Source organism: Methanomicrobiales archaeon HGW-Methanomicrobiales-1 (genome assembly GCA_002839675.1).
In the GTDB taxonomy this organism is placed as follows: domain Archaea; phylum Halobacteriota; class Methanomicrobia; order Methanomicrobiales; family Methanospirillaceae; genus Methanoregula.
The window spans coordinates 1099294-1154421 of sequence record PGYM01000001.1 but is presented as its reverse complement, the minus strand read 5'-3'; the positions used below and the strand labels follow the sequence as shown (position 1 = coordinate 1154421).

At 53.3% G+C, this 55128-nt stretch carries 66 protein-coding genes and 2 tRNA genes (2 of these 68 cut by a window edge); 38 read left to right on the top strand and 30 right to left on the bottom strand.

The window, feature by feature from the left end; genetic code table 11:
* The 3 genes from CVV30_05785 to CVV30_05775 all read right to left on the bottom strand — a co-directional run.
* Window positions 1-1309: the 5' portion of a homospermidine synthase gene (locus tag CVV30_05785; GenBank protein ID PKL70851.1), read on the bottom strand. It extends 134 nt beyond the left edge of the window; only the first 1309 of its 1443 coding nucleotides appear in the window; its start codon is at window positions 1307-1309; its stop codon lies beyond the left edge, outside the window.
* A gap of 152 nt (window positions 1310-1461) precedes the next feature.
* Window positions 1462-1668: a hypothetical protein gene (locus CVV30_05780; protein ID PKL70850.1), complete on the bottom strand. Its 207-nt coding sequence runs from the start codon at window positions 1666-1668 to the stop codon at window positions 1462-1464.
* A gap of 200 nt (window positions 1669-1868) precedes the next feature.
* Window positions 1869-2351 carry a zinc/iron-chelating domain-containing protein gene (locus CVV30_05775; protein PKL70979.1) on the bottom strand — a complete coding sequence of 161 codons (483 nt, stop codon included), beginning with the start codon at window positions 2349-2351 and terminating at the stop codon, window positions 1869-1871.
* Window positions 2352-2464: 113 nt separating this feature from the next.
* On the opposite strand from CVV30_05775, the gene CVV30_05770 reads away from it, so the two are divergent.
* Both CVV30_05770 and pscS read left to right on the top strand, forming a co-directional pair.
* Window positions 2465-2647: a hypothetical protein gene (locus CVV30_05770; protein PKL70849.1), complete on the top strand. Its 183-nt coding sequence runs from the start codon at window positions 2465-2467 to the stop codon at window positions 2645-2647.
* Entirely contained in the window at window positions 2644-3825 is a 1182-nt protein-coding gene (pscS, locus tag CVV30_05765; GenBank protein PKL70848.1) for an O-phospho-L-seryl-tRNA:Cys-tRNA synthase, read from the top strand. Before CVV30_05770 ends, pscS begins: the two co-directional genes overlap by 4 nt.
* A 156-nt stretch (window positions 3826-3981) precedes the next feature.
* Here pscS and CVV30_05760 read toward each other — a convergent pair whose 3' ends face one another.
* Window positions 3982-5184: an ammonium transporter gene (locus tag CVV30_05760; protein ID PKL70847.1), complete on the bottom strand. Its 1203-nt coding sequence runs from the start codon at window positions 5182-5184 to the stop codon at window positions 3982-3984.
* 302 nt (window positions 5185-5486) lie between these two features.
* Between CVV30_05760 and pap the strand changes: the two genes are divergently transcribed.
* On the top strand, window positions 5487-6965 hold the full coding sequence (gene pap / locus CVV30_05755) for a polyphosphate:AMP phosphotransferase (GenBank protein PKL70846.1): 1479 nt from the start codon (window positions 5487-5489) through the stop codon (window positions 6963-6965).
* 61 nt (window positions 6966-7026) lie between these two features.
* Here pap and CVV30_05750 read toward each other — a convergent pair whose 3' ends face one another.
* Window positions 7027-7305, bottom strand: a complete 279-nt coding sequence (locus CVV30_05750) for a hypothetical protein (GenBank protein ID PKL70845.1) — start codon at window positions 7303-7305, stop codon at window positions 7027-7029.
* Between the two features lie 61 nt (window positions 7306-7366).
* Complete coding sequence (gene thiI, locus CVV30_05745; GenBank protein ID PKL70844.1) at window positions 7367-8578, bottom strand: tRNA 4-thiouridine(8) synthase ThiI; 1212 nt, start codon at window positions 8576-8578, stop codon at window positions 7367-7369.
* 161 nt (window positions 8579-8739) lie between these two features.
* Between thiI and CVV30_05740 the strand changes: the two genes are divergently transcribed.
* Together CVV30_05740 and CVV30_05735 are read left to right on the top strand one after the other, a co-directional pair.
* Window positions 8740-9372, top strand: a complete 633-nt coding sequence (locus CVV30_05740; GenBank protein ID PKL70843.1) for a DUF2150 domain-containing protein — start codon at window positions 8740-8742, stop codon at window positions 9370-9372.
* Entirely contained in the window at window positions 9369-9821 is a 453-nt protein-coding gene (locus CVV30_05735; GenBank protein PKL70842.1) for an RNA helicase, read from the top strand. Before CVV30_05740 ends, CVV30_05735 begins: the two co-directional genes overlap by 4 nt.
* 347 nt (window positions 9822-10168) lie before the next feature.
* Here CVV30_05735 and CVV30_05730 read toward each other — a convergent pair.
* Window positions 10169-10253: transfer RNA gene (locus CVV30_05730), tRNA-Leu, on the bottom strand.
* Window positions 10254-10463: 210 nt separating this feature from the next.
* On the opposite strand from CVV30_05730, the gene CVV30_05725 reads away from it, so the two are divergent.
* Entirely contained in the window at window positions 10464-10964 is a 501-nt protein-coding gene (locus CVV30_05725; protein ID PKL70978.1) for a regulator of amino acid metabolism, contains ACT domain protein, read from the top strand.
* A gap of 22 nt (window positions 10965-10986) precedes the next feature.
* Here the strand turns inward: CVV30_05725 and CVV30_05720 are convergent, their stop codons facing one another.
* The 5 genes from CVV30_05720 to CVV30_05700 are packed head-to-tail and all read right to left on the bottom strand — an operon-like array spanning window position 10987 to window position 13966.
* Entirely contained in the window at window positions 10987-11487 is a 501-nt protein-coding gene (locus CVV30_05720) for a phosphohydrolase (protein ID PKL70841.1), read from the bottom strand.
* Window positions 11480-12001 carry a transcription factor gene (locus tag CVV30_05715; protein PKL70840.1) on the bottom strand — a complete coding sequence of 174 codons (522 nt, stop codon included), beginning with the start codon at window positions 11999-12001 and terminating at the stop codon, window positions 11480-11482. The genes CVV30_05720 and CVV30_05715 overlap by 8 nt, the downstream gene beginning before the upstream one ends.
* Complete coding sequence (locus CVV30_05710) at window positions 12001-13077, bottom strand: ATP-dependent carboligase (GenBank protein ID PKL70839.1); 1077 nt, start codon at window positions 13075-13077, stop codon at window positions 12001-12003. Before CVV30_05710 ends, CVV30_05715 begins: the two co-directional genes overlap by 1 nt.
* The gene (locus CVV30_05705) at window positions 13074-13604 is read right to left on the bottom strand and encodes a tRNA (cytidine(56)-2'-O)-methyltransferase (protein ID PKL70838.1); all 531 of its coding nucleotides are present in this window, start codon (window positions 13602-13604) and stop codon (window positions 13074-13076) included. Before CVV30_05705 ends, CVV30_05710 begins: the two co-directional genes overlap by 4 nt.
* Window positions 13601-13966 carry a hypothetical protein gene (locus CVV30_05700; protein ID PKL70837.1) on the bottom strand — a complete coding sequence of 122 codons (366 nt, stop codon included), beginning with the start codon at window positions 13964-13966 and terminating at the stop codon, window positions 13601-13603. Before CVV30_05700 ends, CVV30_05705 begins: the two co-directional genes overlap by 4 nt.
* A 13-nt stretch (window positions 13967-13979) precedes the next feature.
* On the opposite strand from CVV30_05700, the gene CVV30_05695 reads away from it, so the two are divergent.
* Window positions 13980-14396 carry a hypothetical protein gene (locus CVV30_05695; GenBank protein ID PKL70836.1) on the top strand — a complete coding sequence of 139 codons (417 nt, stop codon included), beginning with the start codon at window positions 13980-13982 and terminating at the stop codon, window positions 14394-14396.
* Window positions 14397-14476: 80 nt separating this feature from the next.
* Here the strand turns inward: CVV30_05695 and CVV30_05690 are convergent, their stop codons facing one another.
* The 3 genes from CVV30_05690 to CVV30_05680 are packed head-to-tail and all read right to left on the bottom strand — an operon-like array spanning window position 14477 to window position 17075.
* A complete protein-coding gene (locus CVV30_05690; protein ID PKL70835.1) occupies window positions 14477-15187 on the bottom strand; it encodes a hypothetical protein in 711 nt (236 codons plus the stop codon).
* On the bottom strand, window positions 15184-15570 hold the full coding sequence (locus CVV30_05685) for a [Fe-S]-binding protein (GenBank protein PKL70834.1): 387 nt from the start codon (window positions 15568-15570) through the stop codon (window positions 15184-15186). Before CVV30_05685 ends, CVV30_05690 begins: the two co-directional genes overlap by 4 nt.
* Complete coding sequence (locus CVV30_05680; GenBank protein PKL70833.1) at window positions 15567-17075, bottom strand: hypothetical protein; 1509 nt, start codon at window positions 17073-17075, stop codon at window positions 15567-15569. Before CVV30_05680 ends, CVV30_05685 begins: the two co-directional genes overlap by 4 nt.
* A gap of 90 nt (window positions 17076-17165) precedes the next feature.
* On the opposite strand from CVV30_05680, the gene CVV30_05675 reads away from it, so the two are divergent.
* Window positions 17166-17873 carry an NGG1p interacting factor NIF3 gene (locus tag CVV30_05675; protein ID PKL70832.1) on the top strand — a complete coding sequence of 236 codons (708 nt, stop codon included), beginning with the start codon at window positions 17166-17168 and terminating at the stop codon, window positions 17871-17873.
* Window positions 17870-18184 carry a hypothetical protein gene (locus tag CVV30_05670; protein PKL70831.1) on the top strand — a complete coding sequence of 105 codons (315 nt, stop codon included), beginning with the start codon at window positions 17870-17872 and terminating at the stop codon, window positions 18182-18184. Before CVV30_05675 ends, CVV30_05670 begins: the two co-directional genes overlap by 4 nt.
* 28 nt (window positions 18185-18212) lie before the next feature.
* On the opposite strand, the gene CVV30_05665 is transcribed toward CVV30_05670, so the two are convergent.
* Window positions 18213-18647 carry a hypothetical protein gene (locus tag CVV30_05665; GenBank protein ID PKL70830.1) on the bottom strand — a complete coding sequence of 145 codons (435 nt, stop codon included), beginning with the start codon at window positions 18645-18647 and terminating at the stop codon, window positions 18213-18215.
* 227 nt (window positions 18648-18874) lie between these two features.
* Here CVV30_05665 and alaS point away from each other — a divergent pair, with 227 nt between their 5' ends.
* Genes alaS through CVV30_05650 form a run of 3 tightly spaced genes read left to right on the top strand, consistent with a single transcriptional unit; the run spans window position 18875 to window position 22554 of the window.
* On the top strand, window positions 18875-21616 hold the full coding sequence (gene alaS / locus CVV30_05660) for an alanine--tRNA ligase (protein ID PKL70829.1): 2742 nt from the start codon (window positions 18875-18877) through the stop codon (window positions 21614-21616).
* 15 nt (window positions 21617-21631) lie between these two features.
* Window positions 21632-22372, top strand: a complete 741-nt coding sequence (locus CVV30_05655) for a transcriptional regulator (protein ID PKL70828.1) — start codon at window positions 21632-21634, stop codon at window positions 22370-22372.
* Window positions 22372-22554 (top strand): hypothetical protein, encoded by a 183-nt coding sequence (locus CVV30_05650; GenBank protein ID PKL70827.1) that lies wholly within the window; start codon window positions 22372-22374, stop codon window positions 22552-22554. The genes CVV30_05655 and CVV30_05650 overlap by 1 nt, the downstream gene beginning before the upstream one ends.
* A gap of 128 nt (window positions 22555-22682) precedes the next feature.
* Here CVV30_05650 and CVV30_05645 read toward each other — a convergent pair whose 3' ends face one another.
* The 3 genes from CVV30_05645 to CVV30_05635 all read right to left on the bottom strand — a co-directional run bounded on the left by CVV30_05645 (window position 22683) and on the right by CVV30_05635 (window position 25581).
* The gene (locus CVV30_05645) at window positions 22683-23510 is read right to left on the bottom strand and encodes a hypothetical protein (GenBank protein PKL70826.1); all 828 of its coding nucleotides are present in this window, start codon (window positions 23508-23510) and stop codon (window positions 22683-22685) included.
* A gap of 75 nt (window positions 23511-23585) precedes the next feature.
* Window positions 23586-24191 carry an imidazole glycerol phosphate synthase subunit HisH gene (locus tag CVV30_05640; GenBank protein PKL70825.1) on the bottom strand — a complete coding sequence of 202 codons (606 nt, stop codon included), beginning with the start codon at window positions 24189-24191 and terminating at the stop codon, window positions 23586-23588.
* Complete coding sequence (locus tag CVV30_05635) at window positions 24169-25581, bottom strand: phosphoadenosine phosphosulfate reductase (protein PKL70824.1); 1413 nt, start codon at window positions 25579-25581, stop codon at window positions 24169-24171. The genes CVV30_05640 and CVV30_05635 overlap by 23 nt, the downstream gene beginning before the upstream one ends.
* An 88-nt stretch (window positions 25582-25669) precedes the next feature.
* Here CVV30_05635 and CVV30_05630 point away from each other — a divergent pair, with 88 nt between their 5' ends.
* Both CVV30_05630 and CVV30_05625 read left to right on the top strand, forming a co-directional pair.
* Window positions 25670-25930: a hypothetical protein gene (locus CVV30_05630; GenBank protein PKL70823.1), complete on the top strand. Its 261-nt coding sequence runs from the start codon at window positions 25670-25672 to the stop codon at window positions 25928-25930.
* Window positions 25927-26292 (top strand): hypothetical protein, encoded by a 366-nt coding sequence (locus CVV30_05625; GenBank protein ID PKL70822.1) that lies wholly within the window; start codon window positions 25927-25929, stop codon window positions 26290-26292. Before CVV30_05630 ends, CVV30_05625 begins: the two co-directional genes overlap by 4 nt.
* Window positions 26293-26403: 111 nt before the next feature.
* Here the strand turns inward: CVV30_05625 and CVV30_05620 are convergent, their stop codons facing one another.
* A complete protein-coding gene (locus CVV30_05620) occupies window positions 26404-26763 on the bottom strand; it encodes a hypothetical protein (protein PKL70821.1) in 360 nt (119 codons plus the stop codon).
* A 357-nt stretch (window positions 26764-27120) separates the two neighbouring features.
* On the opposite strand from CVV30_05620, the gene CVV30_05615 reads away from it, so the two are divergent.
* Window positions 27121-27483 (top strand): histone, encoded by a 363-nt coding sequence (locus CVV30_05615; GenBank protein PKL70820.1) that lies wholly within the window; start codon window positions 27121-27123, stop codon window positions 27481-27483.
* A 644-nt stretch (window positions 27484-28127) separates the two neighbouring features.
* On the top strand, window positions 28128-28424 hold the full coding sequence (locus tag CVV30_05610) for a hypothetical protein (GenBank protein PKL70819.1): 297 nt from the start codon (window positions 28128-28130) through the stop codon (window positions 28422-28424).
* Window positions 28425-28467: 43 nt separating this feature from the next.
* Here CVV30_05610 and CVV30_05605 read toward each other — a convergent pair.
* A tRNA-Gly gene (locus tag CVV30_05605) sits at window positions 28468-28539 on the bottom strand.
* Between the two features lie 270 nt (window positions 28540-28809).
* Between CVV30_05605 and CVV30_05600 the strand changes: the two genes are divergently transcribed.
* Both CVV30_05600 and CVV30_05595 read left to right on the top strand, forming a co-directional pair.
* The gene (locus CVV30_05600) at window positions 28810-29436 is read left to right on the top strand and encodes a siroheme synthase (protein ID PKL70818.1); all 627 of its coding nucleotides are present in this window, start codon (window positions 28810-28812) and stop codon (window positions 29434-29436) included.
* Window positions 29429-30712, top strand: coding sequence for a glutamyl-tRNA reductase (locus tag CVV30_05595; GenBank protein PKL70817.1), 1284 nt, complete (start codon window positions 29429-29431; stop codon window positions 30710-30712). The genes CVV30_05600 and CVV30_05595 overlap by 8 nt, the downstream gene beginning before the upstream one ends.
* A gap of 143 nt (window positions 30713-30855) precedes the next feature.
* Here the strand turns inward: CVV30_05595 and CVV30_05590 are convergent, their stop codons facing one another.
* Together CVV30_05590 and CVV30_05585 are read right to left on the bottom strand one after the other, a co-directional pair.
* Window positions 30856-31446, bottom strand: coding sequence for a hypothetical protein (locus tag CVV30_05590; protein ID PKL70816.1), 591 nt, complete (start codon window positions 31444-31446; stop codon window positions 30856-30858).
* Between the two features lie 192 nt (window positions 31447-31638).
* The gene (locus CVV30_05585; protein ID PKL70977.1) at window positions 31639-31881 is read right to left on the bottom strand and encodes a hypothetical protein; all 243 of its coding nucleotides are present in this window, start codon (window positions 31879-31881) and stop codon (window positions 31639-31641) included.
* A gap of 98 nt (window positions 31882-31979) precedes the next feature.
* Here CVV30_05585 and CVV30_05580 point away from each other — a divergent pair, with 98 nt between their 5' ends.
* The 6 genes from CVV30_05580 (at window position 31980) to CVV30_05555 (ending at window position 37109) form a co-directional block, all read left to right on the top strand.
* A complete protein-coding gene (locus CVV30_05580; GenBank protein PKL70815.1) occupies window positions 31980-32708 on the top strand; it encodes a flavodoxin family protein in 729 nt (242 codons plus the stop codon).
* A gap of 76 nt (window positions 32709-32784) precedes the next feature.
* Window positions 32785-33768, top strand: coding sequence for a porphobilinogen synthase (locus tag CVV30_05575; protein PKL70814.1), 984 nt, complete (start codon window positions 32785-32787; stop codon window positions 33766-33768).
* The gene (gene hemL / locus CVV30_05570; protein ID PKL70813.1) at window positions 33755-35014 is read left to right on the top strand and encodes a glutamate-1-semialdehyde-2,1-aminomutase; all 1260 of its coding nucleotides are present in this window, start codon (window positions 33755-33757) and stop codon (window positions 35012-35014) included. The genes CVV30_05575 and hemL overlap by 14 nt, the downstream gene beginning before the upstream one ends.
* Window positions 35005-35901, top strand: coding sequence for a hydroxymethylbilane synthase (locus CVV30_05565; protein ID PKL70812.1), 897 nt, complete (start codon window positions 35005-35007; stop codon window positions 35899-35901). The genes hemL and CVV30_05565 overlap by 10 nt, the downstream gene beginning before the upstream one ends.
* Window positions 35898-36656 (top strand): uroporphyrinogen-III C-methyltransferase, encoded by a 759-nt coding sequence (cobA, locus tag CVV30_05560; protein ID PKL70811.1) that lies wholly within the window; start codon window positions 35898-35900, stop codon window positions 36654-36656. The genes CVV30_05565 and cobA overlap by 4 nt, the downstream gene beginning before the upstream one ends.
* A gap of 6 nt (window positions 36657-36662) precedes the next feature.
* On the top strand, window positions 36663-37109 hold the full coding sequence (locus CVV30_05555; GenBank protein ID PKL70810.1) for a hypothetical protein: 447 nt from the start codon (window positions 36663-36665) through the stop codon (window positions 37107-37109).
* 30 nt (window positions 37110-37139) lie between these two features.
* Here CVV30_05555 and CVV30_05550 read toward each other — a convergent pair whose 3' ends face one another.
* Complete coding sequence (locus CVV30_05550; protein ID PKL70809.1) at window positions 37140-38393, bottom strand: NAD(P)/FAD-dependent oxidoreductase; 1254 nt, start codon at window positions 38391-38393, stop codon at window positions 37140-37142.
* A gap of 139 nt (window positions 38394-38532) precedes the next feature.
* On the opposite strand from CVV30_05550, the gene CVV30_05545 reads away from it, so the two are divergent.
* The gene (locus tag CVV30_05545) at window positions 38533-39906 is read left to right on the top strand and encodes an MFS transporter (protein PKL70808.1); all 1374 of its coding nucleotides are present in this window, start codon (window positions 38533-38535) and stop codon (window positions 39904-39906) included.
* A gap of 63 nt (window positions 39907-39969) precedes the next feature.
* Here the strand turns inward: CVV30_05545 and CVV30_05540 are convergent, their stop codons facing one another.
* Entirely contained in the window at window positions 39970-40254 is a 285-nt protein-coding gene (locus CVV30_05540) for a DUF1922 domain-containing protein (GenBank protein PKL70976.1), read from the bottom strand.
* Window positions 40255-40436: 182 nt separating this feature from the next.
* Here CVV30_05540 and CVV30_05535 point away from each other — a divergent pair, with 182 nt between their 5' ends.
* Entirely contained in the window at window positions 40437-41189 is a 753-nt protein-coding gene (locus CVV30_05535) for a coenzyme F420-0:L-glutamate ligase (GenBank protein PKL70807.1), read from the top strand.
* Here the strand turns inward: CVV30_05535 and CVV30_05530 are convergent.
* On the bottom strand, window positions 41183-41341 hold the full coding sequence (locus tag CVV30_05530; protein PKL70806.1) for a preprotein translocase subunit Sec61beta: 159 nt from the start codon (window positions 41339-41341) through the stop codon (window positions 41183-41185). The genes CVV30_05535 and CVV30_05530 overlap by 7 nt on opposite strands.
* Window positions 41342-41386: 45 nt before the next feature.
* Between CVV30_05530 and CVV30_05525 the strand changes: the two genes are divergently transcribed.
* The 7 genes from CVV30_05525 (at window position 41387) to CVV30_05495 (ending at window position 48566) form a co-directional block, all read left to right on the top strand.
* Entirely contained in the window at window positions 41387-42427 is a 1041-nt protein-coding gene (locus tag CVV30_05525) for an amidohydrolase (GenBank protein ID PKL70805.1), read from the top strand.
* 36 nt (window positions 42428-42463) lie between these two features.
* On the top strand, window positions 42464-42892 hold the full coding sequence (locus CVV30_05520) for a universal stress protein (protein PKL70804.1): 429 nt from the start codon (window positions 42464-42466) through the stop codon (window positions 42890-42892).
* Window positions 42893-42897: 5 nt separating this feature from the next.
* The gene (locus CVV30_05515; protein ID PKL70803.1) at window positions 42898-43746 is read left to right on the top strand and encodes a CBS domain-containing protein; all 849 of its coding nucleotides are present in this window, start codon (window positions 42898-42900) and stop codon (window positions 43744-43746) included.
* Window positions 43747-43830: 84 nt separating this feature from the next.
* Complete coding sequence (gene psmB / locus CVV30_05510) at window positions 43831-44472, top strand: proteasome endopeptidase complex, archaeal, beta subunit (GenBank protein ID PKL70802.1); 642 nt, start codon at window positions 43831-43833, stop codon at window positions 44470-44472.
* 29 nt (window positions 44473-44501) lie between these two features.
* A complete protein-coding gene (locus tag CVV30_05505; protein ID PKL70801.1) occupies window positions 44502-46421 on the top strand; it encodes a beta-CASP ribonuclease aCPSF1 in 1920 nt (639 codons plus the stop codon).
* Window positions 46422-46434: 13 nt separating this feature from the next.
* Window positions 46435-47511, top strand: coding sequence for an MFS transporter (locus CVV30_05500; protein PKL70800.1), 1077 nt, complete (start codon window positions 46435-46437; stop codon window positions 47509-47511).
* A 59-nt stretch (window positions 47512-47570) separates the two neighbouring features.
* A complete protein-coding gene (locus CVV30_05495; protein PKL70799.1) occupies window positions 47571-48566 on the top strand; it encodes a hypothetical protein in 996 nt (331 codons plus the stop codon).
* A 9-nt stretch (window positions 48567-48575) separates the two neighbouring features.
* On the opposite strand, the gene CVV30_05490 is transcribed toward CVV30_05495, so the two are convergent.
* The 4 genes from CVV30_05490 to CVV30_05475 all read right to left on the bottom strand — a co-directional run bounded on the left by CVV30_05490 (window position 48576) and on the right by CVV30_05475 (window position 51820).
* Window positions 48576-49760: an acetylornithine deacetylase gene (locus CVV30_05490; GenBank protein PKL70798.1), complete on the bottom strand. Its 1185-nt coding sequence runs from the start codon at window positions 49758-49760 to the stop codon at window positions 48576-48578.
* Between the two features lie 16 nt (window positions 49761-49776).
* A complete protein-coding gene (locus tag CVV30_05485; GenBank protein PKL70797.1) occupies window positions 49777-50280 on the bottom strand; it encodes a hypothetical protein in 504 nt (167 codons plus the stop codon).
* 70 nt (window positions 50281-50350) lie between these two features.
* Window positions 50351-51229, bottom strand: coding sequence for a GTP 3',8-cyclase MoaA (locus CVV30_05480; GenBank protein PKL70796.1), 879 nt, complete (start codon window positions 51227-51229; stop codon window positions 50351-50353).
* Between the two features lie 9 nt (window positions 51230-51238).
* The gene (locus CVV30_05475) at window positions 51239-51820 is read right to left on the bottom strand and encodes a 50S rRNA methyltransferase (protein ID PKL70795.1); all 582 of its coding nucleotides are present in this window, start codon (window positions 51818-51820) and stop codon (window positions 51239-51241) included.
* A 99-nt stretch (window positions 51821-51919) separates the two neighbouring features.
* Here CVV30_05475 and CVV30_05470 point away from each other — a divergent pair, with 99 nt between their 5' ends.
* The 5 genes from CVV30_05470 to CVV30_05450 all read left to right on the top strand — a co-directional run.
* On the top strand, window positions 51920-52663 hold the full coding sequence (locus CVV30_05470) for a DNA polymerase sliding clamp (GenBank protein ID PKL70794.1): 744 nt from the start codon (window positions 51920-51922) through the stop codon (window positions 52661-52663).
* Entirely contained in the window at window positions 52663-53757 is a 1095-nt protein-coding gene (locus CVV30_05465; GenBank protein PKL70793.1) for a DNA primase regulatory subunit PriL, read from the top strand. The genes CVV30_05470 and CVV30_05465 overlap by 1 nt, the downstream gene beginning before the upstream one ends.
* A gap of 267 nt (window positions 53758-54024) precedes the next feature.
* Window positions 54025-54567, top strand: a complete 543-nt coding sequence (locus CVV30_05460) for a phosphomethylpyrimidine kinase (GenBank protein ID PKL70792.1) — start codon at window positions 54025-54027, stop codon at window positions 54565-54567.
* 25 nt (window positions 54568-54592) lie between these two features.
* Window positions 54593-54784: a 30S ribosomal protein S17e gene (locus CVV30_05455; protein ID PKL70791.1), complete on the top strand. Its 192-nt coding sequence runs from the start codon at window positions 54593-54595 to the stop codon at window positions 54782-54784.
* Window positions 54785-54792: 8 nt separating this feature from the next.
* Window positions 54793-55128, top strand: the 5' portion of a protein-coding gene (locus tag CVV30_05450) for a 4-hydroxy-tetrahydrodipicolinate synthase (protein ID PKL70790.1). The gene runs 633 nt beyond the window's last position; the window shows 336 of its 969 coding nt (coding positions 1-336); the start codon lies at window positions 54793-54795; its stop codon lies off the right edge, out of view.

Below are 55128 nucleotides of genomic sequence, written 5' to 3'. Positions count from 1 at the left end.
GATACGGCCTTGCAATATCCAGTACAAATTCATGGGGCAGGTCATCGGGCAGGCAGAACCCACGCTTGGGATTTTCAATCATCCACATGATCGCGGTGACCACGCCGAGACCGACCTGTACCGTAGTCGCGTTCTGGCCGGGGGCGAGGGTTTTTGCTTCCTCGATAGAGAGAATACTTCCCGTCCACCAGGAGTTATAGGGGTGGCCCATAAGGAGCGCGCCTAAAGTATCCGATCCGCTGATAATCTCCCGGTCATTTAAGATCCGGAGTTTTGGTTGCAGCTCGTAATTTCTCCCCCGCAGCTCATGGATTGATGCAACGGTTGCATCACAGGGCAGGTACGCATAATGCACAGTAGGCCGGTAAATTGCGGTGCCGTCTTTCCATACGGTCCAGCGATCGGATATGCCGAATGCTTCGCCATGCCGTATGACCATTCCCACAATCTCGTGGTGAGGAAGCCATGAGCGCACCCAGGTATTGATCCCCATCTTTGTCAGCAGGATCTCGTTTTTGGGGCCAACCGGAGGGATAATGGCTTTATCCGGCAGCTCTTTTTCATGAGTGCCCCACCCAATCTCTGCCGGGGCGGTCCCTTCTTCCCGGAGTCCTTCAATACACCATGTTCCGACAAATTCATCGACAATCTTGGGTGAGCGGGAGATCTGGGTATCTCTCTCCGAACAGTGGATGACTTTTACACCGGTTTCCATGGCAAGACCGGCGAAATTCTGCTCAAGGATCAGGTTCTTCATCAGTTCCGGATCCGGGGCAATGTCATCTGCAATCATCCTGCGCGCAATATCGCAGAGTCCCTGCCGTGCGAAATGAGAGATAAGGCCGGGATTTGCACCGTGATCCACCACGCAGGTTGCACCGTCATGCCAGTCTTTCGTGAGTTCATGGAGTTTCATCTGCCGGAAATACAGGGTCTTTTCATATGGGCCGGCAGTGAATTTCTCCGCTTCCGGATCCCAGGCTTCAACCGATGTATTTACGTACATGACGTTATGGTCATGGCACCACTGCACCAGTTCGCAGCAGTCAATGTTCCATGCAAGGTCAATCAGGAGGCCCCCATCGGCAAGAAATTCCGAGAGTGTCTGGTCAAGATTGTCCCTTGTGACCTTTCTCTTGAAAAACCGGAGACCCCCGGTTATCCACGCCTTGAGATCCGGCGCCATATCTTTAAAATCGATAATGGTAATATTTTCAAGTGGTATGTTTACATGCCGGAGCAGGATGGGGAGTGTGCACTTGGACACTGCCCCATAACCAATAATTAATACCTTATTTTTAAATTCCACTCCTACCTCCCGGCCCGGATTACCTGAGCCGGATCACATCTTACCAGTTGATCATGGGAGATGATAACTGTTAAGAAAACTGCTTTTGCTGTGATGGTGCCCCGTAAGATTTCTTACCGGTAAAATATAGATTTTTTATCAGATTTCCTTCATCACGATCTCTTTTTTCCCATAACGGGTATTTTTATAAAATCTGCATCGCGGCACAAGGTTTTTGCTTCTACAGATTTTTCTGCAGAATCCGGGGTGCAGTAATCACCGGTTTCATGTTTTTTTGCACAGGTTGGAATTCCGGATTCATTTCCTTTTGTCGGCTGGGTGCCAGCAAGATGTTTGCAAAAATAAGAAAAACTTATCATTGGTCTTCGTATCCAGCATTACCCGTGTAAATACATAAAGAAATCTTCTTGTTTTTGTACAGGTGAAGTTCCGGTCAGAGTGACCCCGGTCAGCCGTTACCCGCATACGGGTTGCCCGTATGAGCATTGATGTGTGATGGACCACGAGATCCGGTGCCAAATATCATGTCAGCAGATAAGATGAGGATTCTGTACGCCAATCACCGCACAACCCGGTATCCTGCCGGGCAAAGTACCTGTTCCACATGCTCTTCCCAGCAGGTTTCGTCCGGTATCGCAACTCCGGCAATCTCCCTGTTCCAGAGTGTGCGAAGCTTGTCGTTTGTTGAAGAAAAATATCGTGAGGCCGCTGCCACCTTCCCTATCTTTCTTTCCTGCGTGTCCAGTACCAGGATGCGATAGCAGGCATACTGGCGGCAGAGGTCGGGACGTGACGTGTGGACAGAACAGACGCATTTTTTGGAATCGGTCTCCCGCAGGAACGGGCATGCCATGGGCCGCTGCGATCGGATGTCCTGAAAACGGAACAATTCCCGTTTTTCAGGATCTACCGATACGATCCGTTCTTCTCCGGTAACGGAAAACCTGATCCGGAACGAAAAGGGCTCGAACTCTTCTATTAGTTCAATGATCTCGCCCATGGAGCTGCAGCACTCCCCGCACTGCTGACAGGTAAACGCCAACGGTAACGCCTTCCTACCCATATATCGTGCAGGATACGATATACCCAGTGTTCCGGCATAAAAAAAAGCGGTTACTTATTTCATAACAGTCCAATACTAGTAAGGTGATTCCATTGTCAAAACGGGCAGTTGACATGACATTCCAGGCACTCTATACTCTTACCGATCTCCGGGTCATCCTCCGCGAGACCGCACCGCAGCACGAACTGGATGAAAAACAGCGGGCGCAGGCAGAACGATTGCTGGAAAATCTCGAACGGCAGGTCGGCTCATTGAAACTGGAGATGTTGAAATGAGGTGTGCGAATGGTATCGAGGCGAGACAGGTAGATGAACTTGCCATCAATATCGATCCGATACAGGTCGGGGGAAGGCTCACGGGCGATGCCATGAAAGCCGTGATCGCGTACGGTGACGGGTATTCGGTCTGCGATAACTGCCGCAAGCCCAACCGGCTCGATTATATCAGCAAACCCCCGATTGCAGATTTCCATCAGGATGTTGCTGCCTGGCTGAACATGGATGCGGTCCGCACCGTGCCAGGCGCCCGGCGGGGATTCCAGGCTGTTGCCCATACCTATGTCCAGAAAGGAGATCCGGTTCTGCTCACTGCGCTCTCGCACTATACTGAGTTCCTTGCGGTTGAAGGGTCCTGGGGTATTGGCTATGAAATTCCTGCAAACGACCAGCATATTATCACACCCGATGCTGCGGCCTTAAAGATCGAAGAAATAAAAAAACAGCACGGCAGGACGCCTGTCCTTGCCTTCATCGATCACGTGGATTACCAGTACGGTAACCTGCATGACGTAAAGGCAATCGCAAAGGTCTGCCACCAGTACGATATACCCGTGCTCTATAATGGTGCCTACACCGTTGGCATCATGCCGGTGAACGGAAAGGATCTTGGAGCGGATTTTGTGGTCGGTTCCGGGCATAAGAGTATGGCAGCTCCTGCACCGTCCGGGATCCTTGCGACAACCGCGGAACGGGCGGAAGAAGTCTTCCGCACCACTGCCATTACCGGTGATGTGACCCAGCGGAAATTCGGTATCAAGGAGCCGGAGATGATGGGATGCACGCTTATGGGTGTCACCCTTATTGGGATGATGGCATCATTTCCTCATGTGAAAGAACGGGTAAAGCACTTTGACCGTGAACTGGAGAACAACCGGATTGTCGTGGATGGGCTTCTTGCAGTTGACGGAACAAAGATCCTCTCTGAAATGCCGCGCAAACACACGCTGACCCGGGCAGATACGATCGGCTCCTTTGACAAAGTGGCAGAAACCCATAAAAAACGGGGTTACTACTTTTCAACGGCACTTGAGGAAAAAGGCGTGACGGGAGTGATTCCCGGTGCAACAAAAGTCTGGAAGTTCAATACGTACGGCATGACAAAGAATCAGGCACTGTATCTCGCGGAAGTTTTTGCAGAAATTGGAAGAGAGAACGGGCTTTCGGTGAAGGAATAATCCGGCTCGTAAAAACAAATTTTTCTTTTTAGCCGGTCAGGATGATACCGGGGAAGCCCTGCAGCGGGGACCCCTCGCAATATCAAAAAATTTTATGATTATGGTAGGAACCCGATGAGTTCATACCTGTTTCAACAGTGCCTAAAAAAGATGATCTCACCGGCAGCATTCCCCATGCTGCGAGAGATCCAGCCCGACATATTCTTCTTCCTCGCTTACCCGGAGTCCTACCGTCCTGTCAATGGCAATTGCGATCACACTGGTCACGACAAACGCATATATGGTAACAACAACCGCCCCGATCACATTTGCCGTGAACTGGTGGACATTGCCTTCAAGCAGCCCGGAATAACTGCAGACCGCCGTCGTGGCAAAAATCCCGGCAAAGATCGTGCCCATGAATCCCCCGACCCCATGCACCGCCCATGCATCAAGGCTCTCATCCATCCCACTCTTTATTCTCCAGAGCATTGCCTTGTAACAGACTATACCGGCAATGGCCCCGATAAGGACTGCGGTTAAGGGTGTTACATAGCCGGCAGCGGGGGTAATCGTACCCAGGCCCGCCACTGCACCGGTAATCATTCCCAGGGAGCTCGGCTTGCCATAGTACCAGCTGATCGCCATCCAGGACAATGCGCCTGCAGCAGCGGCAGTATTGGTCACGACAATCGCATTCACCGCCATACCGTTTGCGGCAAGGGCACTTCCCCCATTAAAACCGAACCAGCCGAACCAGAGCAGGGCAGCCCCCAGCAGCGTCATCGGGATATTGTGCGGTTCCATGGTATATTGCCCGTAACCCGCACGCTTCCCTATGACAACAGCAATGGCAAGTGCGGCAAATCCGGCACTGATATGGACGACCATTCCTCCGGCAAAATCTATGGCTCCGATCGCAGCCAGCCAGCCCCCGCCCCAAACCCAGTGGGCGATGGGGTCATACACCAGTGTTGTCCAGAGCAGCGAGAAGAGAATGAATGAACTCAGTTTCACCCTTTCGGCCAGACCCGATGTGACGATTGCCACAGTGACTGCCGCAAAGGTCATCTGGAAGAGCATAAAGAGCAGCGGGGGATACCCGGCGTCTCCAGAATTCATACTTACTCCGTTCAACCCGAGCATTCCCAGGTTGCCAATTACTCCGCCAATATCCTGCCCGAAGGACAGGGTATACCCGATAAAAATCCATTGGAGACTCACCAGAGCAAATGCAACAAAGGAGAGGGTGATCATCGAGATAAAATTCTTCTTCCGCACAAGCCCGCCGTAGAAAAAACCTACACCGGGGGTCATCAGCATTACGAGCGCTGATGCGGTGATAAGCCAGGCAATAGTGGACCCACTGTCAGTAACCATTCATCCACGTCCATTTTGACCGGTCTGATTTCTTTCCCGCACCTTGCCGATTATTATTCCGGCTGTGAGGTATGAGATAATGAATCAAATCCAGATCTTCATTCAACACGGTACTACATAAATGGAAGGCAAATGCGTTCTTGCTTATTTAAATTTATTTGATATTTTTCTCAATTTCCGGTAAGTTATGCGAATTGCGGAAATCCTTCACGGATTCACTGGTAGTTATATTAACTGTGGGTACCCTACGATTCGATGTAATTATTCCAAACCCTGGAGTACATCTGCGGGAGCTGATATGGGTGTTTGAAAAGCTGGACCTGACCAAGACAATCGATGATGAATCCTTTGAAAAATCAATAGGTCCTTTAAAAGAGCGACTGGGAATCCTCCAGAGGACACTTCGCGACCTGAATATCCCGGTTATTGTCGTGATCGAAGGGTGGAATGCGGCGGGCATCTCCATGTCCACTGCTGAGATCATCCAGTCATTAGATCCCCGTGGTTTCAACCTGCATGCCATTGACAATCCCACCGATGAGGAACGGGCCCGGCCATTCATGTGGAGATTCTGGCTGCGGACTCCCTCAAACGGGAGGATAGCAATTTTTGCCCGCAGCTGGTACAGCCGGGCTCTTGCTGAGAAACTCTCCAGCATTGGCTGGAAAAAAACAATGAAAGACAAGATCAATTCTATCAATAATTTCGAGCGCCAGCTTGCCGATAATGGTGCGGTGGTCCTCAAATATTTTTTACACATCAGCAAGGAAGAACAGAAGATGCGCCTGCTTGAGCGGGAGCGAAACCCGCTGACCGCATGGCTTGTCACTCCCCGCATCTGGGATTTCCATCACCATTATGATATATACCTGCCCGTCATCGATGAATTCATAGAAAATACCGATACCGGTTCTGCCCCCTGGCACGTCATTGAATCAACTGACCGGAAATACACCATTCTGAAAATCTACACTTCGCTTATAAAAACGCTGGAAAAAAGAATCCTGGAAGCCCAGGAAGGACAATCAAAAAAAGGAAAGAGCAAAAGTATCCAAAAACCCCCAAAAGTGCCGGTTCAGCGAAGTTCCTCATCCAAATCATCCTATTCAAAGGAAGACTGTCAGGAAAAACTCAAAGATCTCCAGATAGAGATGCTGGAACTTCATTCCCTTCTCTTCAAGCGAAAGATCCCGTTCATTATCGTTTATGAGGGCTGGGATGCTGCCGGAAAAGGCGGCAATATCACGCGGGTAGCCCGGCTCATGAATCCATTGGGATATGATGTGATCCCCATTGCAGCACCCAATGAGGATGAAAAACAATATCACTACCTGAGAAGGTTTGTAAAATATTTCCCCATTGCCGGTCATGTTGCAATTTATGACCGCAGCTGGTATGGCAGGGTCATGGTCGAACGGGTAGAAGGGTTCTGTTCGGAAAATGAATGGCAGCGGGCATACCAGGAAATCAATGAAATGGAGCAGGATTATGTTGAGAGCAGTGGCGGGGGGATACTGAAATTCTGGCTCGAAATCGACAAGGACGAACAGCTCAAACGGTTCAAACAGCGGGAAGAAGATCCGCTCAAGCAGTACAAGATCACTGATGAGGACTGGAGAAACCGGGAGAAATGGGAGTTATACGATAGTGCTGTTGAGGAGATGCTGGCCCGGACGAACACTCCGTATGCTCCCTGGGTTGTCATCGAGTCTGATGAGAAATGGTATGCCCGGGTCAAAGCGTTAAAAACCGTTATCCGGCATGTCGAGAAACTTCTCTGATTTTTTTTTAAATCCCCGGTGGAGTCCGGAGTTACAAGCGCAGCGAATGGCAAACCTGCCCTCATCGGGCGTGATCCTCCGGTTTAGGGAAATGAGTAATGATCCGGTTCCCGGACCGCATGCACGCCACGCAGGGAGATACTGGACCATGATGTTGACGTACGTTTAACCGGAGAAGTCCGGGTCGGCAATACCTCTTCTCATTTTTTATCAATTCAACCCGGTACCGGCGCGGGCAGACTGCACAGGATTTTAGAAGAACATTTGCATAATCACAATGTTCAGCCAGCTCACCGGATTCATGGGGTGCAATATAACCTGCACGGGTTTTTCCCTGCATATGTAACGTTACCGGAAACGGCGTCTCTAAAAAAAAATCTTAGGTAACATCCGGCGGGATTTTAGTTTCCCGGAACGATCTCGCTGTTCAGCGCAGTCACATACTCCAGTTCAGAACACGCGTGATCGACAATAGCTGCGATATCCATCTTCTGTTCGCACTCAAGTATGGCTTCCAGAACAGCCGCAGTAGCCGGCATTTTGGGTACGGCCCGGCACGCAAGATCACCGGGATGCATGTCAAACGTGCCTATGCGGCGGGCAAGGGTGATGGTCTCTTCCTTGTCGTACGTGATAAGGGGGCGAAGCACCGGCACCGTTGTCCCCTCTGAGATGACGGAAAGGTTGGGAAGCGTCTGGGATGCGACCTGCCCGAGGTTTTCCCCGGTGACAACCGCGAGTGCACCCTCGTGCTGCATAAGGCGGGATGCAACCTGTAGCATAAACCGCTTGCAGATCACGCACCGGTAGCGTGGCGGTATCCGGAGTTCCTGCATACGGTCATACAGGGGTTCGCTGTTGGCAATCACCATCATAAGCGGATTGCCGGCACACCAGCGCGAGAGTCGCCGGTGGTTATCGATTGCCGCGGCCTTCACATCACACCCTGCCCAGCGCCCGCCGTCAAGATGCAGGTGGGTGATATCGCACCCGCGTTTCATGGCAAGCCACGATGCCACCGGTGAGTCAATGCCCGAGGAGAGCAGGACCAGCGCCCGTCCCTGCGTTCCCCCGGGCAATCCACCGGGTGCGGTGATCCGGGAATCGTACACAAGTCCGCCAAAATCCCGGACTTCGACAAAAACCTCGTAGTCAGGATGATCGAGATCAACGTGCAGGCCGGGGATCTCTTCATAGATCGCAGAACCGATCCGCGCACCCAGCACCTGGCTGTCGAGCCCGGTCTTCTGCTGGCGTTTTGCCCGGACGGCAAAACCCATTCCCGATGAGAGGTGTCCTTTTGCGAGGGTGACTGCCGCTGCACAGAGATCCTCGAGATCTCCGCCGGTCCTGGTGCAGATACTTACATCAACGATTCCAAAAATGCGGGATACGATGTCGGCAATCTTTTCCGGCTCCTCGCCATAGATCAGGATGCGTCCCCGGGGTGTTTCGTAATGGCCGTGTAGTCCTGAAGCGGTGAGCGCTTTTCCTATGTTTCGTAAAAGCAGCCCGATAAAATGGTGTTTCACCGGCTCGCTTTTTAAAAACAACTCACCGTACCTTGCCATCACTAACCGTTTTGGACTACTGTTGTGCTCACCGGTTTGCATGTTCCCAGAACTATTGATATTCAAGGGAGATAACCATTGGCGGTAATCTTTCGTTTTTTATTCAGGTCTCTTTTTCCGGTACGATAAGCCAGCCATTTTCGTACCGGATAACCATCCAGACAACGAAATCCTTTAATCAGGAGAGTGAATAGTGTACTGAAATGGCGAAAAAGGCGACTAAGAAAATCGAGGCTGAACCACTGAAGTTGTTTTATATATTTTACAACCAGGAACGCTGGGACAACTGGTTAAAGTCTCTTCAGGAAGCAAGCTTTGAAGCTGACCCCAAGAGCGAGGAACTTCCCGAAGGATTCCGGATCCTTGACGGATTCTCTGTCGACATCACCGTGTCGGTCTTGAAGATCATCAAGCTCTACCAGAACAAGCGATATAGCTTTGAAGAAGCTGTTGACAAGCTCTCGCAGGTCGAGGCGATTGTGATGTCACCTTCACCCGAAGGTGAACTTGGCGAACTTGTCCAGATCCTCCAGCTCCCCAAACTTGCCCTCTTTGCTTCCTGCCGGCTCTACCTTGCCGGTGGCTTTGACAAGGACATCAAGACCCTTGTCAAGAAAGGCAAGGCCGAAGTTGAGAAGGATATGGAAAAAGCGCTCGAGACCGTATCGAACATCGGTGCTGCGGTCATCGACGGGGCAACCTGTTGCAGTAAATATGTGAAAGATGATGTTGAATCGACTTCGCTCTTTGATGAATGGCTGATCGAGTGCGAACGGATGGGCGAAGCAATGACTTCGTTAAAGAACTTCGATGAGTCAACGGGAGACGAGGATTGATCGCTGACCGGGCACGGTTCCGGAATGCAAAAAAAATTGAGCGGCTTACGGGCTATCGCCTTCCTGAGCTTGCTTTTTCCGGCACCATGCTCGAAGCACTCTGTTCGCGCCTTGATTATGATTCACTTGATTATGGTGTGAGAGACCAGATCCTTGCTTTTTTTAATGATTTTCTTCGCTGTAACTGTAAAGACTCGCCCCTCTGCGGCTGCCCGGAAAAAAAGTTTTCAAAAAAAGTCATCGAGCTCCGCGAGAACGGGCTTGACCACCGGCAGATTGCGGTATTCCTGCAGGATGAGTACGGGATCGAAGTATTCCCTGCCGACATTCTCTCCTTTTTAGAAGAATCCGTGCATGTGCTCGAGGCGATGTCGGATGTGGCCCGGTTGCAGGGACAAGGGGATCTGGCGAAAAAAACCGATGAGCATATTCATCTGATCGAACGGTAATTTCCCGGATTCAGCAATTTTTTTTAATTGAATATATGCCATTGGAATACGGGCTACGGTATCCCATATTTACTCCGAATCATTTCATCATCTCAGTGATATCCGATGCCTGCATAGGCCCGCCAGCTGTCAGGATTAATCTCTGTGGCAACTCTTCTGGTGAATGCCGCAGGTGACTGAAACTCCGTATCCGTAACTGGCGATGCAGGTGCTGGTGCAGGGGGTGGTGACAAGAGCAATGCCGGTATTGTTCGTGACTATTTTTTATCCGGGTAAAAATGACTTTTATAGAACTTCTTTTTAAGAATCGATCATCTTCGCTACCCGGAAAAAAACTTAAAACCGCATGCGAGGGATGGGATTCGAACCCAAGAACTCCTACGAGACTAGGCCCTCAACCTAGCGCCTTTGACCTGGCTTGGCTACCCTCGCTTTTGTGCCATAACAAAGAGGTTGTCAATCTAAAAGAATGTTATGTTATATCGGCGCCCTGTTTTGCGGCTTTTCAGTCGGAGAAGACATGAAACGGTTTCTGCCTGTTTTTTTTCGTTCTGCACTTTTTTTCGTTATCCATTTCCTGTACGCTGATGAATCCGGATCTGCATAGATGTATATTTATATGCGTCCTTCCCAGTGGTGAGTATGTGGTCAGATATCATCCATGAATTTGCCGATTCACCTTCCCAGAGCCGCGTGGTACGGTTCCTTTTTGAAAACGGTTTTGGGGTGACCGAAGACGGGCGAATAAGCTGCAATGGTATCGAGGTGCCGGCAACAGCTGTTGCAAAAGCGATCGGTTCGGACCGGCGGGTTGTCGATTCCACGGCGCGTCGCATTCTGGAGCACCCCCACCTTAAGGATATCTTCCTCAATATGCGGGCAACCCCGGACTTGAGCAAGGTGGCAGAATCACTCGGGTTTACGGTAATTACGGTACTACCCAAGGATGCAAATGAGCGCGGGATTGTCGGTGCAGCCGTCCGCGTCCTCTCGGATCATCTCCTTTCCATACGGCAGATATTTGTTACCGACCCGCAATTTTCCGAAGAACCCAAACTCGTGATTATCGTTGAAGAGCCTTTACCTATGGGCGTTATTGAAAAGATCCGGGCACTGCCGCAGGTAAAACAGGTTATTATCTAATTCGTGTGAAAAAGGATTTTTTTTATTTGCAGAGCAGCTCGACTTCGGTTGCGAGCTTGTACATCCGCTCTCTCACCTTATGGGGAAGGTGGGATACCGAACTTATACTCTGTTCAATGCTCATCCGGTGGGCACCGGCACACAGGTTGTCCGCATGACATACGATCTTCTCTTCCAGTGTGGTGGGAATACAATCCCTGGGAATTAATCCCAGCAGTGAACATTCGTCAGCAGTCAGCCCGGCACCGGTATGACATTCGACAATACGGGCAACATTTTCAGAAAAACCTTTGGCCCGCAGGAGATCGGCACCCACCTGTGCGTGTGCAATCGAGTGCGTGGTTCCCCTGCCGATATCGTGCAGCATGGCACCTTCTTCTACAAGAGAAAAATCCACAGAGGGGTTGGCTTGTGCATATTCACACGCACAATCCCTCACCGCCCTGCAATGGGCTATCACTTTTGGGCTGCAACCGGCATCGCGCAGTATTTTTTCGTATTTTCCGGTTGTCTGATCAGGCATGGCCGAGCGACTTTTTGATCGAGTCGATCCGGAGTTTGAGCGATTTCAGGAGCATTTCGTTGTCGAAGTGTCCCATTGGCTGCTCACAGGCAGGGCATTTGAAATCACTGTTCATGGCAAGGGGAAAGGTAAAGATGAGGTGGCAGTCCTTGCAGATGAAAAAGTCATTCTCTTCTTCGTACTTCTCGCGCCGCGAGAGTTTTTCCAGCACGAGTCCCATATCCTCGCGGATAGCATCGAAGATATGATCCGGGCGCAGCTGCCAGAGGTAGGTAAGCCAGCCGGTCTCATTATTCTTGATGCGGTGATATTCGGCCAGCCGTTTCTCGTACAGGGTGTAGAGCGTGTGCCGCACGATATTTAAGTTAATACCCGTACTTGCGGCAAGGTCTTCATCACTGTGCTCGCCTTCTTTCGGGAACCGTTCAAGAAGGTTAAGCCCATCATCGCCAACCAGGCGGTGAAGATATGCCCGTACTGCCGGATCTTCAAGCACGTCGTTTGCAGGAACCATCACCGTATGTATTGTTTAACGGTGCTAATATGTTTATCCAGCAACAAAACTGCTGCATCGCGGGTCTCACCCCAGCCATAGACGCTGACCACAGCCTGTCCTGCCTCGAAAGAATCACCCGGGTGTGGAATATCGGCAATACAGGAACGCAGGTGGGTGAGATCGGCTTTTATAGTGCAATCCCTGTCCGCAAACAGGATGCTGCGCACGGCAACCTGTTTTTTCACCGGGGCTGATGGGGGAAGGATACCTGCGCATGCGTCAACATGGTACTTGAAAAGGTTGCATCCATGCGACCGCTCAACAGTATCGACCGTCCCTTGGAAACGGGGATTGATCTCGATCGCGTGCAACTGGTCATCGGAGACAACAAAATCGATCCCCACCGTTCCGGTGCACCCGCTCGCTGCGGCAATACGCTCAGCCTCGTGCATCATCCGCCCGACAAGCGGGTGCTCGAACGGCGTGATAGACCCGCAGAACCCAAACGAGGCATCGCCTTTGCCCTGGAGGAGTTGTTCGTTTGCCGTGATCGCCCGGGCATGTTTCCCGTCCGCAATACAACACACGCTTGCCGGAATCCCGGCAACCATTTCCTGCCGGATATATTCCACCTCCGGGTAGAGCGTCTCCCATGTTTTCTGTTCAGCAGCGGTCCCGACTACGGCATTCCGCCAGCCGCCGGCCCCGCGCCGGGGCTTGATCATGGCAGGATATTCTCCCCCTCCAAGAAGCCGGGGAACTGCTACTTTGCTCGCTTCGAAAAAATGCTGGATATCCAGTTTGTCCATGAAGCGTGCCACATGCTGACGGTCAGTCCCGCAGAGCGGGATGGAACTGGGCAGCTCTTCTGCGCCGGAGGTGACGACGAGCATATCAAAAGCGTACCGCTTGCTCATCCGGTCCATCGCATCCGGAAGATCCGCAAGGTCTTCGAACGTTATCCGGTCTTTGGTATACCACGAAAGGTCCTGGTCGCAGAAATGGTCCACTGCACAGACTTCATAGCCTGCATGGAATGCGGATTGCGCCACATGGCGTGTTGCAAAGCCCGCGACCAGTACCCGCCCTTTCACCGTTCCACCGTCTGTTTCCCCACGCGTGTCGGAATAATCTGTATCTTGGCGCCGGGAAATTCGCAGGCAAACTCTTTGCCTAAGAAAAGGTTGTCAAGGAATAGTGCGAGGCTCGATATCTCGGAATGCGGCTGGCCCGTGACTGCCACATTGTAATCCGCAAGCCCGTAAATGTCTCCCGGTACTTTCTCGGCACCGACAATCACGAGGATCTTGGTGTGCGGTCTGATCTCGGCAATCACATCGGGCAGGTTGAGGCCGTACATGGTGAGGTGGACGACAACGCCCCCCTGCGCCTTCCAGTCCTTAATGCAGGAGCGCCATTTCACGTTATCCTCGCAGAAGAACTCGCCGCCCCAGCGTTCCACCACATCCCCGATACTCTCTACCACCCCTTTGTCGGCAGCGGCAAGGTACATACCTTTTGCACCCAGGGCCCTTGCCGTGAGGCCGACATGCGTGGTCACCCGCTGGTCGCGCTCGGGACGGTGACCGATGCGGAGGATGGCAACTTCGTGTGTTGTCATGTTCGTTTCTTCTCCTTTATCAAGCCGTTTTCGATAATAAACGGGAGATCGTCTGAATATTTAACCTGGCTTCTTATGAGCGATTCGCCAAAGCTGAGCGCCCGCACCGAATCTCCGGTCCGTTCGATCAGGAGCGCCTGCTGGAGCCGGGCAAGCGAGGACTCCACTGTTGCTGCATCAAGTCCGCTGGCGGTAGCAAGGCTTTCCCGTGGTACTACCGGTTTGCAGGCAATGATATGGTAGATCATCCAGTCGATATCCTCATCTTTCACCTTTACACATTCCCCATAATGGAGAATAAGGATTGTGCCGGGATCCTTCCGGCCGGGTTCCCCATACTTCGATGTTTTATGCGTCCGCATCCAATGACTGCTCATGAGTGAGAAAGAGGCGGGTATCCCGTATTCCCGGCTTGTTGCCATTGCGGATCACCTGCTGGAATCTGCCGATGATGACGTGGCACTGCTTGCCCGGGGTATCGATGCGCTTGAACAGCCCGTGCGGGACGAACTTTTAGTATCGGACCAGTTGAACGCGTACCAGGTTTTTTATTACTTTTTCCGGTTCGAACCTGATATACTGGTGCAGGAACGGCTTGACCTTGAACCGGCATCTGCGCTTCGCGGGGGCCTTATGATTGAAGATACCGATCTCCTGGAGATGTTCTTTGGCATCCGGGATGCAAAACCGATCATTGTTATCAGCGATGGCGATAAGACCGTTGCTACGTTCACCGGCAAATCTGCGTATGAACAGGGCCGGGTTTTTCTGGCAAGCCCGGAATACCGGTAACGGGATACCGGCAGTTTCTGATTGCCTGTTGGATTAACCGAAATTTTTTACCTGTTTTACCCGTTGTAAGATATTTATCCCTACCGGTCCCCAGCACTGATCAACCGCTCGTCCACATCCGCACGCACAAGTGGCGGCAGCTCGCCCCACGTAACCTGCTGGTCTCCCATGATGGCAAATATTCCCCGCACGTCATTGGGATTGATCTGGTCCAGCACCGAGAGATCCTCCGGCCGTATCTGGTTGCAGGCCGCAGTAGCCCATGCATCTGCGAGGGCAACATTGCGGGCAAAGACCGTAATTGCGTCGGCCACGCCAAAAGAAATGGAAGGGCCCACCGTGGCCGAAGAGGTGCAGATACCGAGAACAGAATCCTGTGGCGGGACCACAAAGGCGATCCGGTTGGAGAGTGCAGCGGCACCGGCATGTACGCCTACCCGCACCGGTCGGTCGCTGATGAGCGCGATGTCCCCCCCGTTGTCTATCACCCCAAGTACTGCCCCGGCTTCCTGCATGGCTTCGATGCCCGCCCATGCAATCGCGCCGGCAACTGCTGCCATTGGCCCGACTCCTGCCGCCCGGGTTGCGTCTGCCATCCTTGTGATGATCAGATCGTCCGAGTCCGGCGTGTAGGGATCGAACGTAGTGGAGAAAAAAGGATCGCGGGCAATGTATGCTTCTAGCACCTGCCGTGCTGCAAGCATTCCTGCTTTAGCCGCCTCAATGTGTTCCGGTGTCTCTGCAAGAATGGATGCAAAGGTCTGCCGGTACGCGAACCGCTCGCGGATCATACCGGCAGCGTCAGGGCATTGGACGGGCAGGCGTCAACGCACTTGCCGCAGAGCACGCACCGTTTCTCATCCAGGGTGAGTTTCCAGTCAGGATCGAACGAGAAGACTTCGCGGGGACAGATGCTGATGCAGGCCCCGCAGTCAACACATTCACTCTCATCCAGGTTTATCCCGTGTTCGAGAAGGTGGACGGTTGCGCCCATGCTGGTCATCGAATCGCGTACAAGCTGGCACTGGTCATCCGGTACATCGATCAGGGCCTCGCCTTCGGAGGAATCAATTACGGCACGCTCAACATTGATGAGCACACCGGTATCCCGGACAACCTGCGCGATAATCGGCTTCCTACCCTTTCCGCGTGAAAAATTTACCAGCAGTTTCATTTCAGCCACCTCCCGCCAAAGAGTTTCCCGAGATTCATCGCAGTCAGGATACCCAGCACCCGGTTTTCTGCATCAACGACCGGCAGTGCACTGATGTTATACTGCTCAAGTTTCTGCACCGCGATGTCAACAGCCTCATCCGTTTTTGCCGTGATCACCTTGGTCTTCATGATATCCTTGACAAGATGCGCTTTTCCGGGGTTTGCCACGGCCTTCGAGATATCAAAGGTGGTTACAATCCCGACAAGGATACCGGCTGCGTTGATAACCGGGAGGTGATTGGTCTCACCTTTGAGCAGTTTTTTTGCCGCGGTCTTGATCTCTTCATCTTCGCGGATGCTGACGACCTGCCGGTCCATAATATCGAGGACCCGGGGGCCCTGCGTGGTCTGGTGCATGGGCCGTGAAACTTTTTTGGCATCGATTGGGCGCGTCGGAAGAGCAAGCTGCATCTTTCCCTGTTCAACCCAGCCTTTCAGCTCTGCCGCCACTTTCCGTGCCCTGCGGAAACTGGACAGGGATGATGTCTTTACTTCTTCGCCATTCAGTTCAATAGAACCGCTGCGCAGTTCGGCATAATTCACTTTCCGGATCACGGGCCGGCTCCGGCTTGGAACCGCATAATCAAGGATGTCAACACTGATATCCTCGTCCCGCACGGCAGTTGCCCGCACCACGTCGATATCAAGTACCGGCAGGGGGATGCCAAGCCCCACGTACAGGGTAACCCCATAACCGGTCATTGTCGCTGCCCGCAAATAGTCCTGCGACATCTGTTTCATGTCACCGGTAACCATCAGTGTACCGAACCCGCCGGCGGGAGAATGCTGGGTTCCCTCACCAACTATCATGCCCTGTGCACCGCACAGGAAGATCGGGACCCCGCTGCCAATCAGCCGGAAATTCGGGTCATTCGAGATCGGGTTGAGCAGTCCCGCTCCCGAGAACGAAACGTTGCCGCACCCGGGCAGCAACGTTCCCATGTACGTGTGAAGGGTGCGATCGGTAGTATTGGTTGCAGCATTGTAGCGCTGGTAGGCATTGCGCGGGTTGCACATGGTTGCCTGGTTTAAGTTTTCCAGCAGCAGTTCGGTGGTGATCGTGCGGCGCGGGTAACAGTCCGTGCCGCGGGAACTTGCGCGGAGTTCCACAGATTTTCCGGCAACAAGATCCTCGAGCACATGCGCACCGCCGTACTCATCTTCCCGGGTATCGGACTGCTGCGTTGCACCGAGGTACGTGTCAACTGCGGCAAGTCCGCCATATGCTTCGACATTGTTCAGCCAGATCCGCTCCATGCGGATGGGGGGTTCCGCATGGCCGAAATTAAAGAACGCGCCGGATGAGCACATCGCACCGAACGTACCGGTCGTGACCACATCCACTTCTTTCAGCGCTCCCTGTTCGCCGAGCTCGGCAACGATCGCGGGCATCTCTTCTGCGGTAACCACCCGCGCACTGCCGTCACGGATCCGCTCATTGATCTGGCTGATCGACTTGTGCATATCCAGAAATATGCTTTAATGCATATTTAATACAATCGTTATTACTATTAGTAATATTAAATTTTTAACTCCCAACGCCCAATCACCTGTATGCACCTGCGTGCCTTCATTGAGGAGATGGAACGGCTCGCCCCGCTCACACTAGCCGAGGAGTTCGATTGCGGGAGGATTGGCCTGGTTGTCGAAGGCAGGCCGGAGATCGGCACGGTCTGTTGTGCGTTAGACGCGACCGCTGCAGTGGTCAGGAAGGCTGTTGATGCCGGAGCGGATATGCTCGTAGTCCACCACACCCCGTTATGGACGCCGGTTACTGCGCTCACCGGGCCAACCGCATCGCTGATGCGCCAGCTGCTTGCTGCAAATATGAACCTCTATGTCATGCACACCAACTTCGATCGCGCTCCTGAAGGTGTGAACGATGCACTGGCAGAACTTCTCACCTTAACGGATGTAGTCCCGCTCTCGCTGGGCCTCATTGGTACCTGCCCCCTCACCATCGATGAACTGTCACGGCGCCTGGGGGGAAACATCCGCGTATGGGGAGAACTCACCTCCCTGTCGCGTCTCGCGGTTATAGCCGGCAGTGGTTTTGATCCGGCATTCCTTGCTGAAGCAAAGCTGGCAGGGGCGGATGCTTTCCTGTCTGCCGAACTCAAACACTCGGTTTTTCGTTCCGCACCCCTGCCCTGCATTGAAGCAACCCATTATGCACTCGAAGCCCCGGCCATGCGCCGCCTTGCTGCCCGGAAAGGCTGGCAATATATTGATGATCCCCCCCGGGTCCGTTCCATCCTATGAGCGATCTCTGGCAACGGATCCAGGATAAACACGCGCTGGACGCATCCCTGCGCGAAGAGATCGAGACTGCGTTTGGAGATAAAGGGAAAAAAGCTCTAGCGGCTATTGATGCCGGCAAGGTCAAGCAGTACCGGGATTTCTTTGTTGTCGAAGGCAGGACGGCTGAGTATGTCGTGGATGAGGATTTCTGCACCTGCCGGGATTTCCTGTACCGGGGCCGGAGCTGCTGGCACCTCCTCGCGGTGCGGATCGCATTTCTGACCGGCCAGTTCATACCGGTCGATTCCTGGTACGTTGATCAACTCAAATGAGGGAAGAGGAAGATATCTTCATTACCGATTATCTGCCCTGGGCATTATCCCGTTCCTGCAGCGCCATTTCCCGGTCTTTTTTTGCATTGGCAAATGCAGGATTGATGGTTAGTGCTCGGTCAAAAGAGGTAACTGCATCGGTATACCGTGCGAGTTTGCGCAATGCCATGCCCCGGTTATACCATGCCACGTCATAGTCTGGCCGGATGGCAAGCGCCTTGTCATATGATGCGAGAGCTTCCGGGTATCGACCGAGTTCACTCAGCAGGGATCCCCGGAGAACCCATACCATATCGTTTTCGGGTTCAAGGACAAGCGCCTTGTCAAACAAGGCTATCGCCTTTTCGAGATCCCCGAGCTTGGCAAAATCTGCAGCTTTATCAAAATGTTTCTCAGTTTGAGCCTCCATACACAAGACTCTGCGGTGTATGACATTAGTTTTGTGGTCCTCTTCGGCACACATTTTCACGCACCGGGTTTAAGCGATAAGAAAAAAGGATCTGCCTTTCTTCTTCAGAAATCCTTTTGCTTTAACGGTACAGGTCGGGGGGCGCCGGCTTTGCCGAACCGGTTGATGAATGGACCGGGACCGATGGACCATACCTGGCAGGAAACCCGGCCCGGGCAAGGTATGAGACAATACACTAATTAGCGTTCATAATCAACTGTACTGACGATTAGTGGTGGTTCATGCTCGAAGAGGAATACCAGCTGGATTATTTTAAAGAACAGGGGATGGTCCGCAAGATCTGTAAGGTTTGCGGATCTGCATTCTGGACGCGGGACAGTGCACGTGAGATATGTGGCGATGCACCCTGTGAACCGTACAATTTTATCGGGGATCCGGTCTTTAAGACGCACAACCTCGATACCATGCGCGAGGCGTACCTCTCCTTTTTTGAAAAACAGGGGCACACCCGGATCGAACGCTACCCGGTTGCCGCGAGATGGAGAGACGATATTTACTTAACCATCGCATCGATTGCGGATTTCCAGCCATTCGTGACCAGCGGGATCGTCCCCCCGCCGGCCAATCCGCTCACCATTGCCCAGCCCTGTATCCGGCTCAATGACCTCGACTCGGTCGGCAGGTCCGGGCGACACCTCACCACCTTCGAGATGATGGCACACCACGCCTTCAACACGCCCAACGAGGAGATCTACTGGAAGGACCGGACTGTCGAGCTCTGCGACCAGTTCATCGCATCCATTGGCGGGGATCTCAACAAGGTCACCTTTAAGGAGAGCCCGTGGATTGGCGGCGGGAATGCCGGCCCCAGTGTCGAGGTACTTATTGGCGGTCTTGAGATCGCCACGCTCGTCTTCATGAGCCTCGGGCGCCAGAAGACCGATCAGCCGGGGTACGATCTCAAGGGCGAGATGTACTACCCGATGAAGCTCCGTATTGTCGATACCGGTTACGGGCTGGAACGCCTGGTCTGGGCCTCGAAAGGCTCGCCCACGATCTACGATGCCGTCTTCCCGGAGATGGTGAGCCATGTCATGGGGGCTGCCGGTCTCTCCCACATGCTTGACAATAAGGAGTACACCAAGCTCCTCTCGCTCAATGCAAAATTCGCCGGCCTCATGGATATCTCCGGTACCAATCTCTTCCAGCTGAGAAAGAAAGTGGCCGCAGCGATCGATATCTCGCCGGAAAAACTCGACCGGATGATCACGCCCATCGAGAAGGTGTACGCAACGGTGGATCACACCCGGTGCCTTGCCTACATGCTCGGCGACTGTATCGTGCCCTCCAATGTTCGGGAAGGTTACCTTGCAAGGCTCGTTATCCGCCGGACCCTGCGGATGATGACCGATCTCAAGATCGAAGAGCCGCTCGCGGACTTGATCGAGCAGCAGACCCGGATCATCGGCATGAACAAGTTCGAGCAGGATATCGGCGTTGTTCGCGAGATCGTTGAACGCGAGACCGAAAAATATGCATCAACGCTCGAACGCGGAACCCGGACGGTCCAGAAGATAGCAAAGACGTACAAGGCCAAGAGCCAGCGGGTGCCCCTCAGCGAGATCATCACCCTGTACGACTCGCACGGTATCCAGCCCGAGATGATCAAGGATATTGCAGCAAAAGAAGGCGCTGTCGTTGACCTGCCCGACAATTTTTACTCGATGGTTGCCGATATGCATTCCGAATCGAAAGCCGAAGCAGAAGTGGATACAAAGGCAAAGTACGACGAGCGGGTCCAGGGACTGCCACCCACAAAGAAACTCTACTACGAGCAGTCGTCCGATATCGAGTTCGAAGCCGTTGTGCTGGACTTCTTTGACGGGTACGCGGTCATCGACCAGACGCTTTTCTATCCCGAAGGCGGCGGTCAGCCCGCAGATACCGGTACGATGGTCAGCTCCGACAGCATGGTCCGGGTTGACGACGTTATCAAAGTCGGCGAAGTGATCCTCCACCATATCAGCGGAGGAGTCCTCCAGCGCGGCGACCGGGTCAAGGGAATGATCGATGAGGAGCGGCGCTGGTCCCTGATGCGCCACCACACGGCCACCCACATCATCCTCCATGCTGCAAAGGAAGTGCTCGGTGCGCATATTCACCAGGCAGGAGCCCAGAAAGGCAGCGAGAGTTCCCGCATGGACCTCCGGCATTTCAAGCATATCACGCCCGATGAGCTCCGCAGGATAGAGACTGCGGCAAACCGCATGATCATGGCAAGCCAGCCGGTTGACATCTCTACTATGGACCGGACCAAGGCCGAACAGAAGTACGGTTTTTCCCTGTACCAGGGAGGAGTACCTCCCGGCAGGGATATACGGATTGTCAAAGTGGCCGGTGATATCGAAGCCTGTGCCGGTACCCACTGCCGGAGCACCGGGGAAGTCGGGGTCATCAAGATCATCCGGGTCGAACATATCCAGGACGGTATCGAGCGGATCGAATTTACCGCAGGAGTTGCTGCGGTCTATTACATGCAGCATCTCGAACAGATCGTCACCTCTTCTGCAGAAGTCCTCTCTGTCCAGCCGGATAACCTGCCAGCAACCGTGACCCGGTTCTTTTCGGAATGGAAAGACCAGAGAAAAGAGATCGAGCGTATGAGCGCAAAAGTAGTCGAGCTCGAGATGCAGTCCCTTGTTTCCGAATCCATGGGAGGTATTCCGGTCGTCATCAAGCGCATCGACCTCCCCCAGAAAGAGCTTGCCCAGCTGGCAACTTCCGTATCGGAAAAGGGCGGAGTTGCTCTTCTAGCAGGAGTCGGGGAAACCGTGAGAGTGGTACTTGCATCCGGCGAACCCCGGGTCAATGCCGGTGATATTATCGGGCAGGTATGCAGCCTGCTGGGCGGAAAAGGCGGCGGCAAACCCACGATGGCACAGGGCGGCGGTCCGGATGCAAACCAGGTTGACCTGGCCTTGAAAGTCGGGCGCGAACGCATTATTGCGGCCCTGCAGGGCTGACCGCAAAGGATGAACATGGCCGAGGATGTTGTTTTTTTAGAACCGGGCGATGAACGGGCGCAGAAGATAGCAAAAGCCATGGGCAGCCAGACGGCAAGTGATATCCTCCAGTACCTCTCTGACGGCCAGAAGAGCCTGACCGACATCACCGAACGCCTCGCCATTCCCATGACCACGGCCAAATACCACGTGGAGAATCTGCTCGACGCCGGTCTTATCTCGGTTTCCGAGACGAAATACAGTGTCAAGGGACGTGAGGTAAAACTCTATTCGCTTACCAACCAGCTCCTCATTGTCGCACCCAGGCAGTCCAATGTGCGTTCACTGCTCCTGAAATATGCCTCATTATTCGGGATCGTTGCATTTGGTTCCGTTATTATCGGCATTATGTCACCGCTCTTTAGTTCCGAAAGCGTGATGCGCAGCAGCCTGAATACAATTCCCCGTATGTCCGTGCAGGAGTCGGGTGGCTCCTATGCCAAAGCAGTTGGCGATGTGTATGCAGCGAATGCCACGACTGCTCATGACACCCCGATAGCCGGTGCAAAAGGAATTTCCGACGTAGCCGCTGCAAATTTCACGCCCACGTCCGTTCCGGCGCCAGAGATCATCAATTATGTTACTCAGGTTCCCCCCGAGACTGCAACCTCCGTGTTCACGCTCAATACGGATATGGCCCTGGCATTCTTCTTAGGTGGAATTATGATTATTTTTGTCTTGCTCTGTTACGAGGCATATCTCTGGAAACGTCGATAGTGGCGGAATCCTTTTTTGTTCATTTTGAAATCGTCAAAAAATCGGATTCAATTGAAATGAGGTATGGACCGAACTGGTTTACACTCATAGATATTAATGAGCATCCCCCGCATCAGGGCCTCTTCGAGGCACGGCGGAACATCCTTAGTTTGGGGAATGGGGGCATCAGCCCCCATTATTAAAGAGAACTACGTACCGGGTGTCGATGGGATTAATCCCGGCTGTAGCATGAATAAAGCAGTCAATGAAAAATAGATTCGATTTGAGTATTCATTACGAGAAAAATCAAAAAAATTAAAAAATTTCTCTTTTACTTTCGTTTCATCACGAAAACTGCCGCAAGTCCGGTACCGGCAATGCCGATGAGCACTGTTATTGGTGACAGCGGAGATTGAGTGGCAGTTGGCCAGGGTGTTGGTACCGTGGTCAGGGCTTTCGTGGTTTTAGGTATCGGAGTAGTTGTCGGTATCGTAGTGATAACCTGGGTTGCCGGGGCCACGACATTGAACGTCACTGTTCCGATATACCCTTTCGCATCAGTGAACATGACCTCGTACTCCCCGGGCCCCGTGACCGTTACCAGCTTGGAAAAAGTGCCGGCACCGGATTGAATAGTCGCTTTTGAACCAATCCAGTTGTTGAACAATACGCCATCAGGCCCTCTTACCTCAATTTTAACCCCGTCATTCCCCAGTTTGGCAATAGATCCTTCGATACGGAGTGCTGCATCGGGATCCTGGGTAAGTGGTGACGTGATGGTGATCTCATTGGAACGGTCAATAATTTTTACGAGTTGCATAGTCTTTGAATCTGATCGAAGACTAGCCTCACCTTTACTGGTGTACTGGACCTCAATCTTATAATTCCCTCCAGGGAGGCCTTTGGTATCCAGCAGTTTGTACTGGGTGAGCTTGTTGTCCTGGATAGTTAACGCCTGTCGGCTGACTTCAGTTGCGGTAGTAAGTGACTGGTAGAATACGATATCGAATGTAGTTCCCGGGGGAAAATCGCTGTCAAAGGAACATTTCAGCGGGAGACCCGCCTGGACGCTTTCGTCGCAGTCCATGTAAAGCCCATATGCAGATGCCGTCCCGGTGATACATACCAGGCACAAAGCAATGAGTAGGATCCGTTTCATGACTACAGCTTCGAATGGCAGAAAATAAAATGGTATCTTTTGATCCTGTGCCGGCCGGGAAAAAAGCAACCGAAATCAACACATGCCGATAAAATTCTTTAACAGGCGAAGTCCTGTTGTCCCGCTCTTTTCCGGGTGGAACTGGACGCCGAAGGTGGTGCCCCTGCCTACCGATGATGCAAAGGGGCAGATGTAGTCCGTTGACGTGAGCATGTTATCCGGTGTGGTATCGGCATAATACGAGTGAACGAAGTACACGTACTCATCCCCACTGAACCCGGCAAACAGCGGGTGGTCATTGTTGGTGATTGAAAGCGAGTTCCACCCCATATGGGGCACTTTCATACCGGGGATCCGGGGGAACCGGCGCACGCTTCCCGGTATAAGGCCAAGCCCCTGGTGAACCCCGTGCTCTTCGCTCGTCTCCATGAGCATCTGCATACCGAGACAAATTCCCAGCAGGGGGACTTCGCGGGTGGAATCCAGGACCGTTTCTTTGAGACTCCCGAGCTGATCCATGCCTTCATGGAATGCCCCCACTCCCGGCAGGACAAGCCCGTCGGCAGATGCGATCTCATCAGCATCGCAGGTAATTACAGCCTGCGCCCCGGCTTTTTCCAGCCCGCGGATCACGCTGCGGAGGTTTCCCAGTCCGTAATCAATAATGGCTATCTTCGTCATCTGCGCATCCCTCAACCAGTCTCCATTTCCCTTCCGTGATCCATTCTGCGGGCAACCCGTGAGCATCCCGGTAGTGTTCGAGTTTCTCAACCCAGCCTTTCCAGAGCTCGGGATACTCGTCCTCTATCATGTGTATTAATGCCATATCGCTCGAAGGGCACATGAAACATCCGATCCGGTCCAGGCGCTGTTCATACAGGATATTATGCGGTGCCTTCTCCTGCATCAGGTACAGCCAGACATGGAGCGCGGTCCAGTTGTGGATAGGCGCGGCGGAGAGCTGTTCCCGCACATTCTTGTTGCGCCAGACCCGTTCGCTCTGCGCCCGGGCTGCCGACTCGTACCGGCGCTGGCCTATAAATGAGAGGCACTGCCCCCAGTTTTCCCGGATCAACTTGCCGACCGGGGTCAGTTTGCAGACCTTGCAGCACCACCGGGCATTGACTGCGGGCGGGCCCTGCCGCTCAAAGGTCTCCCAGAACGTTGAGTTGCCATCGGAACGGATAAGCTCAAGCCCGTAGTGCCGGGCTGCATCATCGATATTGGCATAGGTTTCGGGAAACTCAAGGCCGGTATCGGCAAAGAGCATCGGGACTTTTCCGATCGCTTTGGTTACGACCAGCAGCGTGGCAAGGCTGTCTTTTCCCCCGGAGTACGAGACGTTGGCCACCAGATCCTTGTTGCGCCCGGCAACTTCCTGGACAAAGAGGATAGATGATGCCTCGGTCTTTTTCAGGGCCTCGGCATTTGCCAGCACGGCATCAGCCCAACTTGCAGCGCCCGGTACGATAGTGGATGCAACATTCCTGCGGGTCCGGACAATCTGGCCTTTATCCATCCCTTCTGCAACAGCAGCATCCACTTTGGCCCGCCCGACCGCGATGCAGGTGCCGTCCTTTGTAAGAATAAACACCCCATCACCGGCACGGACATCCTCATGAATGGATACCAGTCCCGGTGCAAGAACACTCATGCCCTGGTCGCGGATGAACGGGACTGCCCCGTCATCGACAACGATAAACCGCTTTTTTGGCGTGAAGATGAGGCAGGCTTCCGGGCGGGGAACCGGTTCCCAGCGCCGCTGCTCGGGAAAATACCGGATGATCCCGGCAATGCCACCTCCCACGATGATCTCTTCCATCCGGTCTTGGTCCGGCACTTTGTTGAGCAGCGCAAGATGGCCTTCCGGAATGAGCGGGGCTCCGAAATGGTCGGTATAGATCTGGTTGATAAGCGCGATATCGGCAGGAAATGCGGGCCGGGCATCTCCCGGTGGCGTCAGCGGAACACTCCGGGTATCTGCCCCACAGGCACACTTTTCGGCAAGAACCGGTGCATGACAGTGATCGCACCAGCGTAAAAGGATCTTTCCAAGATAGGACGGGGGCATCTGACTATACATTCGTTCTGCGGAAATAAAAATGGAAGGGAGATGACAGTATTGATAAATACCCCGCTTTCCCACATTACATTAAGAAATGATAGACACCTGGTTTTTTGCAGCAATATGTTTCGGTTTTCTTGCGCTCTGCGCTCTCCTGAGGGTGATTCCCGGGCCCGGGCGGAATGACCGGCTGGTCTCTTTTTCTGCGGCCATTACCTTTGCCGCAGCCGCAGCACTGGTTTTTAGTATCGCGTCGGGCAATCTCTTCATCCTTGATGCTGCTATCATCAGCGCCGTGATCCTGTTTGCAGGCACACTGGTATATGCGAAATCCGGCGGGAGTGAAGAGCAATGAGTTCGCTGATAATCGATCTTATCATTTGGGCGCTGCTCTTTGCTGGTGTCGGCTTCGGCCTGATCGGCCTGATCGGGCTCCTGCTCTTTCCCGATACCCGGAGCCGGATGTATACTGCGGTGAGGTCATGCCTGATCAGTATCGGTGCAACCGGACTTGCCGTGATTGTCTATGGACTGAATGCACTGCAAACCTCCGGCGGGAACCAGTACGCAACTCTTGTCGTGCATGCGCTCGTGCTGGTGCTTGTCGTTGCAGCAGGAAACTATCTGGTATCGCGTTCAATTCTTGAAAAGATCCGGCTGTATACGGGTAACCCGGAAGTAAAAACTCATGCCGGCAAAGATGGCGAAAAACAATAATTTTTTCTGATTTTTTTACATCAATTTCAATGATGTTTTTTTTTAAAATTATCCTGTTTTCCGGCGGGGGGAACCCTCCGAAAGTCTGACAGGAAAAAAGTATTCCGGTCTTTATTCCCGGGAATTATCTTCATCAAAATTTTCAGAGAATTCTTCTACCGGCTCTCTAAAGCAGAGCACGGCTGCGACTGCCATCACGAGGATTGCGGGCGCGTACAGGAAGAGGAGATATAAGGTACCGGCTACGGGAACAGAAAGGGTAATCCAGGCCGCAGAAGAGATGAGCATCCAGCCGGCAAACCGTGGTTCTCGTATTGAGATTGCAGCACCCCCCATTCCGAGGCTTGAAAACAGTGCGGCCTGTACGCCTGAAAGCATAATCTCGCCGGATGTGGCAGTAAAGATCACCCAGAACGCGGTGATCAGCCCGAATATTGCTCCTGCAAGTCCTACTACGAACGGCCTTTTCATACACTTACCGGGATGTTATCGGCGATAAATGTTGTCGTTTGGACAGGTACTCTGCGAAAAAAGGGAAAAATAGACGATAGCGCATATTTCTGTACCGATGAAAAACCGACGAAAACCCGCAAACTGAAATCGCCCGAATATCGTGATTTAAGTAAATCCGAAGGATAATTGCAGGATTGCGCATTTTGCTCACTATCCGACATATAATTGGTTTCTGGTCGGATCGTGCCATAATCTATGAATCAATGTGGGTATTTAGCCCGATTCTACGCTCAAAAATGGTGTTGCGACCAAAATATTTATTAATTCGAAAATTAACACAAAATATAACCCTTTCCGGTAGGAGGTGGAAACCACATGGCAGCAGCAATGAAAGCAGCGGCAAAGAAGCCGGAAGTTAAGAAAGCAGCACCTAAGAAGGTAGTTGTGAAGAAAGTAGCGGCAAAGAAGGCAGCACCAGCAAAGAAGGTAGCGGTAAAGAAGCCGGAAGTTAAGAAGGCAGCACCTAAGAAGGTAGCGGCGAAAGCAGCACCCAAGAAGGTAGTTGCAAAGAAGGCAGCACCCAAGAAGGTAGCGGCGAAAGCAGCACCCAAGAAGGTAGTTGCAAAGAAGGCAGCACCCAAGAAGGTAGCGGCGAAAGCAGCACCTAAGAAGGTAGTTGCAAAGAAGGCAGCACCCAAGAAGGTAGCAGCTAAGAAGACGGCACCCAAGAAGAAGTGATGTCAGAATCTTAAAAACTATTTTTGATTGTGAATTTTGTAGAAATTTTGTTCAGAGCATTTTCCCGGAATTTTATTTTCTGATCGGGTTTATTTCGCTGTAGTGTTCTGCCCCAGCGAAAGCCAGGCTCTGTTTCTCTGGGAAATGGTGATACTATTTTCGTGCTGATGGGGGCTGATGTTCCCATGCCCCCAACTAAGGATGGTCTGCCGCTCCCAATGGGGCGTTCCCGCAATGGCCTTAATGATGGTTATTGCGTGGGCTCGATGAGGTTGTTGGGTAAATGCCGGACGAGGGAAGGGGGGGGTCAGTGGGGGCACTTTGATTTGTGGGGAACGGTGAGATCTGAAAGTGTGTAGTCGTAATTTTCAGGATTGCCTGCCTGGCCGGGCCGTTGTATTGCGAAATGTCCCTCACTGACCCCCCATCAACCCTTTAGATTTTTGGATCGGATTTGTAGCATTTAACGGTGTGGCCATGCCTCAATATTGTTGTAATGAGTTGAGGGGGGTCAGTGAGGGACAAATGTAATTTGTTGCGTATCAGCGATCATTTGTCTGGAGCGATAGTGAAAAAAACCCGGACTCTTTCTTTTACGATTGCGATGCACCCCGCCGCCCCGAAGGGCGCCCCGCGGCGGTTCAATGACTAAATTGTTGAAAACGTATTGCCCCGCCGTGCCTCGGAGAGGCCCTGAGGCGGGGGCTCTCTTAAATACAAAATTTATTTCTTCCGCATGGGTCTGGATTTCAAGTGGCCAACAAGATGGTGCAGCATTTTTAATTTTCGTATTTGTTATCGATTTGCTTTTGATAATTTTTTCAGGCTACATCGATAGGGGAAAGAGAAAACTACAATCTGGACATGACCTAAAAATGAAGATCGTTTTTAAAATTTTCAACTCTAAAATGATTTATTGTTCTTTTTTGAAAAGTGTGTAAAAATTATGCTACGCTCCTTGAAACAAGGATACAAAACAAGAAGTGCGCCGACCGGGACTCGAACCCGGGTTTAGGCGTTGGCAACGCCTAGTGATAACCACTACACTATCGGCGCAGTGTGCTCTACAATGTGGGAATTCAAATGATTTAAGTATATCGAAGTCGGGAGCCCCGGATTCCGCTTTCTCCGGCGTGAGCCGAATATTTCGGGGAACTCCCTGCTTGTATGCCCGCACAGAATTTCGGTTTCATGGAGCCGGAAGCCGGGAACCGGGAACCGGGAACCGGGTAGCGGGTACAGGTCCATGAACCCATAGCGTGACGGCTGGAAATTTTACGAACATAACGACAGGGTTTTTGCTATAATCGCTCTATCTAATAGCAGATGATTCCTCTCTTCGTGGACTGCTCCCGGCGGCGCATCGTCATTTTCGGAGGAGGGGAGGTGGCCGCACGCAAGGCTGCCTATTTTGCCGGTAAGGCTGAGGTAACTATCGTGAGCCGTTCATTCGGGCAGAAGATCCTGGACCTGCCGGCAGCCCGCAGGGAATGCGATGTCAGCACGGAAACCGATGCATCGATCGAAACCATGCTTGACGGGGCGTTTCTTGTCATCGGGGCACTCTCTGAGCCAGCCCAGAACAACCGGATCGGGCGGCTCTGCCGGGACCGGGGGATCCTGTTCAACAACGCGGATGGCGAGCCGGGCGATGTGATCCTGCCTTCGGTTTCCCGGGGTACTGGCTATACGCTTGCCATCAGCACCGGTGGCAGCAGCCCGGCGGTGTCCCGCTTTATCCGTGAGCACCTTGAACATGAATTCCCGGCAATGGACCGGATGATCGCCCTCCAGCAGCGCCTGCGGGCAGAACTCAAACGCACGGAACCGGACCCGTTAAAGCGGAACGCGATTCTCCGGGAAGTGCTCAACGATACATCGGTCTGGACTGACCTGTCTGTGGACCCTGCCGGTGCATGGGACCGGGTAAATAAGAGGTACCTTCATGACTGAACCCGAGGACATTTCCTTTGCTATTGCCGGTGTCAGCCATCACACCGCAAATGTTACCGATCTTGAAGCATTCCGGTTCTCCGGGGAAGCAGAATTCCTTGAGGCTGCATCGTCCCGGTTCAGTGGCGTGCTCCTGATCCAGACCTGCAACCGGGTGGAAGTGATCGTGGAAGGCGATGTGGACGAGCTCCGGTCGTTCCTGAATGATATGGGACGAAAAGAGTTCTTTATCCACGAAGGGAAAGGTGCCCTGCGCCATCTCTTTGCCATGGCATCCGGGATCGACTCAATGATTGTCGGGGAAGACCAGATCATCGGCCAGCTCAAAAAGGCGCTTTCGGATGCGCAGGAAGCGCAGACTTCAAGCAGTTTCTTAGAGACCTGCATCAACAAGGCCGTGCATGTCGGCGTCGAAGTCCGGCAGCGCACCCTCATCAACCGGGGTTCGGTATCCGTGGGTTCGGCAGCGGTGCTTCTCGCAGAAGCAGAGATCGGCAGCCTTGAGGGCAAGCATATCCTTGTCATTGGCAGTGGCGAGATGGGCCTGCTGGTTGCCCAGGCGCTTGCGGCCAAGAACCTGACCGCAATGTACGTGGCGAACCGGACGTACGGTCGGGCGGTCCACCTCGCCAACAAAATCGGCGGCAAAGCGGTGAAACTATCCGAGCTCTACCATTACATCACGCTCTCCGATGTCGTGATCTCCTGCACCTCCGCCCCGCACCCGGTCATTCACCGGAAGGATCTCGCCCATGCCATGAAGGACCGGTGCTGGCCGGTCGAAGGGCACCCCCGCCCGCTTATTCTCATCGACATTGCCCAGCCCCGGGATGTCGAGGAAGGCGCCGAGACGATCGATGGCGTCCATCTCTTTACCATCGACAACCTCCGCAGCATCAATGAACAGACGATGAGCACACGGAAGGCAGAAGCCGACCGGGCCCATACCTTTGTCGATGAGGAACTCGAGGTCTTCCAGCGTCACCTGCACCGGAAATCAGCCGACGATGCCCTTGCTTCCCTGCACACGTGGGCAGAGTCGTTGCGCATACGGGAACGTGACCGGGCGATTGCCCGCCTGGGCCCCGCAAATCCAAAAACTGCGGAAGTTGTCGATGACCTCTCCCGCGTGCTGGCAAAAAAACTGCTCACTGACCTGACCTTTTCCATTCGTTCCAGTGCGGAAGAAGGGGACCTTGAGATGGTGGATGCTCTCATTAAAGCGGTCACCAAAGGCGACCGGATCGACAACGAAAAAATGCCCGGTAAAAATTAATAGTTCACTTCTTTTCGGGGCAGCTGCCACCGGGCTGAATTGTACCGGCAACCCTTGGCACTCTCCCGCCTCTGACAATTGTGGTAATGGGAGAATCCTGTCGGATATCCCGGAAAAAAGAGAGAATGGGATTTTCAGATTATTCAGGGAATTTTTGCATAGGCTTTCTGGCTGAGATTGACCAGGAAATCCGTGTCGGGGTCGGTCCCGGATAGTTTGATCACTTCAAAGGTATTGCCCCGGGAAAAGATGATCATGGAAAAGTTTGTCTTCAGGCTTGTCCGGCCATCTGGGTTCTCCATGCTGGTAACCAGGGAACCGGTGTTACCGGTGTTACCGGTCATTCCGGCATTTCCGGGAATCTGCTCCCGTATTCTCCCGGAAAATGCCCTTGATTGTGCTCCGGGTCCCGGGACCGGGATAACGGAATAGGCAAAGTCACTGTCAGACTGTCCCTGTTGTACCGAATAATCGATCACATCCGGAATTTTGCCTGACGGGTAGATGGCAATGGAGTGCATGATATCGTACGTACCGGTTCCCTCCGGTACCGGGCCGGTATACTGTGCCATGTAGCCACCCTGCCAGCCGAGATCCAAAGCAAGACGGGGCATTTCGGAGGGGGTTTTTGTCCGGCTCTCCACCAGGGTAAAACCCTGCGGGAGATCGGATTGCGTGAGACCCAGGGGTGCGGGGTCAATCACCGGCGCGGTTCCATTACCCGGGGTAGCCATCACCGGTACTATGGTCACAGGAACCGGAGTCACCGGGGAAGCAGGTTGCGTACACCCTGCACACACCAGTGCAGCACATACTATGAGGAAAACAAAAAGACAGCGGGATATCTGCATTCTTATGATTATCTCAGACCTGCATAAAAAACAGGGTGATCTGTGATTGCGGCCCAGCTGTACCGCCAGACTTCATTATTTCTGTTCCGCCTCGGATCCTTTGATACAATAATAAGCCTTTTTCAGGCCAAGGATGGCAGTTACCGGGCAGGTCGGGCAAAGGCACCCCTGCTTCTCAAATTTGCAGTCAGCGCTTTTTCCTGTTACGCAGAACAGCAGTTCATTGCCCGCCCGCATGCACTCGGTGTAGGAAGGACATGGTTCGCAGATACACTTCTTTTTGTTATCCTCAACAATATTTTTCAGATTCTCGTTCATCGCAGGCATCCCCCGTCCATTGATCCGCAGGTTCCCGCATCCGGGGTCCTGCGGAACAGACCCATAAGTAGATAATCAGGACCAAGGATTATTAATTCATGCCTGCGTCACTGGTCGGAAGGAAGTTAGGCCTCAACATCATCCCGGTCCCGGACCGGAACACCTGTCGGCAGATCAATGTCCTCGGAATTTCCGGTTCGAGCCGGCAGAAGCCGGGGATGAGCAAATCGGAACGTCTCCTGCTCCGGGCTCTTGACCTGTATACCGGGTATGGGTGCCAGACGCAGTTCCTGCGGCTCAAGGATCTCGTTATCCATGACTGTGAGGGAAACTATTCCGAGAACCCGGATTACTGTACCTATCCCTGCCAGAGCTCGCTGAAGTACGACGATGACCAGATGCAGACCGTCTACGATGCCGTGCTTGCGTGCGACATAATGATCCTTGCAACCCCCATCCGGTGGAACAACCATTCGGCCCTGATCCAGAAATTTATTGAGCGGATGAACACTATCGAGAACCAGTTCACGTGGTTTGGCAACCGCATGATCTCAAACAAGGTTGCTGCTCTCATCATCATCGGGCATGTGGACGGGATCCAGCATGTGGCCGGCAATCTCTTAAATTTTGTTTCTTGGCTGGGTTTTCACACGCCAGAAGTTGCCATCGCGTCCTGGGTGGGAGAGAATGACGAGGACACCACCAAGGACTGGGGCCTTATTGAGAACAACAAGTACACGCAGGAAGACCTGCACAACATGGTCAACAGTGCGCTCCGGCTTGCCTGCTCCTTAAAGAGCCACCCCTTAGAGACCGGCGGTGCATGACGGGGAATAAAGTAACCATAAATACCATTGTTCTTAAAACTGTAGTCATCAGAATAGCAGGAGGCCTGTTTCCAGTATGTTTCCCCAGCGACGGATGAGAAGAACACGTACCCGGCATATCCAGCCACTCCTGCGTGAGTGCTGTATAACAAAAGACGATCTGATCGCTCCTCTTTTTGTGAACGAGACGATCAGTTCCCCCCGCCCCATCGATTCGATGCCCGGCCAGTTCAACTATCCCATTGACGGGATTGCAGCGGTTGCTGCAGATCTCTGGAAACGCGGGATACGTGCCGTGCTGCTCTTTGGCATTCCCAAAGTAAAAGATCCGGAAGCCTGCTCGGCTCATGACGCCAACGGTGTCGTGCAGCAGGCCGTCCGCAGGATTAAATCTGCTGTGCCGGGCATGGTTGTCATCACCGATGTCTGTGCCTGCGAATATACCGATCACGGCCATTGCGGGATTGTCGGGGAAGGACGGAATGGCCCTGACCTGCTCAACGATCCCTCGCTCGAACTGATGAACCGGATCGCGTGCAGCCATGCCGAGAGCGGGGCAGATATCATAGCCCCGTCCTGCATGCTTGACGGGATGGTCGGGTCGTTGCGTGCCGCGCTGGACGATGCAGGGTTTGAGGATGTGCTGATCATGTCCTACTCCACAAAGTTTGCCTCCGCACTCTATGGCCCGTTCCGGGAAGCGGCCGGCTCCGGGTTCTCGTTTGGCGACCGGTCTACCTACCAGATCCACTGTGGCAATGGCCGGGAAGCGATCCTTGAATCGCAGATGGATGCGGACGAGGGTGCCGACATCCTCATGGTAAAACCGGCGGGATTCTACCTCGACATCCTTGCCGGGGTTGCCGAACTTGGCCTGCCGGTGGCCGCCTACCAGGTCAGCGGCGAATATTCGATGATCAAGAGTGCCGCCGAGCGCGGATGGTTAAAGGAGAAAGAGACGGTGATCGAGAGCCTGATCTGCATCAAGCGTGCGGGAGCCGACCTCATTATTACCTATTTTGCGGCAGATGTTGCCGGGTGGCTTGATGAAAAACAGTAACAGCAGTACCAGCAGCGAATTGTTCGCTATCGCAAAGACCCTGATGCCCGGCGGCGTCAGCAGCCCGGTACGGGCGATAAAGCCGTACCCGTTTTATACCGCCAGTGCGAGCGGCTCGTACCTGACCACCGTTGACGGGAATACCCTGCTCGACTGCTGCATGGCGTACGGTCCGCTCCTTCTTGGTCATGCGGCCCCGCAGGTCCGGCAGGCTGTGGAAGCCCAGCTGGACTTCGGGTGGCTGTACGGTACCCCCTCACCGCTCGAACCCGAGTTTGCGAAGATGATCACGGGCGATCACCCGGGCATGGACATGGTCCGGTTCGTATCGAGCGGTTCTGAAGCTACGATGGCTGCCATCCGGCTCGCACGCGGGTTCACCGGCAAGAAAGATATCGTTAAGATCGAGGGCGGGTTCCATGGCGCCCATGATGCGGTGCTCGTCAAGGCCGGGTCGGGCGCAACCACAATGGGCGTCCCGGATTCTGCCGGTGTGCTCGCCGATCTCGTGAAGCATACCCGGCAGGTGCCCTTCAATGATCCCGAAGCGCTTGAGGCACTGCTCAAGAATCAGAGTGATGTCGCGGCTCTCATCATCGAACCCGTGCAAGGCAACATCGGGCCGATCCTTCCTGAAAAAAATTATCTCAGGGATGTACGGGAGATCACCAAAGCGCACGATGTGCTCCTGATCTTTGATGAGGTGATCACGGGCTACCGGCTCGGCATTGGCGGGGCGCAGGTGATGTATGGTGTCAAACCGGATCTCACCACGCTCGGAAAAATCATCGGAGGCGGGCTTCCCATCGGGGCATTTGGCGGGCGAAAGGATATCCTGCAGCTCATTGCCCCGCAGGGCCCGGTGTACCAGGCCGGTACGTTTTCCGGAAACCCGCTCTCGCTTGCGGCCGGCATCGCCACGCTCAGGTACCTCCACGACAATCACCTGCTCTACGAAGAGCTGGATGCAAAGACGCGTGTGCTCGAAGAATCGCTGGGGAGTGACAACAAGGGCTCGTTCGTCCGGCTCGGCTCGATGTTCAAGTATTTCTTCCGCAGCACACCCCCGAAAAATTACCGCGAGGTCAAGGAATGCAATACCGATGCCTTCGGCAGGTTCTGGAAACGGATGCTGGAGGCCGGCATCTTCCTCCCACCCTCCCAGTTTGAGACCAACTTCATTTCCACAGCGCACAGCGATCAGGACCTCACCACTCTCTCACAGGCGTACACACAATGTCGATAAGAATCGGGACCCGGGGCAGCAAGCTGGCCCTTGCCCAGACCGAGACGGTCATGAAAAAACTCTCTGCGCTTGATATCCCCTCCGAGAAGATCATCATCAACACGCAGGGAGACACCACCACGCAGGTTCCCCTGCATGCGATCGGCGGGCAGGGCGTCTTTGTCCGGGCACTGGACGATGCAATCCTGGCCAATGAAATTGACTGTGCAGTGCACAGCATGAAAGATATTCCCGCGTACCGTCCCCACGGTCTCTTCACAGCCGCCGTGCTCAAGCGCGATTCCCCTGCGGATTATATTGCCCACAATGGCCCGCTGGGAAAGGTAAAAATTATCGGGACCTCGAGCACCCGGAGGCGTGCCCAGCTGCTCCGGCACGACCCGGATCTTACGGTAAAAGATCTCCGGGGCAATGTCGATACCCGTATCCGGAAGCTGAACGAAAGAGAATATGATGCGATCATCCTTGCCGAGGCAGGGCTGACCCGGCTCGGTATCCGGTTACCCGGAGAACGGTTCCCCCCGGAAAAATTCGTCCCATCTCCTAACCAGGGCACGATTGCAGTTGTGAGCCGGGCTGATCCCTCGCTCATGGAAGTGCTCTCCGCTCTCGATCACCCCCAGACCCGCACCGATGTGCTGATCGAACGGGCGGTGATGGAACAGCTGGGCGGGGGATGTTATACACCACTCGGGATCTATTGCCGGGCCGGCCACCTCATCGCTGAAGTGCTCTCGCTGGATGGGACAAGGACGGAACGGATCGAGACGGATGTGACCTCCATCGAACAGGCCCGGGAACAGGGCCGGCTGCTCAAAGGCAAAGCACAGGATCTGATCGAAGATGCCTGCAGGGAACTGGGGATCAGCAACGAGGTATATCCATGAACGGTAAAGTGTATCTGGTGGGCTCCGGCCCCGGTAGCGAAGGCCTGCTCACGCAGCGGGGCCGGGCTGTGATCGATGCAGCGGATGTTGTGCTCTTCGACCAGCTCCCCGGTGAGGAGATCCTTGCCTCGCTCCCCGCCCGTGCCGAGAAGATCGACTGCGGAAAGTATGGCGGTAAACATACGCTGGAGCAGGACGAGATCGAGGCCCTTGTCGTGGACCGGGCAAAAGCGGGAAAGACGGTTGTCCGGCTCAAAGGCGGCGACCCGTTCCTGTTCGGTCGGGGTGGTGAAGAACTCGAGACCGTCCGCGATGCCGGTATCGCAGTCGAGATGGTCCCGGGGATCTCCAGTGCCCTTGCGGTTCCCGCGTCCGTGGGAATCCCGCTCACGCACCGGAAATACGCCTCGCAGGTCACCATCCTGACCGGCAACGAGGACCCGACCAAGGCCGAACCGGCCCTTGACTGGAAACTTCTCGCCCAAAGCCGGGGCACGATCGTAATTCTCATGGGTGTGGCGAACCTTGGCAAGATTGCTGCCGTGCTCATCCAGAATGGCAAGTCGAAAGATACGCCCGTTGCAATCATCGAACGCGGCCTGAGAAAGGACCGGCGGGTGACGACCGGATCGCTGGCAACCATCGCCGACGCGGCAAAAAATGCGGGTGTAAAACCTCCGGCGGTTATCGTGATTGGTGATGTGGTGAAGTTATATAATCCGGCAAACCCGGATCTTATTCCCGTGGAAGGGTGATCCCCTATGATTGAGATTGTCAATAAATTCGAAAAAAGTGTTTATGCGATACTCATGGTTATGCTGATGGTCGTGCTCGTTGCGGCTATTTTTGAGCTTGCGGTCAAATTAATTGGCGCTCTCACTGACCTTGACACTCCCTATCTTATAGACCCCACCGAGATGATCCTGGTGCTCGGCGGGTTCCTGCTGGTGCTGATCGGTGTCGAACTGTTAGACACCATCAAGGCATATTTCATCGAGAATACCATCCATGTTGAGATTATTATCCTGCTGGCCATCATTGCCATGGCGAGAAAAGTGATTCTCCTGAATCCGGCGCCGGGAGATTCCTATGCATTCGCGTTCGAGCTGATAGGGATCGGTGTGATTGTGGTTGGTCTTGGTGCAGGATATTACCTCATAAAAAAAGCGGGTTCACTGACGTATGTGGTAACAAAGAAACAGGAATAAATTTTTTCAGGTATTTTTTTGGGATCGGGATCATTCTCCCGGCAGCTGGCTCTTCTCTTCCCTTCGCTTCCTGATTCCCTGCGCCGCAAGGTAACCGGTCGAAAACGCGGCCTGCAGGTTATAGCCTCCGGTATCGCCATCGATATCCAGCACTTCCCCGGCAAAATACAGGTTGGGAACCAGCTTCGATTCCATGGTTTTCATGTCCACACCATCGAGTGCCACACCACCCCGGGTTGCCATGGCAACCGCGTAACCGCCCGGTGCGGTGACGGTTAACGGGAACTCTGTGCAGTTTGTTACCAGCCGCGTTCGCTGTTCTGCGGAGAAATGATTGCACTTGAGATCGTCCGGGATATCCGAGAGTTTCAGGAGTTTCCGGTTGAGTCGTTCCGGGATCGGGTACGCAGCAAGGATCGTGCTGACATTCCAGGTCCGGTTCTCCTGCACGCGCCGGGAGAGATCAGCGGTAAACTCCTCGCGCTTCACGGCTCCTGCAAACGAGAGCCTGATGATATCATCCGGCTGGATGTGCCGTGATGCATCGAGAATGCAGGGGCCGGATACGCCAAGGTGCGTAAAGAGGACATCTCCCTTGTAGTCCCCGACTTTCTTCCCGGCCCGCCAGACCGTAAACGGCATCTGTTCAAACGAGATGCCGGCCAGTGCGGCAAACGGGAAATTCCGGATCAGGAGCGGGGTGAGGGCAGGTGCAGTTTCTGTGACCGGTTGTCCCAGCGCTGCAGCGAACTTGAACCCGTCGCCGGTTGAGCCGGTCTTTGGGTAGGAAGCACCCCCGGTCGTGATCACGACAAAGGTGGAGCGGTACGTGGCGGGAGCAGTGGCGATCTGAAAACCTTCCGCATCGGGGGTGATGCCGGTAACCGGTTCGCTGCACCGGATTTCGACACCCCTTGTTTTGCATTCCTCAAGAAGGACTGCCAGTACATCAGCCGACTGCCGGGTTTGGGGGAACACCTTGCCATTCTCTTCTGCGATCATGGGAAGCCCGCGCTCTTCAAAAAATGCGAGGAGGGCTTTGTTGGTAAACGAGAAAAGTGCCGGTTTTAACCATTTGCCATGGTCGCCATAGCGGGAAAGGAAATCCCGCATCTCGCCGGCATGGGTGATATTGCATTGGCCGGTTCCCGCGAGCAGGAGTTTTTTCCCTGGTTCATCCATCTTTTCCAGAACAAGTACCCGGATGCCGGGTGCGCCTACGTGAATTGCGCAGGAAAGTCCTGCAGGTCCCGCACCGATTATGGTAATATCGTATTGCTCCATCACACATCCTCCATAGTAGTGCCGCCCGCGTACCTCTTGAAGCATTGCAGGCCCCGCGAGTCTGGGGAAAAACCTGATACCCCTCAATTCCGGGGATTTCAATATCCTTAATCCCTTCAAGCACAAAAAGCTGGTACTCATGGTTGATGAACGGGAAAAAAAGATTATTCTTCTTGTTGCATCACTTGCATCATTTCTTGTCCCGTATACCGGCTCGTCCATCACCGTTGCACTCCCGGCAATGGCCACCCAGTTTTCGGCAGATGCTGTCACGCTCGGGTGGATTACATCGGCGTATATTGTTTCGGCGGCTCTCTTTATCGTCCCGTTCGGCCGGTTTGCTGATATTTACGGCCGCAAGAAGATCTTCCTTGCCGGTGTCCTGATCTTCTCAATAGCCTCGCTTGCATCAGCGCTTGCCCCTACGGCCGGCATCCTGATCGCCGCCCGGTTCATCCAGGGAATCGGCGGGGCCATGATCTTTGCCACATCGGTGGCCATTGTGACGCAGGTCTATGGCCCGGGCGAGCGGGGATGGGCGCTGGGCATTACCATCGCAACGGTCTATGCCGGTCTCTCCATCGGCCCGTTCCTTGGCGGCATTCTTACGGAACGCTTCGGCTGGCCGGCAATTTTTCTCATCAACATCCCCCTTGGCCTGATTACCATTGCCTTGACCCTGCAGGGCGTGAAACACGAGTGGGCTGACGCGGCGGGCGAACGGTTTGATCTGACCGGTGCACTGGTGTACGGAATTATGCTCTTTTCCGGGATCTTCGGCATGCTCCTGCTGCCGGATCCTGGAGGGCTGGCATGGCTGTTTGCCGCGGTATGTGCTGCTGGTTTTTTTGTCTGGTGGGAGCGGCGGTGCACAACCCCTCTCTTCAATCTGAAGATATTCTCCGGCAACCGGACCTTTGTCTTTTCCAATATCGCTGCCATGATCAACTACGGGGCCACCTTTGCCGTAGCCGTTCTCCTCTCATTATACCTCCAATTCATCCAGGGGTTCTCCGCAGAATATGCCGGTTTCATCCTTATTGCCCAGCCGGTGATCCAGACCCTCTTCTCACCCGTTGCCGGAAGATTGTCCGACCGGATCGAGCCCCGTATTGTTGCTACGGCCGGCATGGCAATCACGACCATCGGGCTCTCGTTTTTTATTTTTTTGACCCCGTCAACGCCGCTCTATGCCATCGTGATAGCCCTGATGGTGCTCGGGTTCGGGTATGCGCTCTTCTCCTCGCCCAACACGAACGCGATCATGAGTTCGGTCGACAAGCGCTATCTCGGCATTGCATCCGGCATGAATGCCACCATGCGCTCGCTCGGGCAGGTGCTTTCAATGGCCATTGCCATGTTCAGTTTTTCGGTATTTATCGGAACGGTCACGATTACGCCAGCGGTTTTTCCGGCACTTATGACCAGCGTGACCGTTTCATTTTTGGTCTTCACCGGTCTGTGTGTCATTGGTGTGGGGACTTCCTTTGTCCGGGGAACGATCCACGAGTGATTACCCCACCAATTCCATAAAATTTGGCTTTCCGCTGGATTAAAAAAAAAAAGGAGTTGTCCGCTAGTGTGTGTGATGCCCTTTGACCCGCTTGCGCAGCGCCTCCGTGTAATGGTGGCGGAGCTCGTCGGTTTCTTCCGGGGAAAAATCTTTTTTCTTGGTTGCATGCAGGTGCTTTTGCATCTGCTTTACAATGTGTTCGGCCTCGTGGAAATCGTGTACCTCGAGGTACGCGGGGGTCTTTACTACTTCATGCGCATGTCCGCACTGGGGGCAGAGTTTCCATTTCTGGAAATGGTCCACGTACGTAAAGGTACTGCAGGACGGGCAGCGGATGACAAGGTACATGGTAAAGACGTCATGTGCTTTATCCTGATAAAAATATATCGGAGATTTTTTTATCCGGCCCACTATCGTTGTCTTTTACTGTTCCGGTGAGGGTAGTCATGCCGGAGTATTTGGGAAAATGAAAATCCCGGTACACAAAACGAAACTCCTATATCGTCAGTTCATCCCATAGAGCTGGTACTATGGAAAATATTCAGGTCATGGGCGTGCAGGGACTTCCCCTCATCCATGCGGGTGATGACATTTCCCGGATGATCTGCGAACGCGTCCCCCTGCAGGACGGCGATATCCTGTGCATCGCGTCGACTATCTATTCAAAGGCAAAAGGATATACCAAAAAACTCTCGGCCATCATACCCACGGAACGGGCTGAGCGGCTGGGAAAACGGAATGGGGAAGATCCCCGTTTTGTCCAGGCTGTGCTGGATGCATCGACCGATATTATCATGGAGCACCCGTTCATCCTTTCCGAACTGGCATTCGGCCATATCGGAGTCCGGGCCGGCGTTGACCAGAGCAATATCGAAGACGGGATGGTCATATTCCTGCCACCGGACCCGATGAAATCGGCACAGGATGCCCGGGATGAGATACGGGCATGCTGCGGGAAAGATGTAGGTGTAATTATTACTGATACCTGCGGGCGATCCTTCCGTCGCGGACAGACCGGCAATGCGATTGGGTGGAGCGGGTTTACTGCGATCCGGGATTTCCGGGGCGATACGGATCTGTTCGGCCACGTGCTCAAGATCACGGAAGAGGCTGTGGCTGATGAGATCGCCGGCTTTGCGAACTTTGTGATGGGCGAGAGCAACAATGGCATCCCGGCCGTGGTATTCCGCAACTGCCCGAAATGGACAGGTCATGATGACCTGTATTTCCGGAACAACGAAGATATCACCAAAAAAGTGTTGAAAAAGGAATTCTCTCAGTAGAGAAAGTTCAGTACCATGACGATGATGCCAACTGCGGCTGCTACTGCCATAACGGTAATGGGATCGATATGAATTGCCCGCCGGTCTTCGCTGTCATAATAATTGACGAGACCTGCTGATGATAATAATCTTCCACCTTGCTTCTTTGCCATGCAAATATATTTCATTTTTGGATATATAAAGAAGAGTCACCTCGCATGAAAAAAACCCTTCAGCAGATCTCCGGACAAGCACTCATTGGCGACGAGCTCCTGCTGGAACCCGTCGACATCATCATAGAAAACGGAATTATTACTGCCATTGAAGAAAACCCCCGAGCGCCCGGGGGTTGGATCTGCCCGGCACTGTTCAATGCGCATACTCACCTTGGCGATACCATTGCCATGGATTGTAATGTAACCGGTGATCTCACCTCACTGGTCACCCCCCCACATGGACTGAAGCATAAACTGCTTGCCGCAGCCTCCCGGGAGGAACTCGTCAGTGGCATGCGGGCGAGTATTGGGGGAATGATCACCGGGGGTGTTGCCGGCTGTGCTGATTTTCGGGAGGGAGGGCCGGAAGGTGTTGCCGCTCTTAAGGACGCTGCGGATGGACTTCCGTTCTCCCCGGTAATTTTCGGTCGCGATGGTGGGGAGTGTACAGCAGACGGGCTTGGTATCAGCAGTGCCCGGGACGTGAAGGATGTGGAACGCTCTGTGCAGGAAGCACGGCTGCGGGGAAAAAAGATTGCGTTTCATGCCGGTGAACGCGATGCTGCCGATGTTGATGCAGCACTTGCGTTCGATCCGGATCTGATCATCCATGCTACCCACGCGACAAAGCATCAGCTCCGCCAGTGTGCGGACCGGGGGATCCCCATTGCCGTCTGCCCGCGATCCAACTGGATCCTCGGAGTAACGGCAACTGCACAGAAACCCCCCCTGCAGCTTATGCAGGAACTCGGCTGCACGCTTTACCTTGGCACGGACAATGTCATGTTCGTCCCGCCGGATCTGTTCTCGGAAATGGCATTTGTCTCAGCGATTTACGGAATGGAACCCCGGCACCTGCTCTGTGCAGCCGTGCAGGGTTCTGTCCTTACGGGCTCATCATTTTTTATCCGTAAAGGGGCCCGGGCAAATCTCCTGCAGATCGATCCTTCGCGCTCTGCCCTTCATTTCAGCCGCGATCCGGTCGCATCCATCACAAAAAGGGTCACCGGATGCCAGATTGTCCACAACGTTTTTAATTCGTAAATTCAAATAAAAAGGGAATGTTTTTGGGTGATTCCAGTGTTTACTAATTTACTCGTTGCAATTGATGGCTCTGAAGTGAGCGACCGGGCATTGGCCCGTGCTGTTGATGAGGCACGGATCTGGAATGCAAAGATTCATGCGATTTATGTAGTAGAGACGGGGCTTTTTTCCTCCCTTCCCAATGATAATAACGTCGAGATAATGTACCGTGTCCTGGAAAAAGAGGGACAGGAAAAGCTAGCCCAGGCAAAATCATTTGCTGCTACCGAGGGAGTCACCTTTTATACGCATATGAAGCAGGGGCATGCCGGCAGCGAGATCGTTGCCCTTGCGGAAAAGGAGAAATGCGATCTTATTGTAGTCGGTTCCCATGGCAAGAGCAATGCTGATAAGTTGCTTATCGGGAGTGTCAGCTCGTTTGTTGTCGCCCACAGTAAAATCGCAACCCTGGTGGTGAGATCATAACCGAAATGCTTGTCAAAGACTACATGACTTCGGACGTTGTCCACGTAGAGATCCCCGGCAACCGCGATGATGTATTGAAGATCTTAAAGCGTACCGGTATTTCCGGTGTGCCGGTCATCAAGAACAAGAAGATTGTCGGTATCATCACCCGAAAAGACCTGCTGAGAAAACCTGAGGAGACCCAGCTGGGACTTCTCATGACGTCAAAGCCGATCAACATCGGACCGGATGCAGATATCCATGAGGCTGCCCGTCTTCTTGTCGAGCACCATATCCGGAGGCTTCCGGTTGTTGAGGACGGTCACCTGATCGGCCTTCTCTCGGTCTCTGACCTGATTCATGCCATGGCCCAGATGAAGATCAAGGATGAGATTAAGACAAACTATACCAGCAAGACGTTTGCTCTCTGGGAAGAAACACCCCTGCCGGTTGTCGGGAGGATCATGGAGATCTCCGGTGTCGATGCAATCCCCATCCTTGATGATGAAAACAAACTGCAGGGAATAATCTCCGAGCGGGATCTCATCAGGAATTCCAGTATCGAGGACTCTGTTGGCGTGAGCGATTTCTCGAACGGTACCGATGATGATGAGTGGACCTGGGAGAGCATCCGGGACAACCACACGATCAGTTTCGGCATTTCGAAAGTCCAGTTGCCCAATCGCCCGGTCAAGCTGGCGATGGTCAAGAACGTTGTTGCCGTTCCGCACAATGCTGAAGTCAGCGAGTGTGCCTTAAAGATGCGCCGGGCACGGGTTGACCAGCTGCCGGTCATCAACGGTGACAAGCACCTTGTGGCCATGTTGTTCGACCGGGAACTCATCCGGGCCCTCTGTACAGAAGGGTCTGAATAAAAACCTTTAAATTTCTTAATATCATCTAATACCTTACAGCGCTTTTAACAATTTTAGGCGTTAATTTGTTTTTGGGGAGTTACTATGCCTGAACAGTTACAGGAGTCCATGAAGGGGACAACAACCATCGGTATCGTTTTTAAAGATGGCGTTATCCTTGCAACCGAGAAGCGGGCGACCATGGGCTACATGATCGCAAGCAAGAAAGCAAAAAAAGTGTACAAGGTGGGAGACCGGATCGGCATGACTACGGCCGGCGGTGTCGGAGATGCCCAGCAGCTTGCCCGTATCCTCACCGTTGAATGCAATCTCTACCAGATCCGCAGGTCCCGTCCCATCACGGTCGGGGCGTCAGCCACACTGCTCTCGAATTATTTAAACCAGAACCGGCACTTCCCGTTTTATGTCCAGCTCCTTGTCGGGGGTATTGACGAGAACGGTCCCAGCGTCTACTCGGTGGATGCAATGGGTGGCGCAACCAAGGAAGAAGAGATCGTTGCAACTGGCTCCGGTTCGCCCATGGCATACGGTGTGCTTGAAGACCGGTTCCGCAAGGATATGAACGAGGATGAAGCAATTGATATTGCTATACGAGCGCTGAAATCTGCGATGAAACGCGATGCCGGATCCGGAGAAGGCATTCAAATCGTCGTAATTACCAAAGAAAAATACGAGATCCTAGGTGAAGACGCACTTCAAAAATATATTTCAAAAACCAACGCATAAAAAACTTTTTTTTCAGGACGTTAATTATTATGTTAATTGAAGAACGGCTCAAAGAGCTAAAAGACAAGATCAATGAAAAGGTGCCCCACGGCATCACGGTGACGCAGGTAGAATTCGAAGGCCCCGAGCTGGTCATCTACACTGACGACCCGAAGCGGTTTGCCGATGAAGCCGATTTAATCAAGATCCTTGCCCGGGATTTACGCAAGCGCATTGTTGTAAGACCCACGATATTAGAGGATCCCGAAAAGGCGTACAATGAGATCAAGGCTGTTGTCCCGGAGACCGCGGGTATCACCGATATCTTTTTTGATCCCGATACCGGTGAAGTGCTGATCGAAGCCGAGAAACCCGGGGTTGTGATCGGCAAGAACGGTACCACCCTGCGGGATATCACCCGCCATATCGGCTGGACTCCCAAGGTGGTACGGACTCCTCCCATTGAAAGTTCCACTGTCAAACAGATCCGCCAGTACCTCCGCTCCACCAACGAGGAGCGTAAAGCATTCCTGCGGACGATTGGCCGCCGGATTCACCGGGACATTCCCGGTAAAGACGATACCAGCAAGGAAGCCCTCAAACGCGATCACTGGGCACGGGTCACCACGCTCGGCTGCTGCCGTGAAGTTGGCCGGGCTGCATTCCTGCTCACCACCCCCAACAGCCGGATCCTGATCGATTGCGGTGAAAAGCCGGATAACCAGGGCGGCACGCCGTACCTCTATGTGCCGGAGATCCACCCGTTAGCCCAGCTCGACGCGGTTGTGCTCACCCATGCCCATCTCGATCACTGTGCACTTATTCCCCTGCTCTACAAGTACGGGTACGAAGGCCCGGTCTATTCAACTCCCCCGACCCGTGACCTCTCGGCCATGCTCCAGCTGGACTATCTCGATGTGATCCACAAGGAAGACCGGAAGATCCCCTATTCCTCCAATGAAGTCAAGACCTATATCCGGCACTCGATCACCCTGAACTATGGCAGTGTCACGGATATTGCGCCGGATATCAAGCTCACGTTCCACAATGCGGGCCATATCCTCGGTTCAGCCATTGCGCACTTCCATGTCGGCGACGGCATGTACAACATCGCATTCACCGGCGACTTCAATTATGCCAAGAGCCGTCTCTTCAACCCGGCGGTCAACCAGTTCCCCCGTCTCGAAGCACTCTTCATGGAGAGCACGTACGGTGGCAGCAACGATTTCCAGCAGCCCCGAATTGAAGCCGAAGCAAAACTCTATGAAACGATCAATGCTGTCCTCTTGCGGGGTGGCAAGGTCATCATCCCAGCGTTTTCGGTCGGGCGTTCGCAGGAAGTGATGCTTGCGCTCGAGGAAGGTATGCGCCTTGACAAGATCCCCAAGGTGAAGATCTACCTTGACGGCATGATCCGCGAGGCAACCGCGATTCACACCTGCTACCCGGAGTACCTCAACACGGACCTGCGGAACCTGATCTTCCGTGAAGGCATGAACCCGTTCCTGGCCGAATGCTTCCAGCAGGTGGACTCGCAGGATCTCCGCGAGAAAGTCATCAACGGAGATCCCTGCGTGATCATCACCACCAGCGGTATGCTGAACGGCGGCCCGGTTATGGAATATCTCCTGAACCTTGCCCAGGACGAGAAGAATGCCCTCATCTTTGTCGGGTACCAGGCCGACGGGACCTATGGCCGGCGCATCCAGAAAGGCTGGCGCGAGGTGCCGATGGGACGCAAAGGAACCATCACGATCAACTTAGAGATTGTCACGGTCGATGGTTTCTCGGGTCACTCGGACCGCCGGCAGCTGATGAATTATATCGGGCAGATCCAGCCCCGCCCCGAGAAGATCTTCTGTATCCACGGCGATGAGAACAACACGATCGATCTGGCCAGTTCGATCTACAAGCGGTTCCATATCGAGACGCACTCACCCATGAACCTTGAGACCTACCGCATGGTCTGATCATCAGGTTACCATGAGGACCCGGCTCACTCTTTTTTTCGGGGTCTTTGTCGTAATGGCTCTCTCCAATGCCATCGTTCCTGTACTGCCGTCATTTGCTGACAGTTCTTCGCTGCAAGGTGCGATCTATGCAGCCTATTTCCTGGGCGCCGTATTCAGTACGCTCCCTGCCGGGATTCTCTCTGACCGGCTGGGACGCGTTCCGCTCATCCGCCTTGGACTGGCTATTACTATCCTCAGCGGTATTGTACTTTCCGTTGTTTCATCGCCGTATCCCGTGATAGTGATCCGTTTTATTGAAGGGGTCGGAGCCGGGTGTTTTATTGCGGCAGCCATGTCGTTTGTCAACTCTGTTCCGGAACATGAGCGGATGAGCGGGTACTTCATGGCTATGCTCAATGCCGGGCTCGTGACTGGTCTGGTTACTGCCGGTTGGCTCAGCGCGTACTTCCACCTTCCGGTTATTGGCGTAATGCTGTTTACCGGATGTGCCGTCATTCCTGCATGTGCTGCTTTTTTCATCCGCGAAGTGCCGCAGCTGGCAACCGCTCATGATACCCGCCTCCTCCTGCCCCTGGTGAGCGGGTACCGCTGGCTCTGGTATTCTTCGGTTGTCATGGTCGGCATCACCGGCGTGGTTATCTCGCTCTACCCGGAATTTTCCGGCGCGTCTTCCGATATTGCGGGCATCTGGATTGCCTTGATGAGTGTCTCTACGATCATTGCCGTTCTCATCGCCTCCCGCTTGTCGCTGCCCCCGGTCCCCACCATCCGCTGGTCTGCAGTCCTGATGATTTTTGGCGTTATGATCGCTTTTTATTCTCCGTCAGGTTTTATCGTGATCGGGGCATTGGCCGGCATTGTCATGATTGCCCAGATGGCATTCCTTGCCGGTGTTAAAGCGCCACAGGGGTTTGCCATGGGACTTTTTTCAACCACGAGTTACCTGGGTATGGCCGTACTTCCATTCCTTGCCGGGCTGGTCGCGGATTCCGGTGGCTTTTTCCTGGCGTTCTGTACAGCAGCTTTTTGTGCACTCACCGTGGCCCTTACTATTGGTTTGTGTGCCTGCGGAAGGCCGGTATCCTGAAAAAATCCGTTAAAATGAATAGATTCATCTGCGATTAAGGGAAATTTCGTCATGGGATTATGAGATCAAAAATAATTATTCTGGTTCTTCTTGCTGCCATCCTTGCAATTCCTGGTGTGTATGCCGAGGATGCGCAGGAATGGTATATCCGGGGGGAGAATGCGGTAACCGTGGGCCACTATACTGATGCCCTGACGTATTACAATAATGCTCTTACGCTTGACAAGAATTATGCTGCTGCAATGGCCGGTAAGGCTACGGCCTTGAACGGCCTGGGAAACTATGAATCGGCTGTCAACCTGTCAGAACAGGCACTTGCCCTGCGAGGATCAGACCCGGTAGCTTTGAATGCCCGGGCCTACGGCCTTTTCAAGCTCGGGAGATTTGAAGAATCCGTTGCCGCTTATGATAAGCTCTTCACGGTTCAGACCAACCGCGTGGATGCCTACTGCAACCAGGGTTATGCTTATCTTCATCTGGAAAAGTTTGATGCATCCGTTGTTTCCTATGACCGCTGTACTGCTGTTGATCCCCAGAACTTCATGGCTTTTAACTATCAGGGTCTGGCTTACATGGGCAGCAGCAAGTACGACCGGGCACTCACGTCGTTTGATCGTGCAACCGGTATTACTATCAAAAATGCCACGCTCTGGAATAACAAAGGGTTGGCCTATGTCCAGCTGGGAAAACCCCAGGACGCATCCGAGTGTTTCAAGAAAGCCTTGGGTATTGATCCCAATTTTGCCGATGCCCTGAAGAACCGGGATAGTATGGTAGGAAAACTCCAGATCGTTAACATATCCGGCACGGTTACTCCGGTCCCCACCATAAGCCGGATCGGCACGTTTTACACAACGGCAACACCCGTGCCCCTGGTAACTGAAATGACGACTGCCGCACCAGTGGTCACCCCGGAAATCATGGAGATTGTGCCGACCGAAACAACTCCCGTACAGAAGAAAACAACCTATTCACCGGTATCGCCGCTGTCCGCATTTGGTGCGGTCATTGTTGTCAGTGGGATTGTCTTTGCCCTGAACCGGCAGAAAAAATAATTTTTTTATCTATCCTGTTTCTGCATATTTTGCCATAATGTCCTGGTAGACAAGGGACGCTTTTTCCAGAGAATCGATTGGTGTCCGCTCGTTTACGGCATGCAGGGTCGGGATCTCGCCGGGACCATACTCGATTACCTTAAAGCCGGCCGCACGGAGATGACGTGCATCGCTTGCCGCCCACTGGACGATGGGGAATACTTCTCCTTCCTGAACGCGTTTCACCGCGTCACAGGTTATTTCCACCAGCGGGGATGCCGGATCGGTAATCGAGGGATTATGTGTTTCCTGCGACAGGATCTTCCCGTGAACTGCATGGGCCTGTATCGATGTGATAAGTTTGTCAATAGAGCATCCCCACGGAACCCTGAGTTCGAGTTCAAGGGTGCAGTGCTGGGCAACCACGTTGGATTTCTCGCCGCCCTTGATCACGCCCGGGTTGAACGTGAGCCGTTTTAAGATATCGCCAACACCGTCAATGCCGAATTCCCGCCCAAGCACCGCAGATGACTGTGCAATGATCGCGTTGAGCGAGGGATCAACAGGATATTCTTTTTTATTCAATGCTTTGACGTGGTTGAGCAGGGTCATGGATTCCATGATCGCACTGGTGCCCACAGCAGGGTACAGGGACCCGTGGGCGGGCGTGCCGGAGAATACCATCTCGAGCCGGCAGAGCCCTTTCTGGCCAATGCAGGGATGCCTCGATGGCGTAGGTTCGGCGATTACACAGTCTCCGGGAGTGAGAGCACCTTCGGACAGGAGACGGCGAATCCCATTCTCTCCCCCGGTCTCTTCATCGCAGACAAAGGCGAGGGTGGCCGGAATTTCCTCACTCCGGTCCACCCGTGCCTGGCAGGCAGCCAGAATGGATGCGCAGCCTCCTTTCATATCGGTAGAACCGCGCCCGTGCACAAACCCGTCCTGGATGATGCCGGAGAACGGGGGATGGGTCCACCCTGCATCCAGGGCCGGCACTACGTCCACATGGCCGCAGAAGAGAAGTTTTTTCGGCTGGCCTGTGCCGGTGGTGACAAGGTTGCACTCCCCTGCCGTATTTCCCGAGACGGATGAACTGATACCGATTTCTGTCAGAAATGCCCGAATATATTCAATAACCTCATCCGTGCGCCCGGGAGGGTTTTCACTACGGATCGCTACCAGATCGGCACAGATGCGGCTGACTGCTCTCATGGGTTACCTGAGTTTTTTAATGATTGGTGGAATACGTGACAAATAATTTCGCGAGGGAAGCATCCTCGTACAGGCTCTTTAAAAATTCCTTGTCGAAAAATTCATCGATAACGGTGTAGAAGAAATCCGCAGGAATGGGGGATTTGCTGTCAGGGTCTCGCACGATTCGGAAACTCCGGTAGCTGGCCGGATCTTCCGTATCATAGATCATCTGCCATAATGAGGGCAGGGAGTCAAATTTTTTCGGGTTTTCTTCCCGCAGCCAGTTGATGAAGCCTTTGAATTTTACCCGGTCCCCTTTCTTCTCTTCATCAATGCGCCAGCGGAGGTATTCGGCGCCCATGATATTTTTTGGGGACTCGTAATGATAGGCATAGAGGCTTGCCGTATAGTCGATGTGGGCTAATGCATCGATAAAGTAAAAGTAAAGGGTCTTATTGAAACTGCCGGTGTCATGGAGCATGAGCGACTTCTCATAAAGGTGGTTGAGCACCGCCAGGAATTCGTTTTCATCCTGCATAGCAACAAGTTCGTTACGGGATTGTAAATATATTGCCGTGAGGCAGATTGTTGTTAACTAAAAAGGGTCACTATTTGTAAAACGGTTCCCTGAGTGACACGGCTTTTTCAAATAATGCTTCCAGCTCCTTGCCGCTCTTCCCGCGAATATCGATATGATTGTCCGTGCGCAGGAGGCAGGGCTTGAGTTTCCCGTCCGATGTCACCCGGAGCCGGTTGCAGAACGCACAGAACTCGGTGTTGTGGAGCGGGCGGACCACTTCCACTTCCGCCCCGTCAAGGCAGTACTTCTTCCGGTGGTGCATCCTACGGGTAATGATCTGCTTTGAGCGGGCAGCAAGTGAATCTTCCAGCTGGTTGAGATCGCCGTGATTGGTGCAATTATTGAAATCCATCAGCTCGATCAGCTGGAGCACGAGGTTCCGGTTCCCCCGCACAAATTTCAGGAAGTCATCGATCTCGTGATCGTTGATACCGGCCAGCACAACCACATTCAGCTTTACGGGTGTGAGGCCGGCATCGACTGCTGCGGCAATGCCTTCCAGCACATCATCGAGTTTATCGGTTCCGGTAATTTTCTTGTAGGTTTCATGGTTCAGGCTGTCGATACTGACATTCACCCTGCGTAAGCCCGCCTGCTTGAGATCCGCGGCAAGCCCGGCGAGAAGGGTGCCATTGGTGGTGATCGATGATTCCATGCCGGCAGGCACCGACCTGGTGATCTCCAGGAGATCGGGACGGAGCATGGGCTCGCCACCGGTAAATTTCACGCTGCGGATCCCGAAATGTGCGGCAACCCGTAAAATTTCTGCAATTTCCGGTGCTGACAACTGCTCTTTCGGCGCTTTCTCCCCTTCCCGGTGGCAGTAGATGCAGGACAGGTTACACTTGGGAGTGAGACTGATCCGCAGGTTGCTGACCGGGCGATTGTAAGGGTCCCTGAGCGTCATGGAAATGTTTCAGCCTATGAAGTTCTTTGCAACAATGTAAAGCTCGGTACTTCCTTTCCGGGTAGACTGCGTCATACAGGTTTTTACGGAATAGAATTTCGTTTTGCATTCCGCATAAAATTCAGGAAAGTCCGTTCCCTGGAATGATTTCACCGCGAAATTGCCGCCCGGTTTCAAGACTTTGCAGGCAAACGCGAGTGCCTGTTCATTGAGTGCAATGATCCGGGCCTGATCGTAACTCCGGTGCCCGGAGAGTTTTGGCGATGCATCGCAGAGCACGACGCTGACCTCACTGAGCATCGATTTGACCTGTTCCACGACCTCGGGATCATTAATATCCCCCTGGATGGTTTCTACCCCATCGAGTTCGGCTATCGGGTTGAGATCGATGCCGATAATCTTGGCGTCAGTAAGTGTCCGCTCGATCTGGAGCCAGCTTCCGGGTGCCGCGCCCAAATCTACGATATTGTCATCCGGCCGGATGATTGCAAATTTTTTCTGGATTTCCATCAGCTTATAGGCTGCCCGTGAACGGAATCCCTCGTGTTTTGCCCGCAGATATGTTTTATCCTGTCCCCACTGTGAACCCATTGTCTTTATCGTTCCCCTAAAATGTCCGGGTTAAACCCAAAACGCTATAATTAAAGTATGACGATATACTGTATAAGATAATGTGTTAAGGGGTAAGCGATGTTAAAAGCTACGATTGATGCAGATATTTTCAGGGAATTCATCGATGCGATCTCGGCACTCATCCCGGAGTGCCGGCTGCATACGGACGAGAATGGTATATCCACGCGTGCTGTTGATACCGCTAATGTTGCGATGATCGGACTTACGCTCAAGAAAGAGGCGTTCGATTCGTACCAGGCAACCGACAGCCAGCTGGGGATCGACATATCGAAGATGAAGAACATCTTCGGGATGGCGGGAAAAGGCGACCTGATCAGCCTCGAGCTCGGCGACAATGCCCAGAAGATGTCGGTCTCGGTCCACGGGTACCACTACTCGATCACCCTCCTCGATACGAATACCATAAGGAAGGATCCCAATCCCCCGACCATCAACCTGCCAGGTAAGATCGTGATTGCCGGGGATGACTTAAACAATGCCATGAAGGCAGCAGCAGTCATCTCCGATAAGATCGCGCTGGGGATCAACCCGAAAGACCAGACTTTTTACCTGATTGCTGAGGGAGACACGGACAACATCCGGCGCGAGTTCTCAAAAGACGAGCTCAAGTCGCTCACACCAGTAGAGGCCCGGTCGCTATTTTCCCTGGATTACTTAAAAGACATGGGAAAAGTCATGTCCAAGGCCGCAGAAGTGGAGATCTATCTCGGAATCGATCACCCGGTCAGGTTCTCATTTGACATTGCTGGTGGTAACGGGCATGTCGAATACCTCCTTGCACCCCGGATCGAGGCCGATTGATGGACTTCAGCCCATCTGCAAAGGAACTTTCCCATTTTCCGTTTTTAAAAAAAGCCCAGGACCATGTCAAGGTCCGGTTTTCATCACTTGATTTCCTGTTTGCCGATGCACGGGGCCAGGCGCTGATCGATCGCGCACTCGGGCGCATCCAGGACGCAATCACGGTAAAAAAAACAAATGTCCCGGATATTACCGGTTCTGTTGACGATGAAATTGCCAGTTATGCACTGGCCCGGATCATTGTCTCCTGCGTTCACGACAAAACCCTTGTTGACCGGCTCACGCGGTACGAAGCCGAACGGGCATATTATTTCCTGGTCAACGAAGAGGAATGGAACCAGAAATTCCAGGATGGCGAAGGGGAGTACTCCCGGCTGTGCATCGCGATTGCGCAGGAGCTGGGTATCCAGATCACCAAAGATCGTATCCCGCTTGTGGACTATGTCGAGCTGGTAGCCCCCCTGCACCAGGACCGGTTCAATCTCATCAACCGCCGGCTTGAACGCGGTTTTGTGGATATCAAAAAAGATGAGCGCTATGAATTGCTCCGGGAGCGTATCCGCGTACTCCTGCGCAGGGATCTCCCGCATAAGGTGCCCCCCTCGCTCTGCGAGAAACTCGCACCCGGTGTTGCCCAGCTCAAAAAGGTGTACCAGGAAAAGATGCTCCAGCAGTTCGGCACCGTGGAAGAGAGTGCGTTTCCCCCCTGCATGCAGACACTTATCACGGCGCTGACTGCCGGGACAAACCTGACGCATGCCGGCCGCTTTGCCCTGACAACATTTCTCCACACGATTGGCATGGATGCCAATGCCATAGGCCAGCTTTATGCCCGGTCACCCGATTTCGATCTGGAAAAGACCATGTACCAGGTCGAGCATATCACCGGGAGGGGAGGTTCGGGGACCGAATACACCACTCCTGCGTGTGCGGCCATGCGCACCACCGGGCTGTGCATTCACAGCGATGCCCTGTGCGAAAAGGTCAGTCACCCGCTCAGTTATTACAAGGCACAAAAGAGGGCCCCGGTAAAGGGTTCACAGAAAAAAAGCGGGGAGCATCCTGCGGCTCCGCCTACGCAATCTTCTCGTTGACGAGATATCCTGCGCCAGAGAGAACGAGAATAAAGACAATTATTGCTGCAAGGTAGGCAATGCCTGCGGTCATGACCATGGGCAGTACGGCAAGCAGGGCAATCAGGATCAGAAAGGCAATCACCCCAATGATCACATCAAGAAGTCGGGCATCCATTAACTCATTTTTCGTTGCAGGAGGATATAGGTTTAACCGATTTTTACCGTACCGGGCTGGAGCGGATATGAGACACCCTTAAGATTTCTCCCGCCCATTTTTCCTGCAGGATGCACGATCCGGCGCAGCAACGAAATGAGGTCCTCAAACGGCTTGAGCTGGCAGTAATGCACCTGAATAACTCGATGAGCCCCCTGCTCGTCCCGGAACAAGGAGCATCCATCGGGTACGCGATACCGGGTGCACGGGACAGCAACGGAATTGCAGCGGTGCCGGGAAAAATTATTGTCCGCGATGGCAGGGTTTCTGCCGGTGGTCCGTGCGCGTTTGGTGCGGATGATGCCTGCGCGCGGATTATTCTTACGGTAATGAAGTGCGATCCGCTCATACGGAGTGTCGCGACCATCCGGTTTTCAGGAAACGTACTTGCGGTGTTTGAAGCAATGCTCCTTGAATGCGTACCTCTTGACCGCACAAAGAAAGCCCCGGGAATCAGCACCATGGACTGGGGAATTGCATCCAGTTGCAACGACGGTGTTCCTGATGTCATATATGATGACGGGGGAGATCAGCGACCGGGAATTATCCATGTTTTTGGCGAGGATCCGCTCGTCGTTACAAACAATATCATTATCTGTTCTAACCGCATTTAATGTATAGAACTTTTGAGGAATCGTAATGGGAATCAAGCCATCATACATTAAAAATCTCGGTACCGCAATCCTGGCCAAGCAGCGGGAGTACTTCAGCAACAGCTTTGATGAGAACAAGGTGCAGTTAGGCGCTTCAGCAATCATTTCAAGCAAGCGTGTCCGGAATCGCGTCGCCGGGTACATAACAAGAAAAATAAATACCAAAAGACGCTCATAACCTATTTCATGTTCGAAGGTGTCCTTCCAGCAATTATTACCCCTTTTAAACGGAACTCTGCGATGGGCCTTGATATTCAGGGTCTGGAGCGCAACATCGAGTTTCTTCTGTCCTGTGGTATCCACGGGATTGTTCCGTGTGGATCGACCGGTGAATCTGCAACCCTTTCGTTCGAGGAGCATGAGAAGGTAATCAGGATCACGGTCGATAAGGTCAAGGGCCGGATACCCGTCATTGCCGGCACCGGATCCAACAACACAGCAGAAGCGGTAAAACTGACGAAGGCTGCAAAGGACATCGGTGCGGATGGTGTTCTGGTCATCAGTCCGTACTACAACAAGCCA

Coding starts and splice junctions, on each gene's coding strand:
- CVV30_05780 (PKL70850.1), bottom strand. CDS start 1,668: ATGATAAGTTTTTCTTATTTTTGCAAACATCTTGCTGGCACCCAGCCG.
- pscS (PKL70848.1), top strand. CDS start 2,644: ATGAGGTGTGCGAATGGTATCGAGGCGAGACAGGTAGATGAACTTGCC.
- CVV30_05760 (PKL70847.1), bottom strand. CDS start 5,184: ATGGTTACTGACAGTGGGTCCACTATTGCCTGGCTTATCACCGCATCA.
- CVV30_05750 (PKL70845.1), bottom strand. CDS start 7,305: ATGCAGGGAAAAACCCGTGCAGGTTATATTGCACCCCATGAATCCGGT.
- thiI (PKL70844.1), bottom strand. CDS start 8,578: ATGCAAACCGGTGAGCACAACAGTAGTCCAAAACGGTTAGTGATGGCA.
- CVV30_05740 (PKL70843.1), top strand. CDS start 8,740: ATGGCGAAAAAGGCGACTAAGAAAATCGAGGCTGAACCACTGAAGTTG.
- CVV30_05725 (PKL70978.1), top strand. CDS start 10,464: ATGTGGTCAGATATCATCCATGAATTTGCCGATTCACCTTCCCAGAGC.
- CVV30_05720 (PKL70841.1), bottom strand. CDS start 11,487: ATGCCTGATCAGACAACCGGAAAATACGAAAAAATACTGCGCGATGCC.
- CVV30_05715 (PKL70840.1), bottom strand. CDS start 12,001: ATGGTTCCTGCAAACGACGTGCTTGAAGATCCGGCAGTACGGGCATAT.
- CVV30_05705 (PKL70838.1), bottom strand. CDS start 13,604: ATGACAACACACGAAGTTGCCATCCTCCGCATCGGTCACCGTCCCGAG.
- CVV30_05700 (PKL70837.1), bottom strand. CDS start 13,966: ATGCGGACGCATAAAACATCGAAGTATGGGGAACCCGGCCGGAAGGAT.
- CVV30_05695 (PKL70836.1), top strand. CDS start 13,980: ATGAGTGAGAAAGAGGCGGGTATCCCGTATTCCCGGCTTGTTGCCATT.
- CVV30_05690 (PKL70835.1), bottom strand. CDS start 15,187: ATGATCCGCGAGCGGTTCGCGTACCGGCAGACCTTTGCATCCATTCTT.
- CVV30_05685 (PKL70834.1), bottom strand. CDS start 15,570: ATGAAACTGCTGGTAAATTTTTCACGCGGAAAGGGTAGGAAGCCGATT.
- CVV30_05680 (PKL70833.1), bottom strand. CDS start 17,075: ATGCACAAGTCGATCAGCCAGATCAATGAGCGGATCCGTGACGGCAGT.
- CVV30_05675 (PKL70832.1), top strand. CDS start 17,166: ATGCACCTGCGTGCCTTCATTGAGGAGATGGAACGGCTCGCCCCGCTC.
- CVV30_05670 (PKL70831.1), top strand. CDS start 17,870: ATGAGCGATCTCTGGCAACGGATCCAGGATAAACACGCGCTGGACGCA.
- CVV30_05665 (PKL70830.1), bottom strand. CDS start 18,647: ATGTGTGCCGAAGAGGACCACAAAACTAATGTCATACACCGCAGAGTC.
- alaS (PKL70829.1), top strand. CDS start 18,875: ATGCTCGAAGAGGAATACCAGCTGGATTATTTTAAAGAACAGGGGATG.
- CVV30_05655 (PKL70828.1), top strand. CDS start 21,632: ATGGCCGAGGATGTTGTTTTTTTAGAACCGGGCGATGAACGGGCGCAG.
- CVV30_05645 (PKL70826.1), bottom strand. CDS start 23,510: ATGAAACGGATCCTACTCATTGCTTTGTGCCTGGTATGTATCACCGGG.
- CVV30_05640 (PKL70825.1), bottom strand. CDS start 24,191: ATGACGAAGATAGCCATTATTGATTACGGACTGGGAAACCTCCGCAGC.
- CVV30_05635 (PKL70824.1), bottom strand. CDS start 25,581: ATGCCCCCGTCCTATCTTGGAAAGATCCTTTTACGCTGGTGCGATCAC.
- CVV30_05630 (PKL70823.1), top strand. CDS start 25,670: ATGATAGACACCTGGTTTTTTGCAGCAATATGTTTCGGTTTTCTTGCG.
- CVV30_05625 (PKL70822.1), top strand. CDS start 25,927: ATGAGTTCGCTGATAATCGATCTTATCATTTGGGCGCTGCTCTTTGCT.
- CVV30_05620 (PKL70821.1), bottom strand. CDS start 26,763: ATGAAAAGGCCGTTCGTAGTAGGACTTGCAGGAGCAATATTCGGGCTG.
- CVV30_05615 (PKL70820.1), top strand. CDS start 27,121: ATGGCAGCAGCAATGAAAGCAGCGGCAAAGAAGCCGGAAGTTAAGAAA.
- CVV30_05610 (PKL70819.1), top strand. CDS start 28,128: ATGACTAAATTGTTGAAAACGTATTGCCCCGCCGTGCCTCGGAGAGGC.
- CVV30_05600 (PKL70818.1), top strand. CDS start 28,810: ATGATTCCTCTCTTCGTGGACTGCTCCCGGCGGCGCATCGTCATTTTC.
- CVV30_05595 (PKL70817.1), top strand. CDS start 29,429: ATGACTGAACCCGAGGACATTTCCTTTGCTATTGCCGGTGTCAGCCAT.
- CVV30_05590 (PKL70816.1), bottom strand. CDS start 31,446: ATGGCTACCCCGGGTAATGGAACCGCGCCGGTGATTGACCCCGCACCC.
- CVV30_05585 (PKL70977.1), bottom strand. CDS start 31,881: ATGAACGAGAATCTGAAAAATATTGTTGAGGATAACAAAAAGAAGTGT.
- CVV30_05580 (PKL70815.1), top strand. CDS start 31,980: ATGCCTGCGTCACTGGTCGGAAGGAAGTTAGGCCTCAACATCATCCCG.
- CVV30_05575 (PKL70814.1), top strand. CDS start 32,785: ATGTTTCCCCAGCGACGGATGAGAAGAACACGTACCCGGCATATCCAG.
- hemL (PKL70813.1), top strand. CDS start 33,755: ATGAAAAACAGTAACAGCAGTACCAGCAGCGAATTGTTCGCTATCGCA.
- CVV30_05565 (PKL70812.1), top strand. CDS start 35,005: ATGTCGATAAGAATCGGGACCCGGGGCAGCAAGCTGGCCCTTGCCCAG.
- cobA (PKL70811.1), top strand. CDS start 35,898: ATGAACGGTAAAGTGTATCTGGTGGGCTCCGGCCCCGGTAGCGAAGGC.
- CVV30_05555 (PKL70810.1), top strand. CDS start 36,663: ATGATTGAGATTGTCAATAAATTCGAAAAAAGTGTTTATGCGATACTC.
- CVV30_05550 (PKL70809.1), bottom strand. CDS start 38,393: ATGGAGCAATACGATATTACCATAATCGGTGCGGGACCTGCAGGACTT.
- CVV30_05545 (PKL70808.1), top strand. CDS start 38,533: ATGGTTGATGAACGGGAAAAAAAGATTATTCTTCTTGTTGCATCACTT.
- CVV30_05540 (PKL70976.1), bottom strand. CDS start 40,254: ATGTACCTTGTCATCCGCTGCCCGTCCTGCAGTACCTTTACGTACGTG.
- CVV30_05535 (PKL70807.1), top strand. CDS start 40,437: ATGGAAAATATTCAGGTCATGGGCGTGCAGGGACTTCCCCTCATCCAT.
- CVV30_05530 (PKL70806.1), bottom strand. CDS start 41,341: ATGGCAAAGAAGCAAGGTGGAAGATTATTATCATCAGCAGGTCTCGTC.
- CVV30_05525 (PKL70805.1), top strand. CDS start 41,387: ATGAAAAAAACCCTTCAGCAGATCTCCGGACAAGCACTCATTGGCGAC.
- CVV30_05515 (PKL70803.1), top strand. CDS start 42,898: ATGCTTGTCAAAGACTACATGACTTCGGACGTTGTCCACGTAGAGATC.
- psmB (PKL70802.1), top strand. CDS start 43,831: ATGCCTGAACAGTTACAGGAGTCCATGAAGGGGACAACAACCATCGGT.
- CVV30_05505 (PKL70801.1), top strand. CDS start 44,502: ATGTTAATTGAAGAACGGCTCAAAGAGCTAAAAGACAAGATCAATGAA.
- CVV30_05500 (PKL70800.1), top strand. CDS start 46,435: ATGAGGACCCGGCTCACTCTTTTTTTCGGGGTCTTTGTCGTAATGGCT.
- CVV30_05495 (PKL70799.1), top strand. CDS start 47,571: ATGAGATCAAAAATAATTATTCTGGTTCTTCTTGCTGCCATCCTTGCA.
- CVV30_05490 (PKL70798.1), bottom strand. CDS start 49,760: ATGAGAGCAGTCAGCCGCATCTGTGCCGATCTGGTAGCGATCCGTAGT.
- CVV30_05485 (PKL70797.1), bottom strand. CDS start 50,280: ATGCAGGATGAAAACGAATTCCTGGCGGTGCTCAACCACCTTTATGAG.
- CVV30_05480 (PKL70796.1), bottom strand. CDS start 51,229: ATGACGCTCAGGGACCCTTACAATCGCCCGGTCAGCAACCTGCGGATC.
- CVV30_05475 (PKL70795.1), bottom strand. CDS start 51,820: ATGGGTTCACAGTGGGGACAGGATAAAACATATCTGCGGGCAAAACAC.
- CVV30_05470 (PKL70794.1), top strand. CDS start 51,920: ATGTTAAAAGCTACGATTGATGCAGATATTTTCAGGGAATTCATCGAT.
- CVV30_05465 (PKL70793.1), top strand. CDS start 52,663: ATGGACTTCAGCCCATCTGCAAAGGAACTTTCCCATTTTCCGTTTTTA.
- CVV30_05460 (PKL70792.1), top strand. CDS start 54,025: ATGCACGATCCGGCGCAGCAACGAAATGAGGTCCTCAAACGGCTTGAG.
- CVV30_05455 (PKL70791.1), top strand. CDS start 54,593: ATGGGAATCAAGCCATCATACATTAAAAATCTCGGTACCGCAATCCTG.